A 54,382-nucleotide genomic window follows, 5' to 3' on the forward strand; every position below is an offset into this window, starting at 1 on the left:
GCCGATGGTACTGCAGGGGGGACCCTGTGGGAGAGTAGGACACCGCCGGACACCATTCACGATGGCCACCCAGAAATGGGTGGCCATCGCTGTTTAACCACCACCTCGGATCCCCGCTGCTCACTGGAGCGCGGTGCGGGTTAGGGTGGTGCGACGGTTACGGCCGTCCTCCCCGCCCTCGGGCGGGTCAACTCCACAGAGCATCACCACGACAGGCGAGGAACGCATGGACGACTCAGGATCCGACCGCAACGACCGGGACTCCGGACGTCGTGACGAGCGGCCGCCTCGCGCCGGCGGTCCCGGCCGCTCCTCGAACGATCGCGGCGGCTCGGGCGACTCCCGCCCCCGCCGCGACGGTGATGCTCGTCCTCCCTATCGTGGCGGTGGCGACTCCCGTCCGCAGCGTGATGGGGACTCTCGTCCTCCGTACCGTGGTGGTGGCGATTCGCGTCCGCGGCGTGATGGGGACTCTCGTCCTCCGTACCGTGGTGGTGGGGACTCCCGTCCGCAGCGTGATGGAAACTCTCGTCCTCCGTACCGTGGTGGTGGGGACTCCCGTCCGCAGCGTGATGGGGACTCCCGTCCTCCTTACCGTGGCGGTGGGGATTCGCGTCCGCAGCGTGATGGGGACTCGCGTCCTCCGTACCGCGGTGGCGGCGATTCCCGTCCGCAGCGCGACGGGGACTCCCGTTCTCCTTACCGTGGCGGTGGCGATTCGCGTCCGCAGCGTGATGGGGACTCGCGTCCTCCGTACCGCGGTGGCGGCGACTCTCGTCCGCAGCGTGACAGTGACTCTCGTCCTCCTTACCGCGGGGGTGGGGATTCCCGTCCTCAGCGCGATGGGGACTCCCGTCCTCCTTACCGTGGAGGTGGGGACTCCCGTCCGCAGCGGGACGGTGACTCGCGTCCTCCCTATCGCGGTGGCGAGTCGCGTCCCCAGCGTGACGGGGACTCCCGTCCTCCTTACCGTGGCGGTGGAGATTCGCGTCCGCAGCGTGATGGTGACTCCCGCCCTTCCTACCGTGGTGGTGGCGACTCTCGTCCGCAGCGTGAAGGGGACTCGCGTCCACCGTTCCGCGGTGGATCGCGCGACGGGGGAAGCAGGCCGTGGTCGGACGATCGTCGGGGCGGCGGAGACCGCCAGGGCGGCGGACGTGGACGCGAGGGCTTCGGCGGCGGACGCGGCGGCCCCCGCGAGGAGCCGGAGCTCACCGAGGAGGAGCGCGAGCGGCGCTCCCTCCAGTCGGTGCGTCCGCGCCACGACGACCCGGACCTTCCGGACGACGTGCAGGCCAAGGACCTCGACAAGGTCGCCCGCAACGAGCTGCGCACGCTCTCGAAGGACAACGCCGAATGGGTCGCCCGTCACCTGGTGATGGCCGGCCGCCTCCTCGAGGAGGACCCCGAGCTGGCGCACCGCCACGTGCTCTCGGCGGCACGCCGCGCGGGACGCATCGCCGTGGTCCGCGAGTCGCTGGCCATCTCGGCGTACGCGACGGGCGACTTCGCCCTGGCGCTGCGCGAGCTGCGGACCTTCCGTCGGATCTCCGGCTCGGACGAGCAGGTGCCGCTGATGGTCGACTCCGAGCGCGGCGTCGGCCGACCCGACAAGGCGCTCGAGCTGGGTCGGTCGATCGACCGCACCACGCTGAGCCCCGGCGCGCAGGTGTCGCTGGCCATCGCCATGTCCGGCGCCCGCCTCGACCTCGGGCAGGCGGAGCTCGCTCTCATGGAGCTCGAGATCCCGCAGCTGGACCCGGACCGCGCGTTCTCGTACAGCCCGGATCTCTTCGCCGCCTACGCACTCGTCCTCGAGGAGGTCGGCCGCTCCGAGGAGGCGGCCGAGTGGCAGCGTCGCGCCGACATCGCGGCGCAGGCCGTCTTCGCGGCCGAGGGCGGCGGTGACGACGAGACGATCGAGGTGATCGAGGAGGAGCACGAGTCGGCCGACGCCGCGTCCGCTCCCGATCGCGCCGAGGAAGGGACCGCGGTCGACGACGCGGACGACTACCTGGACGACGAGGACGGCCCGACCGCCGTCGACGACGCGGACGAGGACGAGGTCCACCGGACTGTGTCCGAGGAGATCGACGACGACGACGACGCGGACGCGGACGACGCCGACGCGAGCGCTGACGCCGACGTCGTCGACACGGACGAGCCGACCTTCGCAGACGAGTCCCTCGAGTCCGACGATCTCGCCGAGACGGACGCGGACGAGGCTCTCGACTCGGCCGAGCCGACCGCCGACGAGTTGGTCGAATCCGCCGACACCACCGAGGAGGACGCCGATGTTCCGCAGCAGCAGGACTGAGCCCACTCCGCTCGACGGCCGCGACTCCGTCCTGGCCGACCTCGACGGGGTCGTCTACAAGGGTGCCGACGCGATCCCCTTCGCGGTGGAGAGCCTCAACCGAGCGGCCGAGACGCTGCGGGTCGGCTACATCACCAATAACGCCTCCCGCACGGACGCCTCCGTCGCCGGGCACCTCTCCGAGCTGGGGCTGAGCGTCCGGCCCGAGGACGTCGTCACCTCCCCGCAGGCGGCGGTCGTGCTGCTCGCCGACCTGGTCCCGGCCGGCTCGTCGATCCTCGTCGTCGGGGCGGAGGGCCTCACCTCCGAGGTCGAGCGCGCCGGGTTCACCGTGACGCGCAGCGCGGAGGACTCGCCGGCGGCGGTCATCCAGGGCTTCGCGCCCACGGTCGGCTGGGAGCAGCTGGCCGAGGCCTCGTTCGCGCTCCACACGGGGATCCCGTGGGTCGCGACGAACACCGACTGGACGATCCCCGTCGCGCGCGGCATCGCCCCGGGCAACGGGACCCTCGTCTCGGCCGTGCACACCGCGGTCGGCCGGCTCCCGGTCGTCGCGGGCAAGCCCGAGCGGGCCATCTTCGACGCGGCGACCGCGCGCTTCGGCTCGACGAACCCGCTGTTCCTCGGCGACCGGCTCGACACCGACATCGCCGGCGCGAACGGCGCCGACATGGAGAGCGCCCATGTGCTCACCGGGATCGACCGGGCCAAGCAGCTCCTCGCCGCGGAGCCCAAGCTCCGGCCGACGTACATCCTCGGCGACCTTCGCGAGTTGCACCTGCCCTACCCGGCGACGACGGTCTCGCGGAACGGCACGCACGCCGTCCGCGGCGCCAAGGTCCGCCTCGACGGCGACTCCGTGGTGATCGTGGACGCCGGCGACGACGCGACCGATCTGCTCCGGGCCGCCTGCTCGGTGATCTGGTCGTCCGGCCGCGCGATCTACGGCCTCGACGTGCCGGAGTCGCTCTACAGCTGAGCCTGCTCGGCGGGCTCCCGGCGTCCCTCGGGGCGCAGGAGCCCGTCGAGCCGGCCGGCCAGACCGACCGCGACGATCGCGATCAGCGCGGCGTACGAGAAGGTCGCGGCGAAGACCCCGGTCCCGGCCCCGATCAGGCCGGTGACCGCCGCCGCGAGGAGGCCCGTCAGCGCGAGGGAGACCGAGGCGCCGGTCGAGTCGGCGATCTGCAGGGCCGAGCTGTTGAAGCCCTCCCGGCCCGGAGCGGAGAGCGCGAGCGTCATCGTCCCCATCCGCGGGAACATCGTGCCCATGCCGCCGCCGGCCAGGAACCAGCCCACGCCCGCGACGATCGGGCTGAGGGCGAGCACCGTGACGAGCAGCACGACTCCGATGCCGGCGAGCACGAGCGACGAGCCGAGCCGCATCGCTCCGCCGTGGCTGAGGCGGGTGCCCGGGCGTCCCTGGAGGTTCGAGCCGAGAGCCCAGGAGACGGCGCCCGCGGTGAGCATGGCGCCCGAGAGCCAGGGCGGCAGGCCGTACTGCTCCGAGAGCAGCAGCGGCAGGTAGACCTCGGTGCCGAAGAACGCCGCGGCGACGAGGGCGCGGAGGAGGATCACCGACGGCAGGACGCCCCGGGCGCGCAGCGTGCCCGCGGGCAGGAGCGCGCGAACCGCCACGACCACGACCACCACGGCGGCCGCGGCCAGGAGCCCGGCGAGGTCGGGCGCGAGCTCGGCGCTCGTGCTCAGCACGACGACTCCGGCCGAGACGACCACGGCGCGGGCGATGCGGCCGACGGCCCGGCGATCGAAGGGGAGGCGCTCGCGCGGCTCGAGCGAGCGGAGCGTCGGCGCGATCGCGGCGCTCGCGAGGGCCACCAGGGCGACGACTCCGAAGAAGACCCAGTGCCAGCTCGCGAGCTCGGCGACGACTCCGGCCACCAGCGGCCCCACCAGCGACGGCACGACCCAGGCCGCGGCGAAGGCGCCGAAGATCCTCGGATGCAGCTCGCTCGGGTAGACCCGCGCGACGAGCACGTAGAGGGTGACGGTGATCCCTCCGCTGCCCAGCCCCTGCAGCAGGCGGGCCGCCACGAAGACCGGCATCGACTGCGCGGCACCCGCGGCGACGAGACCGAGGGTGAAGAGCAGGATCGCGACCACGAGCGACGGCGTCGGGCCGCGGCGGTCGGCCGAGGAGCCGGCCGCGACCATCCCGACCACGGCGGCGGCGAGCGTCGCCGCGAAGGCCAGGGGGTAGAGGGCGCGGCCGTCGAGGTCGGCGCTGACGATCGGCATGATCGTCGTCACGGCGAGCGACTCGAACGCGCAGAGGAAGACGAGGCTCGTCGTTCCGATGGTCGTCAGGAGGAGGGGAGCCGAGGTGATGCCGCGGCGATCACGAGAACGCACCTGCTCAACAGTACGCCGAGCGCAGAGCCGGTCAGCGGTAGACGGCCCAGTCGTCCTTCGCGAGCACCGTCGGGGTGCCCTCGATCTCGACCAGCCAGCCGCGGTCGTCGCGCTCGAGGTAGCGCCCCTGCACGATCTCGGGGGCCCAGCCGCCGTCGCGGGACGAGATCCAGCGGACGAAGCGGACGGTGCCTCCGCGCCGGAACAGTGTGCCGTTGTGGTCGCTCATGCGGGGATCTTCTTCACGGAGAGGTCGTCGGGCGACGAGGTTTCGGGGAGGAGGTGGAGGCCGAGGCGGCCGTTCGAGGCGTTCGAGAGCTCGCGCAGCCAGTGCGGGTTCAGCTCGATCGCGGCGGTGCCGTCGTACTCGTAGCGGGTGGGGATGCCGGGGTGGAGCCACAGTTCGGACCGGCGGCCCTCGGCGTCCTCGATCGTCAGGAGGAAGCCCTCGCCGCGGCGGAACCGCGAGGTGATCACGGTCTGGAGGTGGGCCAGGGCGCGGTCCTCGAAGGAGTGCGAGCTGGCGGGTGCGCCGTAGAGCAGTTGTCCCATCGCGCGCACCTCCTCACCGTCGGCGGCGCACGGAAGGCGTGCCGCACCGTCGACACTAGGTATTGCTAAGTCGGTTGACTAACAGTCTCGGCGCCGACTGCGCTTTCGGGACACACGCCGTCCGATCGCCGGAGAAGTGGTTCGATGGGGGCAGCGAGTTCCCGTCCGGGGCGCCTGCCGCTCGGAAGGTGCACCTCGATGGACGCTCGGCCAGACCTGTTCGCTCTGCTCGCGCGATTGCGCACGGCGGAGCGCGACTACGACGGCCGCGTGGAGCGCCGCCTGGGCATCGGCGCCACGGATCTCGCGGCCCTGAGGCTGATCGGGGTCGGGGAGCGGCGCGACGAGATCGTCCGCGCCGTCGACCTGTCCGCGGCCCTGTCGATCACGACGGCGGCCGTCTCCCTCCTCGTCGACCGCCTCGCCCGCGCCGGCTACGTGAACCGCACTCCCGACCCGTCCGACGGCCGCGGCCGCATCCTCTGCCTGACGGAGCGCGCGCAGAAGGCCATCGTCGGCACCGACGACCCGACCTACGAGCAGATCCGCGCGATGGTCGCGAAGGTGCCCGAATCGGAGGCCGCGACCGTCGCGGTGCTGCTCGACGGCCTCAGCCGCATCCTCGAGGGGCAGCCGCCGCCCGAGCTCGTCGACTGATCAGCGCTGCAGCGTGGCGCTCGGCGACTCGCCGAACCGCTCCGCGTAGGCCGCGCTGAAGCGGCCCGCGTTCCCGAAGCCCCAGTGCCGGGCGACGGCGGCGACCGTCGTCCCGAGGGGCGGACTCACGGCGAGCTCCTCCCGGGCGCGGTCGAGCCGCACCAGGCGCAGGTAGGCGATCGGGCGCATCCCGAGCACCCGCTGGAACGCGGACTGCAGGCCCCGGACGGTCAGGCCCGACGCCGCCGCCATCTCGGCGGGGCCGATCGGCTCGCTGCAGTGGGCGTGCACGTACTCGACGGCCGTGCGGATCCGTGCGTTCCGGGGGGCGAGGAGCTCGGGCGGGACCGGAGCGGACTCCGGAGGGTAGAGGTCGAGCAGCGCGGAGGCCGTGGCACGGGTGAGCTCGTCCCAGAGCAGCTGCTCGACGCGCTCGCTGCGCAGCGCGCGGGCGGAGTCGGCGACGGCCGTGCGCCACCGGCGGATCGCCGCGGCGTCGGGGCGGTGCTCGGAGTCGAAGACGAGGGAGCCGACGAGGCCGCGCTCGGCGGCGACCCGGTCGACCACTCCCCGGTCGAGGTGCACCAGGCGCTGGTCGAAGTCGACGTAGTCGAAGGCGAACGGCCGGCCGACGGGGAAGAGGACGGGACGGTTCTCCTCCATCGCGATCGAGGCGCGGCCGACGTCGATCCGGCCGGAGCCGCCCACGATCCACTGCACGACGACATCGTCCGAGTCACCCACGCCGCCCGCGAGGCGCCCGGACATCCGCGAGGTGCGGAGGGTCATCCCGCCGTCGCCGATGGCGGCGTAGCGGTAGCTGAAGTCTGCAGCGGTGGTGGCGGCGCGCCACTCGTCGCCGTTGTAGAGCCGCGCGAGGCTGTGCCGCGCCTCGTCCGGATCCTCGCCGCGGGCCTCCAGCCGGACGCGAGGGTGGTGATCGTCCACAGGTCGTTCCGGTGCCTCAGCGCGTGAGGCGCTCGATGAGCTCGCGGTAGCGCGCGGCCGTGCGCTCGACGATCTCGGACGGGAGGGTCGGCGGGAGGCCCTGGCCGTCCCAGTTGTCGGAGAGCCAGTCGCGCACGATCTGCTTGTCGAACGAGCGGCCGCGGATGCCGGCGTCGTAGTCGTCGGCGTCCCAGTAGCGGGAGGAGTCGCTCGTGAGGACCTCGTCGCCGAGGGTGACGACTCCGGTCCCGCGGTCGACCCCGAACTCGAACTTCGTATCGGCCAGCAGCACGCCGCGGGCCAGGGCGATGGTGGACGCCTCGCGGAAGACCGCGAGCGAGAGGGTGCGCAGCGCCTCCGCGGCCTCCTCCCCGACGATCTCGACCGTGCGCTCGAAGGTGATGTTCTCGTCGTGCTCGCCCTGCGGGGCCTTCCACGCGGGGGTGTAGATCGGCTCGGGGAGAGCGTCGCCGTCCTGGAGGCCCTCGGGGAGCGGGACGCCGCAGACGGAGCCCGTCTCCCGGTACTCCTTCCAGCCGCTGCCGGAGAGGTAGCCGCGCACGACGCACTCGATCGGGAACATGTCGAGCGTCTTCACCAGCATCGACCGGCCGCGGACCGCCTCGGGGATCGCGCCCGGGATCAGATGGTTGGGGACGTCGGAGAGCTGCGCGAACCACCAGAGGGAGAGCGTGGTCAGCAGCTCGCCCTTGCCGGGGATTCCGGGCTCGAGGACCGCGTCGTACGCGCTGACCCGGTCGCTGGCGACGACGAGCATGCGGTCGGCGCCGAGCACGGGGTCGGCGTCGTCGGGGGTGTAGAGGTCGCGCACCTTGCCGGAGTAGGCGTGCTGCCAGCCGGGCAGCGGCGCCGTGGTGTCGAAGGACAGGGAGTCGTCGCGGGTCACCGCACCATTCTCCCCGATCCGGGGGGCTCCGCGGCTCCTGAAGACCTCCTGTGTCCTGGCGGATCGGGGCTGTCAAGCACGCGCGGCCGCCGATCCCGCGCGCCTAGCGTCGAGACATGACTTCGCAGAACGACCAGACTCCGCAGAACGACCAGTACACGTTCCAAGACCCGACCGCGATGTTCGCCGACATCGACACGGAGGCCCAGTACCAGGAGGGCTCCGGCCTCGACTCGAAGATGGACGACCCCGCCGACCGCGGCGAGTCGACCTACCGCGGCTCCGGCCGTCTGACCGGGCGCAAGGCGCTCGTCACCGGAGGCGACTCGGGCATCGGCGCGGCCGTCGCCATCGCCTACGCCCGCGAGGGCGCCGACGTCGCGATCGTCTACCTCCCCGAGGAGGAGTCCGACGCGAAGAAGGTCGTCGCGCTGATCGAGGAGGCCGGCCGCACCGCCGTCGCCATCCCCGGCGACATCACCGACCACGACTTCGCGGTGGGCGCCGTCGCGAAGGCCGTCGAGGGCCTGGGCGGACTCGACATCCTGGTCAACAACGCGGGCAAGCAGCAGCACGTCGAGGACTTCCTCGAGCTCTCGGACGAGCAGTTCGACGAGACCTTCAAGACCAACGTCTACGCGATGTTCTGGATGACGAAGGCGGCCGTGCCGCACCTCGCCCCGGGCTCCGCGATCATCAGCACCTCGTCGATCCAGGCCTACCAGCCGTCGCCGATGCTGGTCGACTACGCCAGCACGAAGGCCACGATCAACACGTTCTCGAAGGCGCTCGCGCAGCAGCTCGCGCCCAAGGGGATCCGCGTGAACGTCGTCGCCCCGGGCCCGATCTGGACGCCGCTGCAGACCGCGGGCGGCCAGCCGTCCGACAAGCTGCCCGAGGTCGGCTCGCAGACGCCGCTCGGACGCTGGGGCCAGCCGGCCGAGCTCGCTCCCGCCTACGTGTTCCTCGCCTCCCCGGAGTCGAGCTACGTCGTCGGCGAGACGCTGCACGTCAACGGCGGCATGCCCACGCCGTAACACTCGGCGCTCACGGCGGGCCCGGTCGCGGCGCGGAGGAACCCTCTTCCGTGCCGTGGCGGGGCCCGCCGTTTTGGTTGTCGTAACAATCGACTGCTGTGCAGGTTCGTGCGCGAGAGTCGGTGCATGACCGATTCCCTGCCGATCCTCGACCTGTCCCGCCTCGACCAGGGGGAGGCGGAGGCCGCCGCCTTCCGCCGCGACCTCCGGGAGACCACGCACGACGTGGGCTTCTTCTACCTCGTCGGCCACGGCGTGCCCCAGGACCTCCTCGACGACGTCGTCGCCGTCTCCCGCCGCTTCTTCGACCTGCCGGAGGAGGAGAAGCTCGCGATCGAGAACACCCTCAGCCCGCAGTTCCGCGGCTACACCCGCTTCGGCGCCGAGCTCACCAACGGCGACGTCGACTACCGCGAGCAGGTCGACATCGGCATCGACCGACCGGCCGTTCCCGCCGGGCCCGGCGTCGCCGACTACGAGCGCCTCGAGGGGCCGAACCTCTGGCCCGAGGCGCTGCCGGAGTTCCGCGAGGTCTTCGAGCGCTGGCACGCGGAGCTCGCTGCGGTCGCCATCCGGCTGCTGCGCACCTGGGCCGTCGCACTCGACGCCCCGGAGGACGTGTTCGACGAGGCGTTCGCCGAGCGGCCGTTCTCGCTGGTGAAGGTCGTCCGCTACCCGGGCACCTCCGACCCGGAGCCCAAGCAGGGCGTGGGCGCGCACCGCGACGGCGGCGTGCTGACGCTGCTGCTGGTCGAGCCCGGCAAGGGCGGCCTGCAGGTCGAGCACGACGGCTCGTGGATCGAGGCACCCGCGATGGAGGGCGCGTTCGTCGTCAACATCGGCGAGATGCTGGAGCTCGCCACGGGCGGCTACCTCAAGGCCACGCTGCACCGCGTGATCTCGCCGCTGATCGGAACGGACCGGATCTCGATCCCGTTCTTCTTCAATCCCGCGCTCTCGGCCACCATGCCCTCGCTCCCGCTGCCCGAGGAGCTCAAGTCCGGCCTCTCGGTCGACCCGACGAACGCGCCGATCCTCGAGACCTACGGCGAGAACGCGCTGCGCTACCGCCTCCGGGCCCACCCGAACGTGGCGGCCGCCCACCACGCGGACCTGCTCGCTCCCACCGTCTGACCCGGGAACGACGAAGGGCCCCCTCCCGCGCGAGCGCAGGAGGGGGCCCTTCGTCGTCAGTGCGTCAGCAGCGCGCGGCGGCGACGGGGACCGTCGCGGTGAACGCGGGCTGGCCGGTCGCCGATCCGGTCACCGTCACCGTGCCGGCCGGCATCGAGGCCAGGCGGGTGGTGAAGGCGGCGGAGGCGGACGAGCCGGGAGCGACCGCGGTGAACGACTTCGAGCCGTAGGCCGAGGTGATCGTGACGTCCGCGGCAGCGGTGTCGGTGTTCTTCACGGTCGCGGTGAGCACGATCTTGCCGGCGACGCAGCGCGTGGCGACGGCGGGGACGAGCTCGAGGGTGTCCAGCGGGACGGCGGCCGAGACCGACGTGCGCACCAGCTTGTCCGCGTACCCGGTGTAGGAGGCCGTGACGGCGGTCACGCCCGCCGGGACCGAGACGCTCGCCGAGCCGCCGGAGAGCGGGACGGTCGAGGTCCACGAGCCGCCGGTGAAGGTGACCGAGCCGACGACGTCGCCCTTGTCGGCCGCCGCGACCGTCGCCGTGACCGTGCGGCCGTCGGCGGTGAGGATCGTGGTGGAGTCGACGGCGGTGACGCCGGTCCAGTTCTTCATGGCGGTGAGGACCGTCTGCGGGACGCTCACGAACGCACCGTGCCGCGGGCTGGCCGGGAGGCCGGCGCGGCTCTTGGGCGAGACGTTCCAGTCGGCCGACTGCGAGAGGCGGTTCGTCTGCGAGCTGCCGGCGATGGCCGCTCCGGAGGTGATGAAGGCCTTGTAGCCGCCGTCGCCGTAGTTGTCGACGAGGAACGCGTAGCCGTCGCCCGCGCCGGTGGTGTCGTTCGGGTCGCCCGCGTTCAGCTTGATGATCTCGGGTCCCTCACCGGCCTGGCCGGTCTCGAGCGAGGTCATCCGGGTGTCGGTGAGCTGCCAGGTGGTGTTCGGGTCGGCACTCCAGTTCGAGGAGGTCGTCCCGGCGGTCAGGACCTTCGACTTCTCGAGGAAGATGTCCTTTCCGGCCTCGAGGGTGCCGGCGGCGCCGCCCTCCTCGTTCTTGGTGAAGCGGTAGTAGTAGTCGCCGATCTTCGTGATCGTCGAGTCGATCCGCGCGTAGCCGGTGTCCTGCCAGGTGGCGGGAGGAGCGGTGAAGGTGCGGAAGTCGCGGGTGATCACGGAGAAGACGCGGGAGTAGAGCTTGTCGTTGTTGGTCTTCGTCGCGTCGGAGTAGAGGCGCGAGGAGAAGAACACGACGTAGGACTGCAGGGCGTCGTCCCAGTACGCCTCGGGCGCCCAGGTCATTCCGGCGGCCGGCTGGTTCACCGTGATGCCGGTGTCGGCGCCGTTGGTGCGGGTCCACTGCACCAGGTCGGTCGACTCCCAGACCTCGATCTTCAGGCTGCCCTTGGACTGGGCGTCGCCCCAGCCGGTGCCGCAGGAGATGCAGAGGTCGGTGGCGACCATGTAGTACTTGTCGCCGTTGTGCGAGCGGAGGATGAACGGGTCGCGCAGGCCCTTCGTGTCGGTCGTCGAGGTGATGACCGCCTTCCCGCCGTTGACCGGCGAGAAGGTGAAGAAGTCGTTGCCCGAGGTCGCGGCCTGGTAGATCTTCTCGTCGCCGTCCGACTTGAAGTACGCCGAGGCGTAGCCCGCGTCGGGAGCGGTGCGGCCGAGCTCGGCGACCGTCAGCGTGAAGGCGCGCGTCTCGGCGACGCCGTTGAGGGTGGCCGTCGCGGTGAGGGTGACGGTCCTGTCTCCGGAGCCGTAGGCCGGCCGGGTGACGACGCCGCCGCCGCGGTAGGGGTCGGCCGCGCCGACCGCCGGAGCCGCGTAGGAGGTGTTCGTCGGAGTGACGAGGGCCGGGTCCGAGGAGGTCCAGGTGATGTCGGTGCCGTTACGGGCGCCCTTCACTGCGAGGGGGAGGTTCTCGGTGGTGCGCGTGGCGAGCTTCAGCGCGTCGAGGTCGTCGTTGATGCTCGGGGCGAGCACGACCACCTCGAAGGCGATCGTCGCGCCCTGGGCGGTGGTCGCCGTCAGGGTGACCGGGGTGTTCTGCGCGATCGAGCGCGAGACGACGCCGGTGGCCGAGACGACCGCGCTGTTCGAGGAGGTCCAGGTGAGCGGGACGCCGCTGCTGGAGGCGGGTAGCGTCAGGTTCGAGGAGACCTGGGTCAGCGACGGGTTGCCGGCCAGCAGGACGGGCTGGATGTCCGAGCGCAGCAGGGCGGAGGTCGCGGACGCCTTCGCCGTGGCGGTCGGCATGCTCGAGGCGACCTGCTCGGCGGTGAGGGAGGTGTCCCAGAACTTCACGTCGGTGACGTCGGCGGTCACGAGCGCGTCGCCGGAGTAGAGCGAGCGGCCGAGGTAGCCGAGCGTGGACCCGGTCGGCACGATGCTCGCCATCGACTTCGTGGTGTTCGCCGTCGAGATCTGCGTGCCGTCGCGGTAGAGGGTCAGCACGGTGCTCGACCCCGTGCCGGTGCCGACGAGCGTGAGGGTCGTGAACCCGGGGTTCAGCGTGCCGCCGAACGGCATGCGGGTCTCGCCGTTGTTGGTGGGCTCCTTGACGCGGATGCCCGCGAGGACCTGTCCGCTGGGCGAGCCGTCGGGGTTGCGCGGGTTCACGAAGACGTGGTTGCCGAGCTGCGTGGTGTTCCACGGGCCGACGCCGTCGCCGATGACCCAGCCGAACTGGTTGGCGGTGGTCTGCGTCTTCACCGTGTACTCGACGGCGAACGCGTTGTCGGCTCCGGTGACCAGGCCCTGGGGGAGGCTCGCGTAGCCGTCGTTCTTGAACCGGGCGACCTGGTCGCCGCCGGCGTTCGCGAAGGACGCGTCGGTGAGGCCGGTCAGGGTGGCGTTGTGTCCGTTGCCCGAGATGTCGAGCAGGGCCGAGCCGGCGTGGGACATGTCGTAGTGCGCGGTGGGCGCCGGGACGTCGACGGCCTGCGCCGAGACGGGGACGAGAGCGCCGGTGAGGGCGACGCTCGTGCAGGCGAGAGCGGAGAGGAAGAGGGATCGCACGCGGCGCCGAGGCGCGGCGGCAGGGGGCTCCGGGGAGCGTCGTCTCATCGTCGAGACCTTTCCTTCAGGGGAGGGATGCGTCGAGCCGAGGGGACCGACGCGTCTGTTCACGTTAACATGTGGGCCACCTCAGAGCCATGGGGGAATTGCTCGGGCGTCGGGAGCGAACCATGCGCCAGGGGCACGCCTCGGCGCAAGACCTGCACCCGCGAGCGCCCGGGGCGTAGCGTGAACGCACCGCATCCTGGCCCCCGGTGACGGAACCATGCCCATCCGCCTGCCCTGCGAGGACTTGACCATGACGACGCTCTTCCACACCGGTGGCTCCCTCTCCCTCGACGACGCGACCGCCGACGCCGTCGTCCGCTACTCGCTCGCGCTCGCGCAGCGGCACCGGATGAGCACGGTCAGCGTCGCCGACGACTCGGCCCCCTCCTCCGTCGTGACGCTCACCGTCGGGCTCGGCGTCCCCCTGGTGGTCGCAGGGGCCGGTAGCGCAGCGGCGGAGTCGAGCACCGAGATCCTCGAGCGCCTCGACGCGCTCGACAGTGCGGGCGGACCGGTGCCCGCCTCGGACGTCGACCCCCGCGCGACGTGGGAGCTCGAGAACGAGTACTGAGCTCTGAGCCGCGGCGCCGCCGGCGCGGATCCGCCCCGCTCCTGCTCCGCGCGCGCGGAGCGTCAGCGCCGGTAGTCGCGGATGATCTCCTGGGCGAGCGTCGTGATCGGGGTCGACGTCGCTCGCGCGCGGACCCGCAGCACCTCGAAGGCCTGCTCGACCGTGGTGCGGTGGGCGTAGGCGAGGATCCCCTTCGCCTGCTCGATCAGCACCCGGCTGTCGAGGGCGTGCTGCAGCTGCTCCTGGGTGACCGTGCTCTGCTGGAGCGCGCGCTGGTGCAGGATCCCGATCGTCGCGACGTCGGCGAACGCCTGCACGACCGCGATGTCGTCCGGATCGAGCCGCCCCGGCCGGGCCTGGAAGAGGTTGAGGGAGCCGATCGTCGTCCCCGCCGAGCGCATCGGCACGCAGTGCGCCGAGAGCACGTCGAGCTCGACCGCCAGCGTCCGGAACTCCGCCCACTCCTCGCCCACGGCGCGGGCGTCCTCGACGATCACCGGCCGCCCGGTCTCGAAGCACTGGATGCACGGGCCCGACCCGCTGTCGAGCTGGAGCAGCTCGATCAGCCGGGTGTCCTCGTCCGTGGAGGCGAGCACCTCGAGGGAGCCGGTGGAGTCGGCGAGGACGAGCCCCGCCGAGACGGCGTCGAAGAGGGTCGCGCTGCTCTCCACGAGGGTCTGGGTGAAGTCGACGACGTCGTAGTCGTCGACCAGTGTGTCGGAGAGGGCGACGAACGTCTGGATGACGCTGCGCTCGCGGGAGTTCGTCACCATGTGTCGTCCTGGGCGGTGAGAGGGCGGTCGGGGAACCCGTCGTGCCGGGCCACGATGCCGGAGGCGACATCGACGACGGAGCGCTGCTGGGCGAAGGCGTGGGCGCGCAGCAGCAGCTGCGCCTCCTCGGCCGTGCTGCCGTAGCGCGCGATGATCATGCCGGTCGCCTGGTGCACCACGCGTCGCGAGCGCGGATTCGTGCTCTCCTCGACCTCGTTGTCGCGCAGCACCGCGGCCAGCACCAGCAGCGCCGTCGCGGTGGTCGAGGCGCTGATCCGGCCGAGGAGGGAGTCGCTGAGCGACGTGGGGCGGCGGGAGTAGAGGTCGACCGCGCCGATCGAGAGCCCCGCGATCGAGAGCGGGAAGGCGAAGACCGCGCGCACCGCCGTGGGGCCGATCGCCTCGGTGAAGAGCGGCCAGCGCTCCTCCGCGCCGGTGTCCGGCACCGAGACGGGGCCGGCAGCGCGGATCGCCTCCCAGCACGGGCCCTCGCCGAGGTCGATCTGGATCTCGTCCAGCCGGCTCGCGGTGCTGTCGCTCGCGGCGACGGTCTCGCCGCCGAAGGGGCTGCCGAGCGTGGAGATCGCGACGCCGTCGATCGGGTACCCGCGCAGATACGGGTCGCAGAGAGCGTCGGAGTCGGTCACCGCGCCCATTTTAGCCGTCGGCTCCGCTCGGCGCGACGCTCCGCCGGACCGGCGGGGACGACGACGCGGTGACGCGCCGGAGCCCGCCTGGCTGCGCTGCCCGGGCGCACGAGGCGACGGCCCGTGAAGCGGCTCGTCGGGCGCGGACGGTGCATGGTGCGGGGCGACGGGAGCCGGAGGACGGCGGCCTGCACGGCGACGGAGCGGCTCAGGCCGGGGTCGATCGAGCCGGGACGCTCGAGGGCGGCGATGAGGTCGTCGAGAACGGCGAAGGCGGGATCTGTCATCACGGCTCCTGGCCGGGTGTCCGCGGCCGTTGTTCTGCGCGCCGGGGCGCGGGCGGTGTCGATCGGGTGTCGCCGTGCGGGGTCCGCGCACGACGTCGACGAGGTCCTGCCCGACGGTACGGGGCGCGGATCGACCGGACGACGTGGTTGACCTCCCCGAGGTCCGCCGCTACTCGTGCTCTGCGTTGAGCTCGTCGAAGTCGTTCGTGATGATCGACAGCGGGGTGTACGGCGTGATGAGGAGGAGCGCCGGGTTCGCGCGTCCCTCGCCGTAGTTGACGGTCAGCCACTGCGGGGTCGGGGAGGCGAGGGCGGCCTCGACCTCGGCGCGGAACTCCTCGAGGCTCCTGTTGTTGACCGTGTAGGCGGTGCCGTTGTAGATCAGGTCGATGCGCTTCACAGCTGGTCGCCCTTCGCCGGAGGACGCACCGGTTCGGCGGGCTCCGAGATCACGTACAGCCCGCCCGCGGAGTTCGCGAGGTCGGTGAGCGCGGAGATCCAGGCGGGGTTGATGCGGGGCATCCGGCCGCCGAAGTACTTGTAGCGGAGCGCGTGGGAGGGGTGGATCCAGATCGCGCTGCGGCCGTCGCCCATGCTGTGGTCGTCGCGCCAGCTGAGCAGGAACGACTCGTTGCGGCGCAGCTTCGCGGTGATGACGATCTGCAGGTGCGCGAGCACGCGGTCCTCGAAGTCGATCTCGACGGTCCCGTCGTAGTGCAGCTTCCCCATCGGCGTCTCCAGCCCCTGATCTCCGGCCGGCAGGCGCCCGCCGTTGCCACCACCCTTCCGCAGACCGGAGGGATCCGACAACCCGGCCTGCCATTCTCTGCTCGATCTGTCCAGGTCTTCCGTCAGCGGCGGTCCTCTGTCAACCTCCTCCCTCCACGCAGCCGGCGTTGCCGAGCATGGGCGGCATGAAGCACATCCTCTTCGCCGACAAGACGATCCTGGTGGGGGACGAGGCGGCCGACGCACTCGTCGAATACGCCGTCGCCCTCGCCTCGAAGGGCGCGGCCGACACCGTCGAGTACACGGGGATCGGCGCCGACGGCGGGACGGTCGACGCCACCTTCCTCGTGAACGCCGCGGCCGCACTCATCGTCGAGACCACGCCGAGCGACCTGCCCGAACCGGACAACGCGGCGGAGGTGGCACGGCTGCGCGCGCGGATCGACGCGCTCACCGGCGAGCATCCCGTGCAACCCGGCGACGGCGAGCTGACCAGTGGTGCCGACTACGAGGACTCCTACGAGCAGTGAGTGGTTCCCCGTGGTGCGCGTCCGGGCGCGACCGGCGTCCGCTACCACTGCGAGGCTCCGCAGTGAACCCCCTGATCGGCTGAGGGGAGGCGGACGTACCGTGGCCCTGAGGGTCACCGACGACACGATCACCGGTCGACCGCTACGGGCACGGCCGCGGGTCGGCCGGGGAGGACGGGCACGATGACCGGAGACCATCCCTTCTGGGTGCGCCTCGCGCGCAAGGAGCCGCAGTGCGCCATCGTGCGCGGCCGGGTCTTCGAGATCGGCGCCCCCGACGAGCGGGACGGCGCCTTCCTCCTCACGGTCTGGGAGAAGGGGCGGCCCGTCGGGCACGTCCTGAACGTGGATCCGCTCGCCTACAAGCCGTGCGGACCCGGGCACCCGGTCGAGCCGCAGCGGGTCGACGGGGTCGAGGAGCTGCTCGAGCTCCTAGTGCCCCAGCGCACCCGGCTCGCGGCGCACGGCTGACGCCGCTCCCGTCCGCGGGGGCCGCCCGAGTCCTGTGCACCGGGAGCGGGGCGAGCGCTGAGCACCCGCTGACGGACGCCGGGGACGGGGGAGTCGTGCGGCCGGGCGGCGGCTGGCATCCTGACCTCGGTGCGACGAGCGCGCCCGCGAGGGGGAGCCCGATGAGCACCACCGAGGACGTCGACGACGGGACCGCTGAGTTCGGGTACCGCCCCTCCCTCACCCGCGGCATCGGCCGCTTCGGCAGCTTCGCCGCGGGCGTGAGCTACATCTCGATCCTGACCGGCACGTTCCAGCTCTTCTCCTTCGGCTTCGCGCTCGGCGGTCCCGCCTACTGGTGGTCCTGGCCGATCGTGTTCACCGGGCAGCTCATGGTCGCGCTGTGCTTCGCCGAGCTCGCCGCCCGCTACCCGGTCGCCGGCTCCGTCTACAACTGGAGCAAGCGCCTCGCCGGGCCGACGGTGAGCTGGCTGGCGGGCTGGCTGATGGCCACCGCGTCCGTGGTCACGCTCGCGGCCGTCGTGCTGGCGTACCAGGCGACGCTCCCGCAGATCTGGAGCGGGTTCCAGCTCGGCGGCTCCGCGGGGGTGAGCGCGGTGGTCTGGGGAGCGCTGCTGATCGCGTTCACCACCGCGGTCAACGCGCGCGGCGTGCGGCTGATGGCCCGGATCAACAGCGTCGGCGTGCTGATCGAGCTCGTCGCGGCGGTGCTGCTGGTGGCGGTGCTCGCGGTGAACGTGGTGCATCCGCCGACCGTGCTGCTCGACACCAGCGGCTACGGCGGGAGCACGCCGGGCGGGTACGCCGGAGCGTTCCTCATCGCCGCGATCGCGTCGGCGTACGTGATGTACGGGTTCGACACCGCGGGTTCGCTCGGCGAGGAGACGGTCGATCCGCGCCGGACCGCGCCGACGGCGATCCTGCGGGCGGTGACCGCCTCCTTCGTCCTCGGCGGCCTCATCCTGCTGCTGGGGATCCTCTCGGCGCCCGACCTCGCCGACCCGGCGCTCGGGCAGGCGTCGGGCGGGCTGCAGCGGATCGTGCTGCAGGTGCTCGGCGGCCCCCTCGGATCGGTCCTCCTGCTCTGCGTGGTCGTCGCGATCACGGTGTGCGCGCTGGCGGTGCACACGGCGGCCATCCGACTGATCTTCGCGATGGCCCGCGACAACGCCCTGCCCGGCAGCCGCGTGCTCGCCCGCGTCGACCCGCGGCGCGGGACACCGGTGGCGCCGGCGCTGGTCGTGGGGGTGCTCGCGGTGCTGATCCTGGTCGTGAACATCGGGACGCCGGCGATCTTCACGGCCGTGACGAGCGTGGCGGTCATCCTGATCTACCTCGCCTACCTGCTGGTGACGGTGCCGCTGCTGATCGCCCGGCTCCGCGGCCGGTGGCCCGCAGCCGCGCCCGGGCGCTTCTCGCTCGGCCGCGCGGGCCTGCCGGTGAACGTCGTCGCGGTGCTCTGGGGTGCGGCGATGACGGTCGACCTCGCGTGGCCGCGCGTCGAGGTCTACGGGGAGGAGCTGCGCTGGAGCGCGGTCGTCGTGATCGCCGCGGTCGTCGGGATCGGCCTGGCCTGGTTCCTCCTCCGCGGCCGGCACCGCCTCGGCACCCTGCCCGCGCACGCGCTCCCCTCGCCGCCGCCGCAGGGCTGAGTCGCACGAGAAGGCCCGTTCTCGAGGGGGCAGGACGATCCTTTCCGGGCGACTCGGCGGCGGCACCGGGAGGAGGATGGGGGAGCGGGTGCTCGGCCGAGCGCCGCGGGAAGGAGCGCGCGTGCGGAACCGCCTGGCGACTCCGTCCCTGCTCGCGCACGCCGTGCTCATCCAGGCCGTCGCGTTCCTGCTCCGGCCGGCCGCCGTCTACCAGGCGATCCGGCTCGACGTGCCGGCCTGGGCGCTCGGGGCGCTCGGCGCCTCGTTCGCGCTGGTGCCGCTGCTGATCGCGCTGCCGGTGGGCGGGCTGGTCGACCGGGTCGGCGGCCGGGCCGTGATGGCCGTCGGCTCGCTCGTCGCGGTGGGAGCGGCCGCGGTGCTGCTCCTGGCGGGCGGGAGCGTCGCGGGGCTGCTCCTCGGCATCGCCCTGCTCGGCGCGGGGCACCTGGGCTGCGTGGTCGGGCAGCAGACCGTCGTCGCGGGCGGCACCGGAGGGACGCGGCTCGACAGCCGCTTCGGCTACTACACGTTCGCCGCGTCGCTCGGGCAGGCGATCGGGCCCGCATTCATCCCGGTGCTCGCGGGCGGCTCGGTGCGGCCCGACCCGGCGCCGCTGTTCCTCGTGGGCGGGATCCTCGCGGTGCTGCTGCTGGTCTCGACGGCGGGGATCCGCAGCCCGTCCCCGCGCGGACCCGCGGCGGAGGGGGCTGCGGCTCCGGGCTCGACGCTCGGTCTCCTCCGGGTGCCGGGCCTCGCGCGCGCCCTGCTGACCAGCGCGACCGTCGTCGCCGCCGTCGACCTGACCGTCGTCTACCTCCCCGCCCTCGGCGCCGAGCGCGGGCTCCCGGCCGGCGTCGTCGGAGCCCTGCTCACCGTGCGCGCACTCGCGTCGATGGCCTCGCGGCTCCTCCTCGGCGCGGCCACCGCCCGGCTCGGGCGCACCCGGGTGATGGTGGGCGGCATCCTGATCTCGGCGCTCTGCCTGGTGCTGGTCGCCCTGCCCGCGCCGACCGTGCTCCTCTTCGTCGCGGTCGCCGCCCTCGGCCTGGGCCTCGGGATCGGCCAGCCCATCACGATGTCCTGGCTGATCGAGCGCACCCCCGCCGACCGCCACGGCCGCGCCCTCGCGCTGCGCCTGGCCGGGAACCGCCTCGGGCTGATCGCCCTGCCCAGCCTGCTCGGCGTCCTCGCGGCGGCGGCCGGAGCGGGCGGCGTCCTCATCGGCACCGGTGCCGCGGTCGGCGCGACCCTCCTCCTGCTGCGCGGGGTGCGCCTGGACTGAGGTGCCCGGGGCCGCAGCGGATCGGCGGCGCGAGCGGCGATGCCGGGCCTCGCAGTCGGAAGACCGGAGGGTCAGCTGCCCGGCTCCTCCACGCGGACGTCCTCGGCGGCCTTGTCGGCGCGCCAGCCGCGCCAGACCGGCTGGCGGAGGGTGCCGGAGGCGGTGCGCTCGCGGTAGCGGACCTCGCCGACCAGGACGGGCGACACCCAGTGCACGCCGCGCGACTCGAGCGGAGGGACGGAGACGGCGGGCTCCTCGGTGGCGTGCTCGGCCAGGCGATCGACCAGGCCGCGGCGCTCGCGGTCGCTGAAGCCGGTGCCCACACGGCCGGAGTACGCGAGCCCGTCCTCGCCGGGGATCGCGGTCAGCAGCGCCCCGACCGACCCCTGGAGGCCGCCCTCGCCCTCGCGCCAGCCCACGATCACGACCTCCTGCAGCCGGTGGTGGGTGAGCTTGATCCAGTCGCGCGAGCGGCTGCCCTCCTGGTAGCGCGAGTCGCGGCGCTTGGCGACCACGCCCTCGAGGCCGAGGGTGCGGCTGGTGGCCATCGCCTCCTCCAGGTCGCCGTCGAACACGGACGGGACGTGCACGCGCTCGTTCTCGGCGACGAGCTCGACCAGTGCCGAGCGACGGGTGTCGTAATCGCTCCCGGTCAGGTCCTCTCCTGCGCGCTCGAGCAGGTCGAAGACCATCAGGTGCACCGGAGTGGACCGGGCGGCCGCCTCGATCTCGCGCGGCTTCGTCAGCCCGCCGCGGGTCTGCAGGGCGCCGAAGTCGGGGCGCCCGCGAGCGTCGAGGGCGACGATCTCGCCGTCGAGCACGGCGTCGGCGGCGGCCTCGGCGAGCGGGGCGAGCAGGTCGGGGAACGCCGCGGTCAGGTCGTTGCCGTTGCGGCTCGTGAGGGTCGCGGTGCCGCCCTGCACCCGCACGAGAGCGCGGTAGCCGTCCCACTTCATCTCGATCGCGGCCCCGGGGTCCACGTCGCCGCGGCGTCCGGCCGTGGCGAGCATGGGGCGGTGGCGGCGCGGAGCGGAGTCCTCGGCCGGGCGGTCTGCGGAGGGTGCGGGGCGGGGAGCGGGCGACGCGGCGGACGCGGCCGCCCGGCCCCGTCGCTGCGTCCCGTGCCCGTGAGCGGGACCCGGCGCCATCAGGTGCAGGAGCCAGTTCTTCTCGGCGCCCTCCCTCGAGCCCGTGTGCAGCAGGGCGTAGCGACGGGGCTCGCCGCCGAGCCCGCCGTCGGGGCGGCCGGTCAGCACCGCGATCACCTCCTTCCCCTCGCGCCACTTCTCGAGCGCGTAGGTGCCCTCGTCCCAGATGCGCACCTCGCCGCCGCCGTACTCGCCGGCCGGGATCGTGCCCTCGAAGGTCGCGTACTCGAGGGGGTGGTCCTCGGTCTGCACCGCGAGCCGGTTCGGGTCGCCCTCCAGCGGCGGGCCCTTCGGCACCGCCCAGCTGACCAGGACGCCGTCGTGCTCGAGCCGGAAGTCGTAGTGCAGGCGCCGCGCGTGGTGCTCCTGGATGACGAAGGAGTCGCCCGAGGAGGAGCCCGCGGACCCCGCCTCGGGCACCGGCTCCGGCGTCCTCGACGCGTCGCGCATGCTGCGGTAGGTCGCCAGGCGGTCGGAGGAGGCGTCCGTCGCGGCGAAGCCCGCCATCCGCTCCGGGGTCGGCTCGAGCCCGGCACCCCGGGCGGCGAGCAGCGGGCGGAGGAGGTCGCCGTCGCTCCGCAGCCGCTCCACCACCTCGTCGGGCGACAGGTGGCGCAGGTTGTCGGCACCCAGCTCCTCCCACGTGCGGGGCGCGGCGGCGGCCGGCCGGAGGCGCCCCCGGAGGGAGTAGGGGGCGATGGTCGTCTTCGCCGCGCTGTTCTGGCTCCAGTCGACGAGGACCTTGCCCTCGCGCAGGGTCTTCTTCATGTCCGAGACGACGAGGTCGCGGTGGTCCGACTCGAGCACGCGCGCCAGCTCGTGCGCGACCGCCGAGATCTGGTCGCTGGAGGCGGAGGCGTCCAGCGGGCAGTAGAGGTGGATCCCCTTGCTCCCGCTGGTCACCGGCAGCGGAGACAGCCCCATCCCCTCCAGCAGGTCGCGGGCGAGGAACGCGACCTCGGCGCACTCGGCGAGGCCCGCCCCCTCGCCCGGGTCGAGGTCGAGCACGAGGCGGTCGGGCGGACGGCGCTCGCCGTCGGAGCCCACCCGCCACTGCGGGACGTGCAGCTCGAGCGCCGCCTGCTGCGCCAGCCAGGTGAGCCCGGCGACGTCGTCGACCAGCGGGTACTCGACGTCGCGCGACGAGTGCGCGAGCCGGGTCCGGCTCAGCCAGTAGGGGGCGGAGGAGGGGAGGTTCTTCTCGAAGAAGACCTCGCCCGGATGCTCGGCGGTGCCCACTCCGTCGACCCAGCGCTTCCGGGTGACCGGGCGGCGCGCGAGATGGGGCAGCATCGCGGAGGCGACGGAGGCGTAGTAGGAGAGCACATCGGCTTTGGTGAAGCCCGTCTCCGGGTAGACGACCTTGTCGAGGTTCGTCAGCCGCAGCCTCCGCCCGCCGACCGAGACGATCTGCTGCGAGGCGGCCATCCCCCCATGGTGGAGGCAGGTGCGCGCCGAGGGAACCCCGGACCGTCGCGGGAACCCGCAGCGAGCCGCCTCCACGACTCGGGGTTCCCTCGGCGGCGGGGAGTAGCGTCGACGCACCACGTCCGAAGGAGCCCTCCGTGCCCGACACGATCGCCGACATCCCCCTCACCACGATCGACGGCACCACGTCGACCCTCGCCGACTACCCGCCCGTGCGGCTGATCGTCAACGTCGCCTCCCGTTGCGGCCTCGCCCCGCAGTACGAGAAGCTCGAGGCCCTGCAGAAGAGCTACGGGGAGCGCGGATTCACGGTCCTCGGCTTCCCGAGCAACCAGTTCCTCCAGGAGCTGAGCGACGAGGACAAGATCAAGGCGTACTGCTCGACGACCTGGGGGGTCACCTTCCCGATGTTCGAGAAGGTCCGCGTCAACGGCCGCTCGGCGCACCCGCTCTACGCGGAGCTCACCAAGGCGGAGGACGAGAACGGCAAGGCCGGCCGGGTGAAGTGGAACTTCGAGAAGTTCCTGATCACGGCCGACGGCACGGTCCACCGGTTCCGCCCGACGGTCGAGCCCGACGACCCGCGGATCGTCGACCTGATCGAGGCGTCGCTCCCCGCCTGATCCCGCTCAGCGGCGGGCGCGGGGCGGAGCACGCCACCCGTCGCGGCTCAGCGGTCGCGGAGCCCCAGGGCCGAGCGGGCGTCCGCGGGCTCGACGCCCTCGGGGCAGACGATGTCCGAGACGTCGAACGGCGTCGCGCGCGAGAACGGGATCATCTCGATCCCGTCGACGTGGCGCAGCAGCACGAGGCCGCCCTCGCCCTCGCGCAGGCTCCGGCGCACCTGGCGCAGGAAGATGCCGGCCATGTCGAGCTCGACGACGAAGGAGCGGCCGCTCACGTCGATCCGGCAGCCGATGACCGGCTGGGAGCCGACGGAGACGGAGTCCGGCACGCGGCGCGGCTCGATCGGCTGCTCCTTGCGGAGCGTCCGCACCGGGGTGAGGGTGGGCAGGCCGGTCGCTCGCGCGGTGTCCGTCATGGTCGTCTCCGTCCGTCGACGTCCGCCGATGGTTCCGGGGACGTCTTCTCGACGGTACTTCGCGTCCCCCGCAGAGGGGACGGGGTTGACGGCCGTGCGATCAGGGGGCAGCGGGGCCCAGGAGCAGCAGGGCCCGGGAGCGGCAGGGCTCAGGAGCCCTGGCGCTGCTCCTCGGGCTCCGGCAGGACCGAGAGCTCGCCGTGCATGCTGGCGACGCTGAGCATCTGCTCGATCCACGCGCGGTTGAGCTTGGGCTGGTGCGCCTCGGTGAAGCGGAAGTGCAGCGGCACCGACGGGTGCAGCCAGACGGAGCTCCGGCCGTGTCCGGTGGAGGCGTCCTCCATCCACGAGAGCGAGAAGGCTTCGTTGCGGCGCAGCTTCGAGAGGACGGCGACCTTCAGGTGCGCGAGGACGCGCTCCTCGAATTCGATCTCGAGGTTCTGCGGTCCGTAGATGAGCGTGGCCACGGGCCCCCTTCGTTCATCGGGCCGGCCCTGGCGGACGGCTCCTCGGGGGACGGTATCCGCTCGGACCCCGGTGCGGGGAATCGGGCGGGAGACACGCCGGACCCCCATTGACAGTCCCGCGGACGGGACGTAGCACTGCCGGGCGTGCTGGGCGCCACGTTAGCCGACGCGTGACGGCGGAGTCGATGCTCCGTCGCGGATCTCCCGTCGGCCGGGGCCGGCCCGGGAGCGAGCGCGGGCACCTCCGGCTGCCGGCCGCGCCGCTCAGGATCCCGTCACGGCCCGGCCGGCGCGTCCCACCCCTCCTGCGGAGTCGCACAGGTGCCGCGGAAGACGTACTGCGACGGCAGCTTCCGCTGGTGGGAGGACCAGTCGATCGCCGGCCGCCGCTGCTCCGGAGGCAGGTAGCCGAGCCGGTACACCGCCATCAGCTCCAGCTCGTCGGGCACGGCGAGCAGCGACTCGATCCGCGCCCACGCTCCCGGCACCTCCATCGGGAACGACACGAACTGGATCCCCATCCCCAGCTCGACCGTGCTCAGCCAGACGTTCTCCATCGCGGCGCCCATGCTGAACACCGAGTAGAAGGAGGAGAGCTCGCCCGGCCGGTACTCGGAGCGGTCGAGCATCACCCCGAGCAGCAGCGGCGATCCCGCGACGAGCCGGCGGTTCTCCTCGCCGAGCGTCTGCGGGACGCGGAGGGAGTTCATCAGGAACTGCCCGCGCTTCGTGAAGACCTGCTTCGTGAAGGGGCGGAGCGGAGCCGGCAGCTTGTCGAACAGCATCCCGTCGCGCCGCCGCTCCATCTCCTCGCTGCTGAAGCGGAAGTAGGGCTTGTAGCGCTCGAAGAACGTGCCGTTCGACATCGCGGTGGTCATGCTCTCGCCGCTGATCGCGGCGATCCGGTCGATCGTCTCGCGCTCCTCGACGAGCACGAACCGCCACGGCTGGCTGTTGAGCTGCGAGGGCGCCCGGCCGGCCACCTCCATCAGGAGCCGCTGGTGCTCCTCGGAGACGGGGTCGGGCAGGAACGCGCCGTTGGTGGTCTTCCGGCGCCGGACGACATCGAGGAACTCCATGCCTCGATCCTGCCCCGATCGATCGCGCAGAGGGGGAGCAGCGGCGGCCCGGGGCGCGCGCGGTACCATCGAGGGTCCTGTGCAGGCTCGAGGGAAGCGGTGGAACGGTGAAGACGAGGGTCATCTTCTACCTCCTCGGAGGTGTGTTCGTGCTCGGCGCGGGCATCAACTCGGTCGTGGGCAGCGGCTTCTCGGTGCCGAACCTGCTGACGATGCTCTGCGGCGCGCTGATCCTCGCGATCGCCGGCTGGCAGGCGCTGCGCTCGTACCGCTCCGACCCCGACCGCGACGTCGAGCCCCCGCGCTAGAGGCCGGGGCGCGTCAGCGCAGGGCTGACCCGGCCCTGAGACGCTGGAGCACTCCTCGGCGCCGCGCCGGCCGCCGCGTCCGCCCGAGAGCGGCGAGCACGAACGGAGCCGCCGCCAGCGCGATCGCCGGGTGCTGACGTCCGTGCGTCCCCGCGAAGGGGATCACCGCCAGCGGGACGGCGGCGGGAGCCAGCGCGGACGCGGCGCGGGTGTCCGACCGTCGCAGCGTCGCCCAGGCCAGAGCGGTGAGCGTCGACGTGCAGATGTAGAGCGCGTGATGGATCCAGTGCCAGCGGCCCGTGCGGAGAGCGCCGGTGGCGACGGCGGTGCCGAGGGCGCAGTTGGCGGAGTAGCTGACAGCGGCGGCGCGCAGCCAGAGCGGACCGGAAGCGCTCACCCTCCGCCGCGTCCTCACACCTCGCCCCGCGCGAGCAGCAGCCGGTAGGGCGCCGCGCGCTCGACCCGCCACCCCTCGGGCGCCACAGCCCGCAGCTCGGCGGCGGTGAAGCTGCGCCGCACCGACAGCGACCCGTCGTAGTGGAGGAACGAGCCGGCCGCGATCGGTCGCGTGGCCAGCAGGTAGGCCGTGTAGGCCAGCCGCGAGCGCTCGATGTCGTTGTGCAGTGCGCGCGGGGCCAGGCGCTCGCTGTCGGCGAGCAGGTCGGCGAGTGAGTCCGGCGACAGGTGGTGCAGCACGTGGTTGGAGGTCACCAGGTCGAAGTGCTCGCCCTCGGCGACCAGGTCGGCGCTGCTCGCGCGGCGGAACTCGACTCCGGGCGGCGCGGGCGTCGACGTGGCGAAGGCGGAGGCGCGCTCGTCCGGATCGACGGCGGTGATCGCCAGGCGGAGGCCGTCCTCGCGGGCCCAGCCGGCGAGGGAGCGGGCGACGTCGCCGCCTCCGGAGCCGATGTCGAGCAGGCGGAACGGCTCGTCGGGCCGCAGCAGCGGACGCAGGCGCGAGCGGTAGAGGCCACGCCACCCCGAGACCAGCCGGTTCACGGTGCCGAAGCGGGCGTAGGTGGCGTCGAGCAGGGTGCGGTCGCAGTCCGGGTCGTCCATCAGCTCCTGCTCGGAGACCTCGCGGTGGCGCAGGTCCGGCGCGAGAGGGGCTCGCGGAGTCACTCCCCGCCCCGCTTGGTGAGCAGCGCGAGCTCGACGGTGAGGCCGGGGCCGAACGCCATCGCGCCGATCCGCTCGCCGTCGGCCGCCTCGCCGTGCAGCAGGCGCCGCAGGATGAAGAGGACGGTCGCGCTCGACATGTTGCCGTTGGTCCGCAGCACCTCGCGCGACGGGGCCAGCTGCTCGTCGCTGAGGGCGAGCGAGGCCTGCACCTTGTCGAGGATGCTGCGGCCGCCGGGGTGGATCGCCCAGCGCTGCACGTCGCTCCGCTCGACCTCGGCGCCGGCCAGCAGCGGGGCGACGGCCGCCTCGATGTTCGCTCCGATGATCGAGGGCACGTAGGTGCTCAGCCGCATCGAGAAGCCGTGGTCGCCGATCGTCCACGCCATCTCGGTCTCGCCCTCGTCGGTGAGCGTCGTGGCGAGCGCGTCGAGCTCGAGCACCGAGGTGCCGGGCGCGGCCTCGCGGGCGGTGACGACGGCCGCCGCACCGCCGTCGGCGAAGACGGAGGTCGCGACGATCTGCTCCGGGTCGTTGGAGCTCGTGAGGTGGATGGTGCACAGCTCGACCGCGACGACGAGGACGACCGCCTCCGGGTCGGCCTCGCAGAACTGGCGGGCGGCGCGCAGGCCGGGGAAGGCGCCGTAGCAGCCCATGAAGCCGAGGTGGAAGCGCTGCGTCGAGGGCGCGAGGCCGAGGCGGCGGACCAGCTGGTAGTCGGGCCCCGGGGCGTAGAAGCCGGTGCAGGAGACCGTCACCACGTGGGTGACGTCCTCGGGGGTCATCGACGCGGACGAGAGGGCGCGGCGGGCCGCCTCCGTGAAGAGCTCGGGAGCGCGCTCGGTGTAGACGGCGTTGCGCGCGGCCGTCCCCGGGTCGAGCACCAGGCCGCTCCCCGCGTCGTAGAAGACGCTCGCACCCTCCCGCTCGACCCGGTCGAGCTCGTCGACCACCGTGCTGCGGGTGTCGATCCCGGACGCGTCGAAGGCCGCGCCGATCAGGCGGGACCCGAGCCGGGTCATCGCGGGCTGGGACGCGAAGAGGTCGCGCACCTCGGACTGGCGCAGGACCGTGGTCGGCACCGCCGTCTCGATGCTGCGGATGTGGACACTCACCCGCAGGAACCTATCGCGGAATCCTGCGGGTGAGCGGTGCCCTGGAGCGTGATCAGAGGATCGGCTTCCCGCCGGTGACGGCGATCGTCGACCCGCTGATGTAGCTCGCCTCGTCGGAGGCGAGGAGGACGTAGGCGGGGGCCACCTCGGCCGGCTGCCCGGGGCGGCCCAGCGGGACCTGCTCGCCGAACTCGGCGACGGCCTCCTCCGGCATGGTCGAGGGGATCAGCGGCGTCCAGATCGGGCCGGGCGCGACCGAGTTGGCGCGGATGCCCTTCTCGCCGAGCGCCTGCGCGAACGAGGCGGTGAGGCTGAGGATCGCCGACTTCGTGGCGGCGTAGGGAAGCAGCTGGTACGACGGCTGGTCGGACTGCACCGAGCTCGTCGCGATGATCGACGCGCCCTCCTTCAGGTGGGGCAGCGCCGACTTCACGAGGTGGAAGTAGGCGCTGATGTTCGTCGCGATCGTGCGGTCCCACTCCTCGTCCGGGATGTCGGTGACGCTCTCGCGGCTCATCTGGAAGGCGGCGTTGCTGACGAGCACCTCGAGGTGGCCGAAGCGCTCGACGGTCTCGATGACGACGGCGCGGCAGTGCGCCGGGTCCTGCAGGTCGCCGGGGAGGAGCAGCGCCTCGCGGCCGGCCTCCCGGACCCACTTGGCGGTGTCCTCGGCGTCGTCGTGCTCGTCGAGGTACGAGATCGCGACGTCGGCGCCCTCGCGCGCGAACGCGATCGCGACGGCCTTGCCGATGCCGCTGTCGCCGCCCGTGATGAGGGTGACCTTGCCGCTGAGGCGGCCGGTGCCGCGGTAGGTGGTCTCGCCGTGGTCGGCCTTCGGCGTCAGCTCGGCCTCGGTGCCGGGCGGTGTCTGCTCGGGGGATTCCGGAGTCATGACTCTCCCTCTCGTGTCGTCGGTCGGTCCCTCCATGCAAGCGGGTGGGAGGGAGGGGGCGCAGGGGGTTGACGCCCGGACCGCTCCGTCGTGTCGTCAAGCCCGCGACACCGAGGGCTCCCTGGGTCTTGACTGAGCGTGTCGCCCTTCTTCGGGGCGCTCGGCCAGGAGGTTCGACATGAGCACGACAGACAGGGATCCGGCTGACGGCGGACTGCCGCGACGGGCAGAGGGCTCGGCGGCGGGCGGCACGGCGCGCATCGACTCCGCGGGGGATACGGGAGCGGCTGCGGCGACGGACCGCTCCGTGACTCCGGACCGCTCCGCGACTCCGGACCGCTCCGCCTCCTCGGACCGCTCCGCGACTCCGGGCCGCTCCGCCTCGACGGACCGCTCCGCCTCGACGGACCGCTCCGCCTCGACGGACCGCTCCGACTCGGCGCACTCGGCCCCCGAGCACCGCGCGCCCGTCGACCCCGACTCCGCCGAGGCGAAGCAGGCCCGTGCGGCTGCGCGCAAGGACATCCACCAGCGCGAGCGCGACCGCTTCGGCGGCTTCAAGATCGGCTGCGCCTTCTTCGGCTGGCTCGCCGCCACCGGACTCGCCGTCCTCCTGACCGCCCTCGTCACCGCGATCGGGGCCGCCGTCATCGGCACCCAGGACGTCACCGGCGACCTCGCGGCCGACCCCGCCGCGTTCGGCTGGGCGGGCGCGATCGCACTGCTGGTCATCCTCCTCGTCGCCTACTACTGCGGCGGCTACGTGGCAGGCCGCATGGCCCGCTTCAGCGGAGCGAAGCAGGGCGTCGGAGTGTGGGCCTGGGCGGTCGTCGTCGCGATCGTCGTGGGCATCGTCTCGGCGATCACCGGCGGCAGCCAGGCGCTCTCCGCGGTGAGCGGCTTCCCGACGATCCCGCTCGACGCCGGCGACGCCACGGCCGCGGCGGTCGTGACGGCGCTCGCCGCCCTGGTCGTCGCGCTGGTCGGCGCCGTGCTCGGCGGTCTCGCCGGCATGCGCTTCCACCGCCGCGTCGACCGCGAGGGCCTCTCCGGCCTCTCCGTCTGACGCTCCCGTCCCTGCTCCCTCCCCGGAAGCTGCCGCTCCGGTACGCCACGCACGCCGTGCAGCGCACCGGAGGGGCAGCTCCCGGAGGGGAGGTAGGGTCCTTCGCGTGACGGGGGAGCGAGGGACGCGGCTGGCGGGCGAGCTGCGGGAGTGGGACGCGGGCGCGCTCGCGGACCTGCGGGACGAGTACCTGGCGTTCCTCGAGCAGCGCGGCGAGTCGGCGCTCGAGCGCGACGGCGGCCCCGAGCACGTCACGGCGAGCTGCTTCGTGCTCTCGCCGAATCTGGCGCAGGTGCTGCTCTGCTTCCACCGCAAGGGCCGGTTCTGGGTGCAGCTCGGCGGTCATGTCGAGCCCGGCGACGACTCCACGGCCGACGCGGCCCTCCGCGAGGCGCGGGAGGAGAGCGGAGCGGCACGGCTGCAGCCGCTCGGCGTCCTGCCCCTCGACCTCGACCGGCACGCGCTCGGCGACGGCTTCGGCCGCTGCTCCCGCCACTGGGACGTGGGCTACGGTGCGATCGCCGATCCGGACGCTCCGGTGAGCGTCAGCGACGAGAGCGACGACGTGGCCTGGTGGCCGGTCGACGCGCTGCCCGCCGAGGTGCCGCCGGGGTTCGCCGAGCGGCTGGCCGGGGCGCTCGCCGCGGCGCGTCTCCTCCGCGATGCGGGGTCGCTCGGCGGCTGACCGAGGCCCGCCTCCACCCACTCCGCGTCCCGGCAGCGCGCCTGCGACGAGTCCTCCCCGTGACTCCGGCGCCGTGCGGCACGATGGGGCGATGAGCAGCACCGCTGACCCCGTCGTCGTCCTCGCCGGTGCGAGCGGATTCCTCGGGACGGACCTCACCCGCCGCTTCACGGCCGACGGCTGGACGGTGCGGAGGATCGGCCGCTCCGGGCCGGACGCGCGCTGGGGCGACACCGCCGGCATCACCCGGGTCCTCGACGGTGCGCGCCTCCTGGTGAACCTGGCCGGCAAGAGCGTCGACTGCCGGTACACCGCGGCGAACCGCGCCGAGATCCTCCGCTCGCGCGTGGCGACCACCGCGGAGCTGCACCGGGCGGTCGCGGCGGCCGCGACTCCTCCGCCGGTCTGGATGAACGCGAGCACGGCCACGATCTACCGGCACGAGGAGGAGCGGGCGAACACCGAGGACGAGGGCGTGCTCGGCGAGGGCTTCTCGGTCGATGTGGCGCGGGCGTGGGAGTCGGAGTTCTTCACCGGGGAGACGCCCGGCGTGCGGCGCGTGGCGCTGCGGATGTCCATCGTGCTCGGAGACGGTCCGGCGACGGCGATCCTGCTGCGGCTGGCGCGGCTCGGCCTCGGCGGTCCGCAGTTCGACGGGCCGTGGCCCTCGACGCGCGCGCGCCGCGAGGCCGGTGTGCACCACGAGCACCGGCGCACCCGCGGCCGTCAGCACTTCAGCTGGATCCACGTGGAGGACGTCCACCGGTCGATCCGCTTCCTCGAGGAGTCGACCCTCGACGGGCCGGTGAACCTCGCGTCGCCGAATCCGAGCGACAACACCGAGCTCTCCCGGCTGCTCCGCGCCGCCGTGGGCCGCCGGGTCGGCGTGCCGGCTCCGCGCTTCGTCCTCGAGCCCGCGACGCTCCTGCTCCGCACCGAGTCCGAGCTCCTGCTCAAGTCCCGCTGGGTCGTGCCCGCCCGCCTCGAGGACGCCGGCTTCACCTTCGCGCACCCCCACCTCGCCGAGGCCCTCCGCACCCTGGCCTGACCCGCCCCCCGCGAGGCGACCGACCTCCGCCGCGAGCCCGTGTCGCGGAGGTCCGAGTCCGAGCGCGGATCCACTTCACCCCCGGCCACCCTCGAGGCGTCGACCGGAACGCGTGCCGAGCGTGTCGTACGCGCCGATCGCTCCCCGAGACCCGGCCACTCTCCCAGCTGACTGCGCCACGCCGCGCGGGGAGCGGCGTGGCCGACATCACGCTGAGGTCGCGCTACTGCGCGACCTTCGCCGCGATGTCGCTCCGATACAGCCCGCCGTCGAGGTGGATCAGGTCGAGCGCGCGGTACGCCCGCTCCCGCGCTTCGGCGAAGTCGGCGCCGCGCGCGACGACGTTGAGCACGCGGCCGCCGGTGGCGACGAAGCTCCCGTCGACCAGCTGGGTCGCCGCGTGGGCGATGGTGACGCCGGGGACGTCCGCCGCCGCGTCGAGTCCGGTGATGGTCCGTCCGGTGACGGCGTTCTCGGGGTAGCCCTCGCTCGCGAGGACGACGGTGACGGCGACCTCGTCCGTGAACGCGGGCCACGGGACGGAGGCGAGCGCGCCGGTGGCCGCCGCGTGCAGCAGCGCGGACAGCGGGGAGGCGAGGCGGGGGAGGACGACCTGGGTCTCGGGGTCTCCGAAGCGGGCGTTGAACTCGATCACGCGCAGGCCCGCGTCGGTCACGATGAGGCCGCAGTAGAGGAGTCCGACGAAGGGGGTGCGCTCGCGCTCGAGCTGGCGGATGGTCGGGATGGCGACCGTGTCGATCACCTCGTCGACGAAGGCGCGCTCGCTCTCCCAGCGGTCGGCGAGCCAGGGGAGCGGGGAGTAGGCGCCCATGCCGCCGGTGTTCGGCCCCTCGTCGCCGTCGCCCAGGCGCTTGAAGTCCTGCGCGGGGGAGAGAGGGACGACGTCGTGGCCGTCGGAGAGGAGGAAGAGGGAGACCTCCTGGCCGGCGAGGAACTCCTCGATGAGGACGTCGCCGGACTGCAGCCAGAACTCGGCGTGCGCGATCGCGGCGCTGCGCGACTCCGTCACCAGGACGCCCTTGCCCGCGGCGAGGCCGTCGGCCTTGACGACCGAGGGGAGTCCGTACTCGTCGATGGCGCGGGTGGCGTCGACCAGGGTGGAGACGCGGGTCGCGCGGCCGGTGGGCACGCGGGCCATGTCCATCACGCGCTTCGCGAAGGTCTTCGAGCCCTCGAGTGCGGCGGCGGCCCGGTCGGGGCCGAAGGTGGGGATGCGGCGCTTGCGGAGCGCGTCGGCGACTCCGGCGACCAGGGGCGCCTCGGGGCCGATGACGACGAGCTCGATGCCCTGCTCCACCGCGAAGTCGCTGACCAGCCGGGGGCTGTTCGTGTCGAAGTGGATGACCTCGACGTCACGCGCGATGCCGGCGTTGCCGGGCGCCGCGATGATCTCGTGGTGCTCCTCCTCCGCGAGGAGAGCCGTGATGATGGCGTGCTCACGGGCACCCGAACCGAGGACGAGGATCTTCACCCTGACAGGATAGGGCGCCCCGCCCCGGGGCTGGTCCCTGTGACGTCCTCCTCCGCAGGGCGGCGCTGCGGACGCCGACACGCCGGGCGGAGCCGGCGGGAGGCCTCCGGGAGCGAGCGGCGGCGGCAGGATGGATGCATGGCCAAGGGCAGGATCGACGAGGCGAGCGGGCAGTCCGCGGTGCGGGCGGCGCTCGCCGGAGGAGCGGACCGGAACACGACGGCGACGGCGGTGCGGTTCCTCCTGCAGATCATCGAGACGAACGTCCCCGGACGCAGCGTCGAGGTGCGCGTTCCGCCGTTCGGCGCGGCCCAGTGCGTCGAGGGACCGGGCCACACCCGCGGGACTCCGCCGAACGTGATCGAGATGGACGCGGCGACCTGGCTGCCGCTCGCGACCGGCTCCCTGCCGTGGAGCGAGGGTCTCGCGAGCGGGCGGATCCACGCCTCCGGAGTGCGCGCGGACCTCACGCCGTTCCTTCCCATCCTGCGCGTCGGCTGAGCGTCGGCGAGTTAACTTCTCGTAAACGCGGCGGCGAGCCGTCTCCAGAACGTTTGACCTGGGCTCCGCCGTCGGGTTGTCTGGGAATAACCCCCTCACGCGGCACAAATCCTCTCCGGATCCACCGCTCGATGCTTGGAGTCCCCTTCACGATGCGCAGTACTTCCCCGGGCCGACGCGGCCTCACCCGACTCCTCTCCGCGACCGCCGTCGGCGCCGTCGCCGGAGCGGCCCTCCTCGGCGCCACGCCCGCCGCGGCGGCCGAGGGCGATGTCGCCATCGACATCCTCTCGATCAACGACTTCCACGGGCGGCTCGCCGCCGACCGCGCCGTCGCCGGAGCCGCCGTGCTCGCCGGTGCCGTCGACTCCTACCGCGCCGCCAACCCGAACACGCTGTTCGTCTCGGCCGGCGACAACATCGGCGCCTCGACCTTCGTGTCGAAGGTGCAGGGCGACATCCCCACGCTCGACTCGCTGAACGCGATGGGCCTCGACGTCAGCACCCTGGGCAACCACGAGTTCGACCAGGGCCGCGCCGACGTCGACGGCCGCGTCGTGGACGCCTCGGCGTTCCCCTACGTGAACGCGAACCTCTACGACACCGCGACCGGCGAGCGCGCCTACTCCCCGTACGTGATCACCGAGCAGGACGGCGTCTCCGTCGCCTTCATCGGCGCGATCACCGAGGACCTCGGCAAGCTCGTCAGCCCCGCCACGATCTCGACGCTCTCCATCGAGCCGATCGCCGAGAACGTCAACGAGGTCGCCGCGCAGCTCCAGGACGGCGACGCCGCCAACGACGAGGCCGACGTGGTCGTCCTGCTCCTGCACGAGGGAGCCGACGCCGACGCGGCCGAGCTGAACACTCCGGAGGCGGACCCCAAGTTCGGCGCGATCGTCAACGCGGTCGCCCCGAACGTCGACGCGATCGTCTCGGGCCACAGCCACCAGGAGTACGACGCGGGCATCGACGCGGGCCGGGCCTTCCCGACCGTCGTGTCGCAGACCGGCAGCTACGCCGAGAACATCGGCCGCATGTCCCTGACCGTCGACCCGGCGACCAAGCAGCTCACGTCGCTCACCAGCGAGGTCGTGCCGCTGACGAAGGTCGTCGACGACCCGACCTCCGACGACCCGGCCAAGACGATCGTCGTCGGCGCCTTCGAGCCCGACCCCGAGGTCGAGACCATCGTCGCCGACGCCCAGGCCGTCGCCGTCCGCGAGGGCAGCGTGAAGGTCGGCACCATCACCGAGGACATCTCGCGCGCCTATCGCCCGGACGGCACCACGACCAACCGCGGCTCGGAGTCGACCCTCGGCAACCTCGTCTCGGACGCCCAGCTGTGGGCCACCCGTGAGCTCGGCACGCAGATCGCCTTCTCGAACGCGGGCGGCCTGCGCGACGACCTGTCCTACACCGCGACTCCGGACCAGCCCGGCGACGCGGACGGCGTGGTCACCTACGCCGAGGCCTCCGACGCCCAGCCCTTCGCGAACACCCTGGTGACCCTGCAGCTGACCGGCGAGCAGATCTCCGACCTGCTCGAGGAGCAGTGGGTGGGCAGCTCCAGCCACCCGCAGCTGAACCTCTCCACCTCGAAGGACCTCACCTACGTCTTCGACGCCACAGCGCCCGAGGGCTCGCGCATCTCGCAGGTGTTCTTCCAGAACGAGCCGATCGACCCGGCCGCGACCTTCACCGTCGTGACCAGCAGCTTCCTCGCGAGCGGCGGCGACGGCTTCAGCACCTTCACCGAGGGCACCGGCACGGCCGACTCCGGCCGCATCGACCTGGACGCCTTCGTCGGCTACATCCAGGACCTCGGCACCGTCAGCCCCGACCCCGTGCAGCGCACGATCGGCCTGACCGACAACGTCCCGGACTCGGGCGAGTACGCGGTCGGCGACACCATGACCGTCGACCTCTCCTCGCTCCTGTTCAGCACCGGAGCCGCGGCCGACACCACCGTGACCGCGAGCGTCGACGGCACCGTCGTCGGCACCGCGACGATCGATCCGACCCGGGCCGTCACCGACGACTCGACCGGCCGCGCCTCGTTCTCGGTCCCGATCGACGAGAGCCTGGCGGGCGGCGCGCACACCGCGACGTTCGCGCTCGACACCACCGGCACCGAGATCAGCGTCGGCTTCGCCGTCGCGGCCGGTGCCGGAGCGGGCACCCCGACTCCCGGACCGACCACGGAGCCGACGCCCGCGCCGACCACGCCGCCCACCACGGGCCCCGCGCCGACGCCGACCACTGCTCCGGTCGCCGGCTCGCACCACCTCGCCGAGACCGGAGTGGACGCGACCCCCGCGTTCGCCGCCGGGATCGCCGCTCTGCTGCTCGGTCTGGGCATGACGGTCGCGCGCCTGCGCCGCCGCACCGCCGCGAAGTAGCCGCACCGCGCGCACGACGGGCCCTCGACTCCGGTCGGGGGCCCGTCGTCGTGTGCGGGGCGAGCCGATGGTCGACCCCCGGGAGCCGCGGCGGGGAGGCGCTCCCCGAGGAGCGGCACCAGCCCCCGGAGACGCGAGAACGCCGCCTCCCGGTCGGGAGACGGCGTCGGAACGCGATGAGGTGCTGTCGCGGAGCGGCGGGGCTCAGTGCTGCGCGGGGACCTGACGGTAGCCGTCGCGGCTGGCGACGAGCACCGTCGACACCGTGCCCCATGCGGCGAGGCCACTGAGGACGACGAGGATTGCGATGCTCATGAGTGTTCTGCCTTTCGTTGCGGCGGCTTCTGATCCATCCGCCGGGATGCTGTGTACAACGTCCAGTGTCCGGCCCCGTGTTCCGTAGGACAATCGAACTGTTCTTGCCCTGACGTGTAGTTTCTCTACATGGACGTGCGACGGCTGGAACTGCTCCGCGAGCTCTCGATGCGCCGCTCGATCACGGCCGTGGCGGAGGCGACGCACCGCACGCCCTCCGCGGTCTCGCAGCAGCTCAAGGTGCTCGAGCGCGAGGCCGGCGTGCCGCTGATCGAGCGCTCCGGCCGCGGCGTGGTGCTCACGGCGGCGGGACGCGAGCTCGCCCGGAGCGCCACCGAGATCGCGATCGCGCTCGAGCGGGCCGACGCCGTCTGGCAGACGTTCAAGAACAACCCGATCGGCGAGGTCACCATCGCGACCTTCCCCACTGCGGGCCAGATGCTCCTCCCGAACGCGCTGGTCGCGCTCCGCAGCGTCGAGGGACTCGTCGTGCAGTGCGAGGACGCGGACCCCGGCACCGACGAGTTCGCCGACCTGACCGCCGACTTCGACATCGTGCTCGCCCACTCGCCCACCGGCAGAAGCGCCTGGGCCGGCCGCGGCCTCGCGATGGCGGAGCTGATGGTCGAGCCCCTCGACATCGGCCTGCCGGTCGGGCACCGCCTGGCGGACCGGGCGACGGTCTCGGCGGCGGACCTGGTCGGCGAGACCTGGATCGGCGTCCCGGACGGGTTCCCGTTCGAGCGCGTGATGCAGGACATCGAGACCGCGTCCGGCGAGGCGGTGCGGGTGGAGCAGCGCTTCGCGTCGACCCGCGTGACCGAGGCGTTCGTCGCGGCGGGCCTGGGGATCGCGGTGCTCCCGCGCTACACGGCGGGCGGCGCGGGAGTGGTGGTGAAGCCGCTCCGTGGAGTGAACTCCGTGCGGCACATCGTCGCGCTGATGCGGCCCGACCGGGCGGAGCGGCTCTCGGTCCGCACCGTCGTCCGCGAGCTGCGCGCCCAGGCGGGCCGGCTCGTGCACGCGCTCTGAGCGATCACGGTGCCGTGCCCTCGCCCGCGCGGGGGAGAATGGAGGCATGAGCGATCCCGCCCGCCCCGAGGTCACCCGCGAAGAGGTCGACGTCCGCCGCTCCCCGCGCGTCTGGCGCATCCTGACCCTCGGCGTCGGGCTCGGAGCGATCGCGGCCTTCGTGCTGACCTTCGCGTTGCCCGAGACGCAGGGCTTCTCCCGCGGGCAGGTCTTCGGCTTCAGCCTGCTGCTCTTCGTGACGCTGTTCGGCGCTCTCGCGGGGCTCGTCGTGGTGCTGCTCGACCGGGTCGTCGGCCGGAAGGTCGTCCGGACCACCGCCGAGCGGATCGTCGAGCGCGAGGACGCGGCCGAGGAGCCCGTGGCCGAAGAGGCCCTGCCCGACGTGCGGACGACGTCCGACGAGGACGACCCGCAGACGGGGTCCGACCGGGTCTAGCCGGCGGAGGCGGGCCGCCCTGCGGCCGCGGCACTCCGCCCTGCGCTGAAGGTCCCGCCCGCGGCTCGCGCTCGCGGACGGGACCGCGGCGTCAGCGTCCCCGGCGCGACGAGGAGCGGCGGCTGCTGCTCGCGCTGGACGTCGGGCGCTTGGCGGCGGCGCGCTTGGCCTTCTGCGACTTCGAGATCTTCTTGGCCACGAAGGTGAGCAGGAACGGAAGGATTCGGTAGATCACGGGGGACTCCTCGGGTGCATGCGCGCGGGGCCGCGCACCCTCCGATCATGGAGCGGCGCACGGATCCGCGGCACCCGTTGCGCCGCGCCCGGCGCTGTGCAGAGCTCAGCTCAGCTGCGTGCGCTCCACCCAGTCGAGGTACTCCGGGGTGACGGTGCCCGTGACGTACTCGCCGGTGAAGCAGCTGGTCTCGAGGTCGGTGACGTCCGAGCCCTCGAGGATCGCCGCCTTCATGTCGGCGACCTCCTGGTAGATCAGCTGGTCGGCGCCGATCGCCTCCGAGATCTCGGGGATGCGGCGGTTGTGGGCCACGAGCTCCTGGCGCGAGGGCATGTTGATCCCGTACACGTGCGGGTAGCGCACGGGAGGCGCGGCGGATGCGAAGGTGACCGTGTTCGCGCCGGCCGCGCGGGCCATGTCGACGATCTCCTTGGAGGTGGTGCCGCGGACGATCGAGTCGTCGACGATCAGGACGTTCTTGCCCTTGAACTCGCTCGACATCGCGTTGAGCTTCTGCCGCACCGACTTCTTGCGGACCGCCTGCCCGGGCATGATGAACGTCCGGCCGACGTAGCGGTTCTTGTAGAAGCCCTCGCGGTACTCGATCCCGAGCTTCTGCGCGACCTGCATCGCGGCGGGGCGGGAGGAGTCGGGGATCGGCATGACGACGTCGATCGCTCCGCCCGGGGTGTACTGCGCGATGGTGTCGGCGAGGCGGTCGCCCAGGCGCAGGCGCGCCTCGTAGACCGAGATGCCCGACATCACGGAGTCGGGGCGGGCGAGGTAGACGTACTCGAACGAGCACGGGATGAGTCGCGGATCCTTCGCGCACTGGCGGCTGGCCATCCGGCCGTCGGGGGTGATGAAGACCGCCTCGCCGGGAGCGATGTCGCGGACGATCTCGAAGCCCTGCGCCTCGAGCACGAGCGACTCGGAGGCGACGACCCAGTCGTCCGGCGCGCCCGTGTTGCTGCGGCGGCCGACGATGAGCGGGCGGATGCCGAAGGGGTCGCGGAACGCCAGCAGCCCGACGCCGGCGATCAGCGCGATCGTGGCGTAGGAGCCCTCGACGCGCTCGTGCACGCGGGCGACGGCGTCGAACACCTCGTCGGCGTCGAGGTCGCGGCCCGACATCGAGGCCTGCAGCTCGTTCGCCAGCACGTTGACCAGCAGCTCCGTGTCGGAGGTGGTGTTGAGGTGGCGGCGGTCGATGCGGAAGAGCTCCTCGGTGAGCTCGCGCGTGTTCGTGAGGTTGCCGTTGTGGACGAGGATGATGCCGTACGGCGCGTTCACGTAGAACGGCTGGGCCTCCTCCTCGCGCTCGGCGTTGCCCTTCGTCGCGTAGCGCACGTGGCCGAGGCCCATGGATCCGAGCAGCGAGCGCATGTCGCGGGTGCGGAAGGCCTCGCGGACCTGTCCCGCGGCCTTCTTGATGTGCAGGGTGCTGCCGTCGGCGGTCGCGATGCCGGTCGAGTCCTGGCCGCGGTGCTGCAGGAGGGAGAGGCTGTCGTAGATGGACTGGTTGACCGGTCCGGAGGACACGATCCCAACGATTCCGCACATGCCGGAGGGGCTCCCAAGGGGATAGCAGGGGGGTTTGACGGTCCATCCTGGCACGCGGGGGACTCATCCCCTAATGGTTCGCCGTGGGCGGATCCGTGGTCGTGGGGGTACTCAGGGCGGCGTCGACCGGCGGATCGGCCGGGCGGTCGGTCGGGGAGCCGCGCGGCCGCTCAGCTGCTCGGAGCCGTCCAGGCGCCGGCGAGGCTGCGGTCCAGGACGCGGCGCCAGCCCTGCGGAGCCGCGGACTCGCGGCTGGTCGTGCCCGCCATCCAGAGCAGGGCCATCAGGTCGTCGTGGGTGAAGTCGGGGGAGAGGGATCCGTCGCGGTGGGCGGCCTCGACGAGATCCCGGCCGAGCTCGATCGAGCGGTCGCAGGCGTCGATGCGGGCGACTGCGTCGGGGGCCTGCGGAACTGGGTCCTCAACCTCCACTCCGCGCTCGAGCCCCGGGGCGTCTACGCCGCCCACGTGGCGATCACCGCGCTCATCGACGGCGGCCACCCGGACGCGGCGGCCGAGGTCATCGCCCGGTCCTACCTCGACCTCCACCGCAGCCGCGACCGCGCCGAGCTGCACTACGTGGCCTGGGACGCGTGACCGCGGGCGCGGAGCGGGAGCCGCCGGTGCGGCGGATCCGGATCCGCGCCGCGGCGGGAGAGGGCAGTCGGTAGGGTCGTCGCGTGAGTGATGAGACGAGCAGCTACGCCCGCGCAGGAGTCGACACGGCGGCGGGGGACCTCGCCGTCGAGCTGATGAAGTCGGCGGTGTCGGCGACGCACGACAGCCGGGTCCTCGGCGGGGTCGGCGGCTTCGCGGGCCTCTACGACGTCTCCTTCCTCCGCGACTTCCGAGCCCCCCTCCTCGCGACCTCGACCGACGGCGTCGGCACCAAGGTCGCGCTCGCCCAGGCGATCGACAAGCACGACACCATCGGGCAGGACCTCGTCGGCATGGTCGTCGACGACATCGTCGTGGTCGGCGCCCGCCCCTTCTTCATGACCGACTACATCGCGTGCGGCAAGGTCGTCCCGGCCCGCATCGCCGACATCGTCGCCGGCATCGCGCGCGCCTGCTCCGAGACGGGCACCGCGCTCGTCGGCGGCGAGACGGCCGAGCACCCGGGCCTGCTCGGACCCGACGACTACGACGTGGCGGGCGCGGCGGTCGGCGCGATCGAGGCCGACCAGGTGCGCGGCGCCGACCGCGTGCGCGACGGCGACGTCGTGGTGGCGATGGCCTCCTCCGGACTGCACTCGAACGGCTACTCGCTCGTGCGCCACATCCTCGCCGAGCGCGGCATCGGCTTCACCGACCGCTCCGAGGAGCTGGGCGGCGTGGTCGGCGAGGTGCTGCTGGAGCCGACCCGCCTCTACACCCGGCCCCTCCTCGACCTGCTCGACGACGCCGAGCTCGGCCCGGCCGTCCACTCCATCAGCCACGTCACCGGCGGCGGGATCGCGGCGAACCTCGCCCGGGTGCTGCCGCGCGGCTCCTGGGTCGAGGTCGAGCGGGCGAGCTGGAGCCCGTCCGACGTGTTCCGCGCGCTCGCCGCGATGTCCGGCGCGACGCTCGAGAGCACCGAGGGCACCTGGAACCTCGGCATCGGCATGTTCGCCGTGGTCGCGGCGGAGGCGGCCGACGGCGTGATCGCGCGCCTCGAGCGCTCGGGCGTCCCGTCGTGGGTCGCGGGCCGCGTCTCGACCGCCGCGCGCGGGTTCGAGGGCTTCGAGCAGGGCGCGAAGGGCGTCGACGGCGGAGCGGTCCGCCTGGTCGGGTCCTACGCGGGCTGATCCCCGGAGGCGCCGCGGATCAGCGCGGTGCGGCGTGCGCGCGCTCCCAGGAGTGCTCGTGCCGGGTCAGCAGCCACGAGCCCGCCGCGCAGAGGGCGCAGGCGGCCGCGGTGGCGAGCAGGGCGGTCGCCCAGGTCGGGGCGTCGCGGCTGACGAGCAGGTTCGCGGAGGCGACCAGCACGCCGAGACCGGCGCCCGCGCTGGTGCCGAGCACGAACGGGCCGTCGCGGCGGCTCGCGACGCGCACCGCGACCATGCCGGCGACCGCTCCCGCGCCTCCGACGACTCCGATGCCCGCGCCGGAGGCCGCTCCCATGAGCAGGCCGAAGCTCACCAGCCCGGGCGGGCCGTCGGCGGCGAGGACGCCGGGCAGGTAGAGGACCAGGGCGACGGCGGCGCCGACCGCGCCGCCCACCAGGATCGCGCCGACCAGCAGGGCGGCGGTGACGTAGCCGACCCGCGCGACAGGCCGCGCGGATCCTCCGGGTTCGAACATTCGCGACTCCATCGACGCGGGCCCGCGGGGCAGCGGGCGGTCCTCGGACAGTACGCCCGAACGCCCCTCGGCGGAACCGCCGTCGGGGATCGGCGGGACTAGCGGCGAAGGGTCTCGCTCGGGAGCTCGCCGAAGCGCGTCGCGTAGTGCTGGGCGAAGCGGCCACCGCTGATGAACCCCCAGCGGGCGGCGACGTCGCCGACCACCAGTGAGCCGGCCGACCCGGATACGAGCTCCTCGTGCGCGCGCTCGAGGCGGACGTCGCGCAGGTAGTGCCGCGGGGTCTCGCCGAAGGCGCGCTGGAACGCCAGCTGCACGCCGCGGACCGTGAGCCCCGCTGCGTCGGCGATGTCGGCCACTCCGAGGGGCAGATCGGCGTTGGCCTGCACGAACTCCACGGCCCGGCGGAGGCGCCGCGCGCTGACCGAGGGCGGCACGGCCGGCAGCGGGGCGATGCGGTGGGCGAAGGTCTGCAGGGCGGCGAGCGCGGCGATGCGGGCGACGCCGTCGCGCTGCAGCACGGTGGGCGTGTGCGCGGAGGCGAGGGTGTCGCGCAGGAGCCGGATCGCCGCCCACCAGGCGGTCGTGTCGCGCGCCACAGGGGCGAACCGCAGCGGGCCGGGCTCTGTGCCGTGCAGCTCCGCGGCGATCGCCTCGAGGTGGGCGGCCTCGAAGTGCACGAGCGCGTCGCGGTACTCGAGGGCCTCGAAGCCGAAGGGCCGGCCGCTCGGGAACATGGCCGGGCGTCCGACGACGAGGCGGTGCTCGTCGCGCCCCAGGTCGAGGGAGGCGCGCCCCGCGGTCAGCCAGAGGGCGACGTAGACGTCGCTCGGGGCCACCGTGCCGCGCACCCGGCCGAGGAAGGAGGCGGAGTGGAGGCTCACGGGCCCGGGCCCGGTCGTCGTGTAGCGGAACGCGAACGGCACGACCGAGCGCTCGGCCCGGAAGCCGGAGCCGTTGTACGAGCCGGCGTAGAAGTCGCGCGCCTCGTCGAGGTCGTTCCCGCGACGCTCCGACTGCCACACGGGCAGCCGTGCGGGCGGGGAAGTGCTCATCCGGTCAGTGTCCCAGGGGGCACCGACATTCTGCACTCAGTGGCGGAAAGCGGGAGAACGTGCTCAGCCGAGCGACCCGCGCTCCAGGTCGGGTTCCTCACCCGCCGGATCGCCGTCCGCACGCGAAACGGGGCCGCCCCGAGGGAGCGGCCCCGATTCACGGGAGGAGTCACGCACGCTTCTGGTGCGGCTCCTCGACGAGGTCCGTGTCGTCGCCGTCGTCCTCGGCGTCGATCCACTTCGAGTAGTCCGGCTCGTCCGGGTGGCTGAGCTCGCGCTCGAGCGCGCTGTAATCGACCGCCGGGCTGAACGACTTCAGCTCACGGGCGATCTTGGTGTTCTTCGCCTTCTGACGGCCGCGCCCCATGGGTGACCCCCTCACGATGACAGGCCAGACGGGCAGTGAGCCGGCTGGGGAAAAGAGCAGACAGGGAAAGTTGAAATCTACGCGGTAGTTTAGCAGACGGGGGACACGCCACCCCGGGCCTCGATCTGCCGGACGGCCGCCCATCCTCGACCGCGTCAGGAGCACCGTGGACAGCGTCGCCCCACCGCGTCCCGTCGTGGTGATCGGCGCGGGCCAGGCGGGTCTGTCCGTGGCCTACTACCTGCGCCGTCTCGGCCTCGTCCCCGGGCGCGACCTGATCGTCCTCGACCGCGGTCCGGAGCCCGGCGGGGCCTGGCAGTTCCGCTGGGAGGCCCTGCGGCTCGGCTCCGCGCACCGCGTGCACGATCTCCCGGGCATGGAGCGGATGGGGCTCTCGTTCCGCACGGCCGATCACCGGCGACCGGCACGGGACGTGGTCCGCGAGTACTACGGGCGCTACGAGGAGGAGCTCGGTCTCGAGATCCGCCGTCCGGAGTCGGTGCGGCGCGTCACGAGTGCGACGCCGCACGACACGGGGTCGCCGCTCGTCGTCGAGTCCGACCGCGCGGTCGAGCGCGCGAGCCTGCTCGTCAACGCGACCGGCACCTGGGGATCGCCCTTCGTCCCGCACTACCCCGGGCGCGACCGCTTCCGCGGCGTGCAGATTGACCCGACCGAGTACGTCCGCGCCGAGGACTTCGCCGGGAAGCAGGTGCTCGTGGTCGGCGGCGGCACCTCGGCGATCGGCTTCCTGCTGGAGCTCGAGCGGGTGGCGCGCTCACTGACGTGGGCGACGCGGCGACCGGTGGTCTACCACGACGGCGAGCAGCTGGCGATGGAGTCGGCGGTGGAGGCGGTGGCCGAGCAGGACCGCGCCGCCCGCGCCGGGCTGCCCCTCCCGAGCATCGTCGGCGGCACGGGCGTGCAGCGCACCCGCCGGGTGGTCGCCGGGATCGAGCGCGGGCTCCTGCACGAGCGGGGGATGTTCTCGTCGATCGAGGAGGAGGGCGTGCGCTGGCCGGACGGCTCCTTCACGCGCGCCGACGCGATCATCTGGGCGACGGGCTTCCGGCCGGAGCTGCGCCACCTCGCTCCGCTCGGGCTGCGCGAGCGCGAGGGCGGCATCGCGGTCGCCGACGGAGCCTCGCTGACGGATCAGCGCGTCTTCTTCGCCGGCTACGGCCCGACGGCCTCGACCATCGGGGCGAACCGCTCGGGCCGGCGCATCGCGCGCGCGGTCGTGGCGCGCCTGCCCTGAGCGCGCCTGCCCTGAGCCGGCCTGATCTGAGCCGGTCCGCCCTGAGCGGCGCGGCGTCTCAGATCCTGCCGTCCCAGTCCACCGGCACCACGGAGCCGCGGTAGCGGATCCCGTCCACGCGGATCGGCCCGGCGAGCGCGGGCGAGAGCGGCGCGACGACCAGGGTGTCGCCTCCGGGAGCGAGCCCCAGCGCCGCCGACAGCACGGCGACGGAGGCGGCCGCCGACCAGGCCTGCGGTCGGCAGGCCGCCGGGTACGGCACCGGCGCGTGCACCTCGGCGGCGGGGTCGCCCGAGTGCAGCTCGGGCATCCGGTAGCCGAAGCCCTCGGCCGCGGCGATCAGTCCGCGCGAGAGGGTCGTCGCCGCCGCCCCGAAGCCCTCCCGGGCGAGCCCGGTGACGGCGATCGCGGTGTCGTGGGCCCAGACGGAGCCGCCGTGGTACGACAGCGGCCAGTAGCCGCCCGAGCCGGTGTCCAGGGTGCGCAGGCCGAAGCCCGAGTCGAGCCCGGGGGAGACCAGCAGCTCGGCGACCCGGGCGGCGTGCTCGGGGGAGAGGATGCCGGTGCCGAGGAGGTGGCCGAGGTTGCTGGTGATCGTGTCGACCGGGCGCCCGGCCGCGTCGAGCGCGATCGCCGGGTAGCCGCCGTCGGCGTCGTCGATCCAGAACGCCTCCGCGAAGCGCGCCTTCAGCGTCGACGCCGCCTCGCGCCACTCCGAGCCGTCACGGCCGAGGTGCTCGAGCAGCGCCGCTCCGCCGACCATGGCCTCGTGGGCGTAGGCCTGCACCTCGCAGAGCGCGATCGGACCCTCCGCGAGCGTGCCGTCGCGCCACTGGATCGAGCGGCCTGTTCCACGCCGTCTACGAGCACGGCATGACGGGCGTGGCGCGGTCGGAGGACGAGCGGCTGCGAGCCGTCGACGGATCCGCTCGTGCGGTCGTGGACGCCGTCACCGCGGTCTTCGACAGGCACCGGGCCTTCCTCCGTGCGGTGATGGTCGCCTCGTCGAGCGATCGCGCACTGCTCGAGCGGGGCGCCCAGGAGTCCCGCCGCTTCGCGGACCGGGTGGCGCAGGTGCTCCCGACCGCCGACCCCGAGGCGGGGCGATCGGCCGCTCGGGCGCTCTACGAGGCGAACTCCTTCCGCACGCTGCACGGCGATGCGTTCTGGAGCCCCGGAGGAGAGCATCGAGACGCGTTCATCGATCGGACGACCCGGCTCGTGGACACGATCCTCGACTGACGCGCTCCCACCGCCGGACCTGGGCAGGCCGTTCGCCGGACCTCGCCGTGCCCCGACGCCCCTCCTGGGCTGCTCGACCGGCAGAGGCCGCTCACGCTGATCGAGCAGCGCGCGCAGCGCGCGTATCGAGATCCGCTTGTGTTCAGCGGATCTCGATACGCCCCTGCGGGGCTGCTCGACCAGCATGCGGGAGTGCCGCCGCTACTTCGCGAGGAACTCCAGGACGACGCGGTTCCACTCCTCCGGGTGGCTCACGGTCACTCCGTGCGGGGCGCCGTGGACGACGTGCAGCTCGGAGCCGGGGATCGCCGCGTGGGTGCGGGCGCCGGAGCCCTCGAACGGAACCGTGCCGTCGCCGTCGCCGTGGATGACGAGCGCGGGCACCGACACGTTGGGCAGGTCCTCGCGGAAGTCGGTGGTCGCGAACGCCGTCATGCAGGCGAGGGCCGCGTGCTTGGCCGACTGCTTCGCCAGAGCGATCGCCTCCTGGCGCTGCTCCTCCGTCACCTTCAGCACGCCGTCGACCGAGAAGAAGTCGGTGGTGAACCGGTCGTAGAAGTCGTCCTCGCTCTTCGTGAGGCCCGCGGTCATCTGCGCGGCCTGCGCCTTCTCGAGCGGGCCGTCCGGGTTGTCGTCCGTCTTCATCAGGTACGGCGGGACGGCCGAGGCGAAGACGACGCTGTGCAGGCGATCGGCGCCGTACTTCGTGAAGTAGCGGGCGACCTCGCCGCCGCCCATCGAGAAGCCGACCAGAGTGACGTCCTGCAGGTCGAGCTCGGTGAGGAGGGTGTGCAGGTCCTCGGTGAGCGTGTCGTAGCTGTAGCCGGTGAGCGGCTTGTCGCTGCGCCCGAAGCCGCGGCGGTCGTAGGTGACGACGCGGTAGCCGGCCTCGGCGAACGCGGGGACCTGCTCCTTCCACGACTCGCCCGAGAGGGGCCAGCCGTGGATGAGGACCACGGGGCGGCCCGATCCGCCGGTGTCGTCGACGTGCAGGTCCGTGTCCTTGAAGAGTCCGTGGTGGGCGGTGATCTCGGCCATGGCGAGTGCTCCTTCCGGCGCCGACGATCGGCGTCACTTGATGTTCGAGGACGTCCCTGCGAGCGGATGGCCGGGGCGGGGAGGGTTGACAGCTCCTGTCACTCCGCGACGACGGCCGCGGCGAGGCCCCGCAGCGCGGTGTGCAGCCCGGGGCTCATGGGCAGCCCGGCGTCGAGCACCGCGTTCGCGGCGGCGACCAGCACCGGTGCCGCGGGGGAGGAGACCACGGTGAGGCCGGCGGGCGGATCCGCGTCGCCCGAGGGCCGCACGACCAGGACGAGCCGGGAGCTGGGAGCGCTCGTGCTGATCGTCGCTCCCGATCGGGCGGGCAGCACCGCGAGGGTGCCGCGGCCGACGAACTCGCGCTCCTCCCGACTGGCGACGGTGAACGCGCCCTCGAGCGGGAGCAGGAGCACCACCGACCCCGGGTCGGCGCGGGGGCTCGGGCGGAAGTCGATCGTGCCGGCCGTGTGCCAGATCCGCCGGAGGAGCACGCCCTCGGCAGCCGCCTCCTGCCCGGTGACGGCGAACGCGGGGTCGGGCCCGGCCTCGGCGTGGCGGGCCCGCAGCCAGTGCCGGGCGGAGTCGCCGCGGAGGGGCATCGGGCGGATCAGCGGATCGGACACGGCGGCTCCCGAGGAACGCGGACCTGAATCGGCCGAGACAGTGAGGAACCATCATCCTAGGAGCGGCGGGAGGCGTGGTCTCCGGAGTGGCGCGTCCTCACATGCCGATGCCGCCCCGGCCGCGCTGAGCGCGACGCCGGAGCGGCATCCGAAGGGTGGTGCGGACTACTGGAATCCGCCGCCACGGTCCTCCGGGTCCTCGATCGGGTCGGAGTCGGGAGTGTCGATCGAGTAGGTCACGTGGACCGCCTCGCCGACCTCCTTCGCGGAGACGGCGTTGTAGACGAGGTGCGTCTCCTGGCCGTCGACGGCGGCGTAGACGTCGACCTCCTTCTCGTAGCCCCCCTCGGTGCTGACGCGGTTCTCGGTCTGGCCGTCGAACGGCCCGCCCTGGAAGAAGGCGAGGTAGCTCTCGCCCTCGGCGAGTGCGCGGATGTCGTTGCTCATGCCCCCAGGTCTACCACTCGGCGCCTCCCCGCCGCTCGGCCTTGCGCTCGGCGGGCGGAGGAGGGCCGGGGCGGCGGCGGCCTTGCCTCGAGGCGGCGGCACTGCTCGACGGGATCTCTCCGCACGCGCCGTCAGGGCACGAGCCGCTGCGTGATCGAGGCCGTCGGCCCGCTCAGCGCGATCTCGGCGAGCGCGCCGTTGACCAGGGGCATCTGCGGCGGCTGGTGCCCGGTGTCGACGTCGAGGATCACCGGCACGCCGAGATCGCCGAGAGCGCGCCGCACCGCGTCCTCCTGGCTCAGCTCGGGCAGGGACGCGCCCGCGGTCCGGCCGATCAGGACGCCGGTCGCCTGCTCGAACCAGCCCGCGAGGCGGAGGGAGGTGAGCATCCGGAGCACCGAGACGGAGTCGGACCCGGCCGCCTCCAGGTAGACGACGGTGCCCTCCGGCGCGTGCCGGCGAGCGAAGCCCGGAACGTCGCCGTAGGGCGTGCCCGCGAGCAGGGACACCGTCTCGAGGCATCCGCCGATCAAGCGGCCGGACATCGCCGCGTCCGCTGACCCGTCGAGCGAGCGCCAGCGGGTCGGCTCCTCGTAGGCCCGATCGCGGTCGAGCGGCTCGTCCGCCCACGCACCCCACGGACGGCTCCGGCGTCGCGGCGCGGCGTGCTGCGTGAACGCGGCTCCGGGCTCGAGGCCGGCGACCTCCGTCCATCGGTGGAACCCGACCGGCAGCTCCCACGGCTCGTCCATCAGATTGGCGCCGTGGATCGTCGCGAGCCCGGTCGTCGTCGTCAGGGGCAGGAGCAGCGTCGAGACGTCCGACCAGCCGACGAACCAGGGCCGGGCCTCCGCGAGGGCGTGCCAGTCGAGCCTCTCCAGCAGCTCGACGGCGAGCTCGCCGCCCCACGGAGGAAGGACCGCGTCCCCGCTCCGGAAGGCGTCGTGCAGGTCGGCCGCCCGATCCGCGGCGGACGCCGGAGCGAGTCCGCCGAGGAGGGCGTGCGGCCGGACCCGGACGTCGTATCCCGCCGAGCCGAGTCGGCGCGCGGCGTCCTGCAGCCGGTCGTGCAGGTGCGCGGGGACTCCCATCGAGGGCGCGGGCACCTCCACCCGGCCTCCGGCGCGGAGGGGTGCGGGGTACGTGATGCTCGCCATCCGACGACGTTAACGCCCCTCTCGGTGACGGGCTTCGAATGCTCCGTCCGGCGAGTACCTCCGCGCCCTTCCTGCCTCGACTCGCGGCCGGCCGCTGAGCGCGATCGCCAGAGGGGTCGGCGCGAGTTCTGCGCCGCCACCCACTCGCGCGCAGCGCCGGCCGCCGCCGGGAAGAAGGATGGCCAGGAGGCGCACCGGAACGTGACGTCCCGGTCTCGCGCAGGCGTCTCGGCTCCGCTGCTGCCTGCGGCGATCAGCGCCACGCGGCGCCTTCAGCTCGTGAGGCGGCCGATCTCGTCCTCGGAGAGGAGGCGGTCGGAGGAGAGCACGACGCGAGCCGCGGGGTTGGGGCTGTGCGCGTCAGGGCCCTCCCACCTCCGGTCGAGACCGAGTCGAGCGACCGTGCGGTGCGATCGCTCGTTGTGTTCCGCGACGACCGCGGTCACGGGGAGCTCCGGCCGGAGCCGCCGCGCCCGCGCGATCCCTGCGGAGGCGACCTCCTGGGCGTACCCGCTGCCCCAGCGGTCCGGATGGAAGGTGAACGCGACGTTCCAGGCCGTGTCGGCGAGGAGGGTGCAGCCGCCGATCCCGATCGCGCCGTCCGCGCAGCCCTCGGTACTCCGCACCCGGACGACCCAGCTGCTGAGGTCGTCTCGCGCCCACTGCGCCGTCCGTCGGGCGAGCACCGCCCGGGTCTGCTCGACGGAGCCGTGTCGGAGGAGGGGGTCGCCCGCCGCGATCCGCTCGTCGGAGTACAGCCGCCACAGCTCGTCCAGATCGCTCTCGGCGGGACGGAACAGCCGGAGCCGCTCGGTCGTCTCGTCGGGGCGATCACCGGCGCCGATGCTGCTGCCGCTCGCTCGAGGCGGGACTCGGGGCCATCGGGGCGGTCGCCGAGGAGTGAGGCGAGCGCGGTGACCGCGCCTGGACGTCCACCCGCTCAGCCCGTGATCAGGCCGGTGAGGCGGTCGGCGGCGGCTCCGACGGTCGAGACCGCGCTGACCGTGAAGAGGCACGCGACGCCCCAGAACCAGGTGCGACCGGGTGCCCCGGCGCTGCGCCGCTCGAAGGCGAGCCACCAGGCGCCGACCACCGAGACGCACGCCGCGACCACCGAGCCGAGCGCCATGCGGACGTACTCCTCGGGACCGGGGGAGGACCAGGCCGTGGTCGCGAGGACGATGAGCAGCGGGACCACGATCATGCCCAGCGCGCCGAGCAGCACCGCGTGGAGGTGACTGCGGGGAGGGGCCCCGGCCGTCGTCGTCGCGGTCCGCGTCCGTGTCGTGTCCATGCCGCGTCCCCCGTCGCCGCGGTCCGGTCCGTGCTGCCCCGACGCTATCCGCTCGCCGTCCCGCCGTCACCCCGCACCTCCGAGCGGGCCGCGTGCCCGGTGGCGTCAGCACCGCGCCGCCCGCGCCGCCCCGGCCGAACGCCGAGAACGTAGGATGTCCGGGATGACGATCGGACGCCGCCTCTTCCTCTCGGGAGCCGCCACGGGAGTCGGGCTCCTGGCTCTCGCGGGCTGCACGCCGTCGCGTCCGACGCCGACACGCTCCGTCACGAAGGCCCCCGTGCCCACGCCGAGCACCACCGCCGTCCCCGCGCCGGCCGCCTTCGTGCGCTCCGCCTGGGCCGAGGATCCGTACGCGCTCGGCTCCGTCTCCTACCTGCCCGTCGGCGCGACGCCGCAGCACCGCACCGACCTGGGCACCGCGGTCCTCGACCGCGTCTTCCTCGCGGGCGAGGCCACCGACACGGAGGCGCCCGGCACGCTCCAGGGCGCCTGGAGCTCCGGGGTCCGCGCGGCCGCCGAGATCAGCGCCGTCGCCGACGAGGGCGAGCGGATCGCGATCGTCGGGGCCGGTCTCGCCGGAGCGGTCGCCGCGCGGCGCCTGTCCGACGCGGGCTTCGACGTCACCGTGGTGGAGGCGCGCGAGCGCACCGGCGGCCGCATCGCCACCGCGGCTCCGGACGGCTGGCCGATCGCCGTCGAGACCGGAGCCTGGGCCCTCACCGGCGCGGGAGCCGCCCTGCGCGAGAGCATCGCGGACGCGGGCGTGGTCACGACCGCGGTCGACCTCGCCGACGTCCGCTCGAGCGACGCCGACGGCGCGGCCCTCGACACCGGCACCACGGGTGCCGACGCCCTGACCCGTGCTCTCGAGTGGGGAGCGGAGCAGCCGGAGGACCTGGCGCTCGCCGAGTCGTTCGCCGGCTCCGGAGCGCCCGACCCCGCCGAGGCCGAGCCGGGCTCCGGCGACGGCGACGCCGCCCGCGTGGCGGCGCACCTCGCCGGGACGACCGCGCTGCGCACCGGCGCCGCTCCCGAGGAGCTCTCCTCCTGGTACGGACTGGGCGACGCCTCCGCCGCCACGACCGCGGAGGAGCTGAGCGACGACTCCGGCGACGCGCTGCTGACCGACGGGCTCGCGCCCCTGGTCGACACCTTGCTCGCCGACGTCGAGGTCTCGCTGCGCGCCGTGGTGAGCGGCATCGGCTACACGGAGACCGGCGTCAGCATCCGCCTGGGCACCGGCGAGTCGTTCACAGCCGACCGGGTGCTGGTCACCGTGCCGATCGGGGTGCTCCAGACGGACGCGATCGCCTTCGACCCGCCGCTCCCGTTCGCGCAGCGCGCGGCCGTCGCGGCCCTCGGCTCCGGCGTCGTCGAGACGCTGTGGCTGCGCTTCGACGAGGCGTTCTGGGACGCCGGCGCCCCCGCGCGCTGGTCGCTCGTCGGCTCCGAGGCGGGCATCACCGAGTGGCTCAATCTTCAGCCGTCGACCGGCGAGGCGGTGCTCGTCGGGCTGGTCGGAGCGGATCAGGCCCTCTCGCTGCAGGACCTCAGCGACGACGAGCTGGTCACCCTCGCGCAGACGGCGCTCGAGCCGTTCGCCGTCGTCCCCGGCTGACGAGCTCGCGGAGCCGCGCCAGCGGCCCCCGCCACTCCGACGCGTGCGCCGCCCCGAGCGGCCGCACCCGGCTGAGCGCGAGGACGAACGCGGCGATGCCGGAGATCAGGCTCAGCACGATCACGTCGTAGAGCACGAACATCACGGGGCCGTCGACCTGGCCGGGGTCGAGGAAGAAGTACGGGTACCAGCCGATGAGGGCCCCGCGGACCAGGGTGATGACGCCCCAGACGATCGGGAAGCCGAGCACGGTCAGCGCCCCGCGCCAGGCGACCGGGCGGCGGCCGGGTCCGAGGATCCAGTCGAGGATCGCGAGCGTCGGGATCACGAAGTGCAGGAGCGCGCTCGACCAGGGCACGTCGACCCGCACGCCGCGGTTGTTGGCCTCGACCGCGATCAGCCCGAAGACGATCCCCGACACGACCATGTAGGTGAGCACGAGCGCCCGCACCGTGCTGAGCCAGCGCGGCTCCCGCTCGCGCGCAAGGGCGACCAGGCCGGACAGGCCCAGCACCACGACCCCGGCCATGTTCGACTGCGTCGTGAAGTAGGCGAAGAAGTTGTCGATCTGGAACGCGCGGAAGCCCAGGGTGTAGAAGAAGTCGCCGACGAGTCCGACCGCGCCCAGCCCGGCGAGGGCCAGGCGGAGGATCGCGAACGCCTTCCGCACACCCGCTCCGATCCGTCGCCGCTGGGCCCGGAGGGCCGGACTTCCGGACGATTCTACGGTCGCCGCGCTCGGAGCTCCCCGAGCGCGCGGCTCCGCCGGACGGGGGAGGCGGGCCCCGCGGAGGCGATCTAGCGTGAGGGATGGCGCGCGCACAGCACGGGAAGGGTTCGGGTCGGATCTCGTCGGAGGAGGCGTCCCGGCGCTGGAACGCGGTCACGGGTCCGCTGTTCCTCGCGGCGGGAGCGGTCTTCGCGGTCCTCGGGAATCCGGTCTGGCCGGTGTTCCTCGTCCTGGGGATCACGTTCCTCGGGCTGCCGGCCCCGGGAGGCCGACGAGCCGGAGCGGAGCGCAGGAGCCGGACCGCGATCGGTGACGCGCGCTTCGCGACGCGGACACTCGCCGGTCGCGTTGCCGGGATAGCGTGCGTGTCATGCCCTTCACGCCGAGCCACGCCGTCGTCGCGCTCGCGTTCTCGAACGGCCGGATCCCCGCCGCGGCCGTGGCCATCGGCGCGATGGTCCCGGACATCGGCATGTACCTCCCGATCGCCGTCGCCCGCGAGTCCACCCACTCCCTCCTCGGCGTCGTCACCGTCGACCTGCTGCTCGGGATGCTCGGCCTCGCGCTGTGGAGCGCGGTCGTCGCTCCGGCCTGGCGCGACCTCGCGCCCGCGCTGGTCCGCTCGCGCCTGCGTCCCCGGCGCTCGCCTCCCCGCGGGGCCGCCGCATGGATCCGCGTGCTCGTCTTCGCGGCCGCCGGCATCGCGATCGGAGCCGCCAGCCACGTGATGTGGGACGGCTTCACCCACCGGGGCGGCCTCTTCGTCTCGGCGATCCCGCTGCTGCAGAAGGAGCTCGGGCCCTTCCCCGGCTTCCGATGGGCGCAGTACGCGAGCGGTGTGCTCGGGCTGCTCGGGCTCGGGATCGGCGCGGTGGTCTGGTACATCGGTCGCCGTCCCCGGAAGCTCCGCTCCGACGGCCGGCAGCCGGTGCGCATCGCGGCCGCGGCCGTGGTGCTCGCGGCCGCGGTGGTTCCCGCCGGGATCGTGCTGGCGGGTGCGGGCATCGATCCGCTCGACGCCGCCTACCGGGCGCACGTGGTGCGGGCGGCGATCCTGCTCGTGGGCGGCGGCGCGGCGGCCGCGGTCGCCGTCGCGGCGGTCTGGTGGCTCACCGGCCGAGGGGTGCGCGGGGCCGTCGTCTGAGACGGCGGAGGACGAGCCTGTCGTCTCAAGGGAGCACGGGCATCCGTCGCGAGGAGGATGCGCCGGTGCATAGCCCACCGATAGCGTCGGACACGGCCCGTTGGGGCGGGCCGCCTTCGGGGGAAGGCACTAAGGGGAAATCGGGGGCTCGCGGCACACGCCGCGGGCCCTCTACCCGTTTCCGGGCCGCTGCCGGCAGCTCCCGTCGCCTCAGCGCCGCTTCGAGCGCGGCCGGTTCTGCGCGGCCGGGCGCTGCGGGATGCGCGGAGCGCCCTCGCCGGCGGCACCCTGGGGGAGCGAGGACGCGGGCGGGATCGGGCGGCGGGTCACCGGGCGCACCGGCTCGCCGCGGCGCGTCTGGCCGGGGATCGGCCGGGAGCGGCGCCCGTAGATGAGCTCGGACGAGTCGAGCAGCCACGGGACCAGCGCCACCGTCACTCCGTGCACCAGCAGGAGCTTCTGGCGGATCCGCCGCGACTTGTGGTTGTGGAGGAACGCCTCCCACCAGTGCCCGACGATGTACTGCGGCATGTAGACGGTGGTGATCTCGGAGCCGTGCTCGAGGCGGTGGGCCTTGATGTACTTGATCAGCGGGTACGAGATGTCGCGGTAGGGCGAGGCCACGCAGCGCAGCGGCACCTCGATGTCCATCTGCGCCCAGTCGGCCTTCAGCTGCGCGGTCTGCGCGTCGTCGATGGAGGAGTGCACCGCCTCCAGCGTCTCGTGCCGTGCCGCGATGGCGTAGTCGAGCGCCTTCAGCGTGGGCTTGTTCATCCGGCCCACCAGCACGATCGCGTGGTCGCCGTTG

The 54,382-nt window shown here is 73.2% G+C and carries 59 protein-coding genes (1 of these 59 cut by a window edge); 25 read left to right on the top strand and 34 right to left on the bottom strand.

What is annotated here, in order from left to right; all coding sequences use genetic code 11:
• The first annotated feature begins 1,249 nt into the window (after positions 1-1,249).
• Both C5C37_RS10660 and C5C37_RS10665 read left to right on the top strand, forming a co-directional pair.
• Positions 1,250-2,317 carry a hypothetical protein gene (locus C5C37_RS10660; protein WP_258074116.1) on the top strand — a complete coding sequence of 356 codons (1,068 nt, stop codon included), beginning with the start codon at positions 1,250-1,252 and terminating at the stop codon, positions 2,315-2,317.
• Complete coding sequence (locus tag C5C37_RS10665; RefSeq protein ID WP_104338923.1) at positions 2,295-3,296, top strand: HAD-IIA family hydrolase; 1,002 nt, start codon at positions 2,295-2,297, stop codon at positions 3,294-3,296. The genes C5C37_RS10660 and C5C37_RS10665 overlap by 23 nt, the downstream gene beginning before the upstream one ends.
• Here C5C37_RS10665 and C5C37_RS10670 read toward each other — a convergent pair.
• From C5C37_RS10670 to C5C37_RS10680, 3 genes are read right to left on the bottom strand one after another with little or no spacing between them, the layout of a single operon-like run.
• A complete protein-coding gene (locus C5C37_RS10670) occupies positions 3,287-4,690 on the bottom strand; it encodes an MFS transporter (RefSeq protein WP_104338924.1) in 1,404 nt (467 codons plus the stop codon). The two genes, C5C37_RS10665 and C5C37_RS10670, sit on opposite strands and share 10 nt — an antisense overlap.
• Before the next feature lie 31 nt (positions 4,691-4,721).
• A complete protein-coding gene (locus tag C5C37_RS10675) occupies positions 4,722-4,919 on the bottom strand; it encodes a hypothetical protein (RefSeq protein ID WP_068256013.1) in 198 nt (65 codons plus the stop codon).
• Positions 4,916-5,242, bottom strand: coding sequence for a hypothetical protein (locus C5C37_RS10680; protein WP_104297508.1), 327 nt, complete (start codon positions 5,240-5,242; stop codon positions 4,916-4,918). The genes C5C37_RS10675 and C5C37_RS10680 overlap by 4 nt, the downstream gene beginning before the upstream one ends.
• Positions 5,243-5,440: 198 nt before the next feature.
• On the opposite strand from C5C37_RS10680, the gene C5C37_RS10685 reads away from it, so the two are divergent.
• Positions 5,441-5,899, top strand: coding sequence for a MarR family winged helix-turn-helix transcriptional regulator (locus C5C37_RS10685; RefSeq protein WP_181027163.1), 459 nt, complete (start codon positions 5,441-5,443; stop codon positions 5,897-5,899).
• Here C5C37_RS10685 and C5C37_RS10690 read toward each other — a convergent pair whose 3' ends face one another.
• The gene (locus tag C5C37_RS10690) at positions 5,900-6,847 is read right to left on the bottom strand and encodes a helix-turn-helix domain-containing protein (RefSeq protein ID WP_104260834.1); all 948 of its coding nucleotides are present in this window, start codon (positions 6,845-6,847) and stop codon (positions 5,900-5,902) included. It lies immediately after the preceding gene.
• A gap of 16 nt (positions 6,848-6,863) precedes the next feature.
• Positions 6,864-7,754, bottom strand: a complete 891-nt coding sequence (locus C5C37_RS10695; RefSeq protein ID WP_258059453.1) for a phosphoribosylaminoimidazolesuccinocarboxamide synthase — start codon at positions 7,752-7,754, stop codon at positions 6,864-6,866.
• Positions 7,755-7,870: 116 nt separating this feature from the next.
• On the opposite strand from C5C37_RS10695, the gene C5C37_RS10700 reads away from it, so the two are divergent.
• A complete protein-coding gene (locus C5C37_RS10700) occupies positions 7,871-8,791 on the top strand; it encodes a glucose 1-dehydrogenase (protein ID WP_104223791.1) in 921 nt (306 codons plus the stop codon).
• Positions 8,792-8,917: 126 nt separating this feature from the next.
• Positions 8,918-9,925 carry an isopenicillin N synthase family oxygenase gene (locus C5C37_RS10705; RefSeq protein WP_104223790.1) on the top strand — a complete coding sequence of 336 codons (1,008 nt, stop codon included), beginning with the start codon at positions 8,918-8,920 and terminating at the stop codon, positions 9,923-9,925.
• Positions 9,926-9,989: 64 nt separating this feature from the next.
• Here the strand turns inward: C5C37_RS10705 and C5C37_RS10710 are convergent, their stop codons facing one another.
• Positions 9,990-12,947, bottom strand: coding sequence for an immunoglobulin-like domain-containing protein (locus C5C37_RS10710; RefSeq protein ID WP_258074117.1), 2,958 nt, complete (start codon positions 12,945-12,947; stop codon positions 9,990-9,992).
• Positions 12,948-13,245: 298 nt separating this feature from the next.
• Here C5C37_RS10710 and C5C37_RS10715 point away from each other — a divergent pair, with 298 nt between their 5' ends.
• Positions 13,246-13,566, top strand: a complete 321-nt coding sequence (locus C5C37_RS10715) for a hypothetical protein (RefSeq protein ID WP_104223789.1) — start codon at positions 13,246-13,248, stop codon at positions 13,564-13,566.
• Positions 13,567-13,628: 62 nt separating this feature from the next.
• On the opposite strand, the gene C5C37_RS10720 is transcribed toward C5C37_RS10715, so the two are convergent.
• The 5 genes from C5C37_RS10720 to C5C37_RS10740 all read right to left on the bottom strand — a co-directional run bounded on the left by C5C37_RS10720 (position 13,629) and on the right by C5C37_RS10740 (position 16,002).
• A complete protein-coding gene (locus C5C37_RS10720) occupies positions 13,629-14,339 on the bottom strand; it encodes a GAF and ANTAR domain-containing protein (protein WP_104239019.1) in 711 nt (236 codons plus the stop codon).
• The gene (locus C5C37_RS10725) at positions 14,333-14,995 is read right to left on the bottom strand and encodes a GAF and ANTAR domain-containing protein (protein WP_104223787.1); all 663 of its coding nucleotides are present in this window, start codon (positions 14,993-14,995) and stop codon (positions 14,333-14,335) included. Before C5C37_RS10725 ends, C5C37_RS10720 begins: the two co-directional genes overlap by 7 nt.
• On the bottom strand, positions 14,983-15,273 hold the full coding sequence (locus tag C5C37_RS10730) for a hypothetical protein (RefSeq protein WP_104260836.1): 291 nt from the start codon (positions 15,271-15,273) through the stop codon (positions 14,983-14,985). Before C5C37_RS10730 ends, C5C37_RS10725 begins: the two co-directional genes overlap by 13 nt.
• A gap of 169 nt (positions 15,274-15,442) precedes the next feature.
• Positions 15,443-15,673 (bottom strand): hypothetical protein, encoded by a 231-nt coding sequence (locus tag C5C37_RS10735; protein ID WP_104226801.1) that lies wholly within the window; start codon positions 15,671-15,673, stop codon positions 15,443-15,445.
• A complete protein-coding gene (locus C5C37_RS10740; RefSeq protein WP_104223784.1) occupies positions 15,670-16,002 on the bottom strand; it encodes an ATP-dependent DNA ligase in 333 nt (110 codons plus the stop codon). Before C5C37_RS10740 ends, C5C37_RS10735 begins: the two co-directional genes overlap by 4 nt.
• Before the next feature lie 185 nt (positions 16,003-16,187).
• Between C5C37_RS10740 and C5C37_RS10745 the strand changes: the two genes are divergently transcribed.
• From C5C37_RS10745 to C5C37_RS10760, 4 genes are all read left to right on the top strand, one after another.
• Entirely contained in the window at positions 16,188-16,532 is a 345-nt protein-coding gene (locus C5C37_RS10745) for a hypothetical protein (protein WP_104260837.1), read from the top strand.
• 183 nt (positions 16,533-16,715) lie between these two features.
• On the top strand, positions 16,716-17,003 hold the full coding sequence (locus C5C37_RS10750; protein WP_104260838.1) for a hypothetical protein: 288 nt from the start codon (positions 16,716-16,718) through the stop codon (positions 17,001-17,003).
• Between the two features lie 161 nt (positions 17,004-17,164).
• Positions 17,165-18,655 carry an APC family permease gene (locus tag C5C37_RS10755; protein ID WP_104260839.1) on the top strand — a complete coding sequence of 497 codons (1,491 nt, stop codon included), beginning with the start codon at positions 17,165-17,167 and terminating at the stop codon, positions 18,653-18,655.
• A gap of 121 nt (positions 18,656-18,776) precedes the next feature.
• Entirely contained in the window at positions 18,777-19,937 is a 1,161-nt protein-coding gene (locus tag C5C37_RS10760) for an MFS transporter (protein ID WP_258074118.1), read from the top strand.
• A 71-nt stretch (positions 19,938-20,008) separates the two neighbouring features.
• Here the strand turns inward: C5C37_RS10760 and C5C37_RS10765 are convergent, their stop codons facing one another.
• Positions 20,009-22,513 carry an ATP-dependent DNA ligase gene (locus C5C37_RS10765; RefSeq protein WP_104338926.1) on the bottom strand — a complete coding sequence of 835 codons (2,505 nt, stop codon included), beginning with the start codon at positions 22,511-22,513 and terminating at the stop codon, positions 20,009-20,011.
• A gap of 137 nt (positions 22,514-22,650) precedes the next feature.
• Between C5C37_RS10765 and C5C37_RS10770 the strand changes: the two genes are divergently transcribed.
• The gene (locus C5C37_RS10770; protein ID WP_244229546.1) at positions 22,651-23,136 is read left to right on the top strand and encodes a glutathione peroxidase; all 486 of its coding nucleotides are present in this window, start codon (positions 22,651-22,653) and stop codon (positions 23,134-23,136) included.
• A 47-nt stretch (positions 23,137-23,183) separates the two neighbouring features.
• On the opposite strand, the gene C5C37_RS10775 is transcribed toward C5C37_RS10770, so the two are convergent.
• The 3 genes from C5C37_RS10775 to C5C37_RS10785 all read right to left on the bottom strand — a co-directional run bounded on the left by C5C37_RS10775 (position 23,184) and on the right by C5C37_RS10785 (position 25,101).
• Positions 23,184-23,555 carry a hypothetical protein gene (locus C5C37_RS10775; RefSeq protein ID WP_104223778.1) on the bottom strand — a complete coding sequence of 124 codons (372 nt, stop codon included), beginning with the start codon at positions 23,553-23,555 and terminating at the stop codon, positions 23,184-23,186.
• Positions 23,556-23,704: 149 nt separating this feature from the next.
• On the bottom strand, positions 23,705-24,022 hold the full coding sequence (locus C5C37_RS10780) for a hypothetical protein (RefSeq protein WP_244229547.1): 318 nt from the start codon (positions 24,020-24,022) through the stop codon (positions 23,705-23,707).
• A 275-nt stretch (positions 24,023-24,297) separates the two neighbouring features.
• Complete coding sequence (locus tag C5C37_RS10785) at positions 24,298-25,101, bottom strand: nitroreductase family protein (RefSeq protein WP_104233823.1); 804 nt, start codon at positions 25,099-25,101, stop codon at positions 24,298-24,300.
• Positions 25,102-25,208: 107 nt separating this feature from the next.
• Here C5C37_RS10785 and C5C37_RS10790 point away from each other — a divergent pair, with 107 nt between their 5' ends.
• On the top strand, positions 25,209-25,409 hold the full coding sequence (locus tag C5C37_RS10790) for a hypothetical protein (RefSeq protein WP_104223776.1): 201 nt from the start codon (positions 25,209-25,211) through the stop codon (positions 25,407-25,409).
• Positions 25,410-25,422: 13 nt separating this feature from the next.
• Here the strand turns inward: C5C37_RS10790 and C5C37_RS10795 are convergent, their stop codons facing one another.
• Genes C5C37_RS10795 through C5C37_RS10810 form a run of 4 tightly spaced genes read right to left on the bottom strand, consistent with a single transcriptional unit; the run spans position 25,423 to position 28,535 of the window.
• Positions 25,423-25,806 carry a hypothetical protein gene (locus C5C37_RS10795; protein ID WP_104273197.1) on the bottom strand — a complete coding sequence of 128 codons (384 nt, stop codon included), beginning with the start codon at positions 25,804-25,806 and terminating at the stop codon, positions 25,423-25,425.
• Positions 25,807-25,820: 14 nt separating this feature from the next.
• Positions 25,821-26,531 (bottom strand): class I SAM-dependent methyltransferase, encoded by a 711-nt coding sequence (locus tag C5C37_RS10800; protein ID WP_258059460.1) that lies wholly within the window; start codon positions 26,529-26,531, stop codon positions 25,821-25,823.
• The gene (locus C5C37_RS10805; protein ID WP_104226808.1) at positions 26,528-27,643 is read right to left on the bottom strand and encodes a type III polyketide synthase; all 1,116 of its coding nucleotides are present in this window, start codon (positions 27,641-27,643) and stop codon (positions 26,528-26,530) included. Before C5C37_RS10805 ends, C5C37_RS10800 begins: the two co-directional genes overlap by 4 nt.
• 52 nt (positions 27,644-27,695) lie before the next feature.
• Positions 27,696-28,535, bottom strand: a complete 840-nt coding sequence (locus C5C37_RS10810) for an SDR family oxidoreductase (protein WP_104338927.1) — start codon at positions 28,533-28,535, stop codon at positions 27,696-27,698.
• 178 nt (positions 28,536-28,713) lie between these two features.
• On the opposite strand from C5C37_RS10810, the gene C5C37_RS10815 reads away from it, so the two are divergent.
• The 3 genes from C5C37_RS10815 (at position 28,714) to C5C37_RS10825 (ending at position 31,334) form a co-directional block, all read left to right on the top strand.
• The gene (locus C5C37_RS10815) at positions 28,714-29,601 is read left to right on the top strand and encodes a hypothetical protein (RefSeq protein ID WP_219812298.1); all 888 of its coding nucleotides are present in this window, start codon (positions 28,714-28,716) and stop codon (positions 29,599-29,601) included.
• 106 nt (positions 29,602-29,707) lie between these two features.
• Positions 29,708-30,286 carry an NUDIX hydrolase gene (locus C5C37_RS10820; protein ID WP_258066408.1) on the top strand — a complete coding sequence of 193 codons (579 nt, stop codon included), beginning with the start codon at positions 29,708-29,710 and terminating at the stop codon, positions 30,284-30,286.
• 91 nt (positions 30,287-30,377) lie between these two features.
• Positions 30,378-31,334 (top strand): epimerase, encoded by a 957-nt coding sequence (locus tag C5C37_RS10825; protein WP_104247380.1) that lies wholly within the window; start codon positions 30,378-30,380, stop codon positions 31,332-31,334.
• A gap of 223 nt (positions 31,335-31,557) precedes the next feature.
• On the opposite strand, the gene purD is transcribed toward C5C37_RS10825, so the two are convergent.
• Complete coding sequence (gene purD, locus C5C37_RS10830) at positions 31,558-32,826, bottom strand: phosphoribosylamine--glycine ligase (protein ID WP_104226811.1); 1,269 nt, start codon at positions 32,824-32,826, stop codon at positions 31,558-31,560.
• 138 nt (positions 32,827-32,964) lie between these two features.
• Here purD and C5C37_RS10835 point away from each other — a divergent pair, with 138 nt between their 5' ends.
• The 4 genes from C5C37_RS10835 to C5C37_RS10850 all read left to right on the top strand — a co-directional run bounded on the left by C5C37_RS10835 (position 32,965) and on the right by C5C37_RS10850 (position 37,512).
• Positions 32,965-33,327 (top strand): sterol carrier family protein, encoded by a 363-nt coding sequence (locus tag C5C37_RS10835; RefSeq protein WP_104223770.1) that lies wholly within the window; start codon positions 32,965-32,967, stop codon positions 33,325-33,327.
• A 152-nt stretch (positions 33,328-33,479) separates the two neighbouring features.
• Positions 33,480-35,729 (top strand): bifunctional UDP-sugar hydrolase/5'-nucleotidase, encoded by a 2,250-nt coding sequence (locus C5C37_RS10840; RefSeq protein WP_104282656.1) that lies wholly within the window; start codon positions 33,480-33,482, stop codon positions 35,727-35,729.
• Positions 35,730-36,173: 444 nt separating this feature from the next.
• Positions 36,174-37,076 (top strand): LysR family transcriptional regulator, encoded by a 903-nt coding sequence (locus tag C5C37_RS10845; protein WP_104257884.1) that lies wholly within the window; start codon positions 36,174-36,176, stop codon positions 37,074-37,076.
• A 46-nt stretch (positions 37,077-37,122) separates the two neighbouring features.
• Positions 37,123-37,512, top strand: coding sequence for a hypothetical protein (locus C5C37_RS10850; protein WP_104226813.1), 390 nt, complete (start codon positions 37,123-37,125; stop codon positions 37,510-37,512).
• 91 nt (positions 37,513-37,603) lie between these two features.
• Here C5C37_RS10850 and C5C37_RS17525 read toward each other — a convergent pair whose 3' ends face one another.
• Positions 37,604-37,747 carry a hypothetical protein gene (locus C5C37_RS17525; RefSeq protein ID WP_181028791.1) on the bottom strand — a complete coding sequence of 48 codons (144 nt, stop codon included), beginning with the start codon at positions 37,745-37,747 and terminating at the stop codon, positions 37,604-37,606.
• 105 nt (positions 37,748-37,852) lie between these two features.
• Positions 37,853-39,310: an amidophosphoribosyltransferase gene (gene purF / locus C5C37_RS10855; protein ID WP_104338929.1), complete on the bottom strand. Its 1,458-nt coding sequence runs from the start codon at positions 39,308-39,310 to the stop codon at positions 37,853-37,855.
• 293 nt (positions 39,311-39,603) lie between these two features.
• Here purF and C5C37_RS10860 point away from each other — a divergent pair, with 293 nt between their 5' ends.
• A complete protein-coding gene (locus C5C37_RS10860; protein WP_146078984.1) occupies positions 39,604-39,906 on the top strand; it encodes a hypothetical protein in 303 nt (100 codons plus the stop codon).
• Positions 39,907-39,989: 83 nt separating this feature from the next.
• Positions 39,990-41,099 carry a phosphoribosylformylglycinamidine cyclo-ligase gene (gene purM / locus C5C37_RS10865; protein WP_104226815.1) on the top strand — a complete coding sequence of 370 codons (1,110 nt, stop codon included), beginning with the start codon at positions 39,990-39,992 and terminating at the stop codon, positions 41,097-41,099.
• A 19-nt stretch (positions 41,100-41,118) separates the two neighbouring features.
• Here purM and C5C37_RS10870 read toward each other — a convergent pair whose 3' ends face one another.
• From C5C37_RS10870 to C5C37_RS10880, 3 genes are all read right to left on the bottom strand, one after another.
• Positions 41,119-41,595, bottom strand: a complete 477-nt coding sequence (locus tag C5C37_RS10870) for a hypothetical protein (protein WP_104226816.1) — start codon at positions 41,593-41,595, stop codon at positions 41,119-41,121.
• 98 nt (positions 41,596-41,693) lie between these two features.
• Positions 41,694-42,650 carry an AraC family transcriptional regulator gene (locus tag C5C37_RS10875; RefSeq protein WP_104257888.1) on the bottom strand — a complete coding sequence of 319 codons (957 nt, stop codon included), beginning with the start codon at positions 42,648-42,650 and terminating at the stop codon, positions 41,694-41,696.
• A 169-nt stretch (positions 42,651-42,819) separates the two neighbouring features.
• On the bottom strand, positions 42,820-43,017 hold the full coding sequence (locus C5C37_RS10880) for a DUF3073 domain-containing protein (RefSeq protein WP_097167615.1): 198 nt from the start codon (positions 43,015-43,017) through the stop codon (positions 42,820-42,822).
• Between the two features lie 166 nt (positions 43,018-43,183).
• Between C5C37_RS10880 and C5C37_RS10885 the strand changes: the two genes are divergently transcribed.
• On the top strand, positions 43,184-44,275 hold the full coding sequence (locus C5C37_RS10885) for an FAD-dependent oxidoreductase (RefSeq protein WP_104257889.1): 1,092 nt from the start codon (positions 43,184-43,186) through the stop codon (positions 44,273-44,275).
• Positions 44,276-44,333: 58 nt separating this feature from the next.
• Here C5C37_RS10885 and C5C37_RS10890 read toward each other — a convergent pair whose 3' ends face one another.
• Positions 44,334-45,200, bottom strand: a complete 867-nt coding sequence (locus tag C5C37_RS10890; RefSeq protein ID WP_374953120.1) for an amylo-alpha-1,6-glucosidase — start codon at positions 45,198-45,200, stop codon at positions 44,334-44,336.
• On the opposite strand from C5C37_RS10890, the gene C5C37_RS10895 reads away from it, so the two are divergent.
• The gene (locus C5C37_RS10895) at positions 45,149-45,517 is read left to right on the top strand and encodes a hypothetical protein (RefSeq protein WP_104257890.1); all 369 of its coding nucleotides are present in this window, start codon (positions 45,149-45,151) and stop codon (positions 45,515-45,517) included. The two genes, C5C37_RS10890 and C5C37_RS10895, sit on opposite strands and share 52 nt — an antisense overlap.
• Positions 45,518-45,718: 201 nt before the next feature.
• Here C5C37_RS10895 and C5C37_RS10900 read toward each other — a convergent pair whose 3' ends face one another.
• The 6 genes from C5C37_RS10900 to C5C37_RS17530 all read right to left on the bottom strand — a co-directional run bounded on the left by C5C37_RS10900 (position 45,719) and on the right by C5C37_RS17530 (position 50,079).
• Positions 45,719-46,555: an alpha/beta fold hydrolase gene (locus tag C5C37_RS10900; protein ID WP_104233839.1), complete on the bottom strand. Its 837-nt coding sequence runs from the start codon at positions 46,553-46,555 to the stop codon at positions 45,719-45,721.
• A 98-nt stretch (positions 46,556-46,653) separates the two neighbouring features.
• Positions 46,654-47,181: a hypothetical protein gene (locus C5C37_RS10905; protein WP_104256055.1), complete on the bottom strand. Its 528-nt coding sequence runs from the start codon at positions 47,179-47,181 to the stop codon at positions 46,654-46,656.
• A gap of 165 nt (positions 47,182-47,346) precedes the next feature.
• Complete coding sequence (locus tag C5C37_RS10910; RefSeq protein WP_104223758.1) at positions 47,347-47,628, bottom strand: oligoribonuclease; 282 nt, start codon at positions 47,626-47,628, stop codon at positions 47,347-47,349.
• A 131-nt stretch (positions 47,629-47,759) separates the two neighbouring features.
• On the bottom strand, positions 47,760-48,785 hold the full coding sequence (locus C5C37_RS10915) for a S66 peptidase family protein (RefSeq protein ID WP_104315430.1): 1,026 nt from the start codon (positions 48,783-48,785) through the stop codon (positions 47,760-47,762).
• A 272-nt stretch (positions 48,786-49,057) separates the two neighbouring features.
• Positions 49,058-49,801, bottom strand: a complete 744-nt coding sequence (locus tag C5C37_RS10920) for a GNAT family N-acetyltransferase (protein ID WP_181127407.1) — start codon at positions 49,799-49,801, stop codon at positions 49,058-49,060.
• Complete coding sequence (locus tag C5C37_RS17530) at positions 49,726-50,079, bottom strand: hypothetical protein (protein ID WP_181073421.1); 354 nt, start codon at positions 50,077-50,079, stop codon at positions 49,726-49,728. The genes C5C37_RS10920 and C5C37_RS17530 overlap by 76 nt, the downstream gene beginning before the upstream one ends.
• 163 nt (positions 50,080-50,242) lie before the next feature.
• On the opposite strand from C5C37_RS17530, the gene C5C37_RS10925 reads away from it, so the two are divergent.
• Positions 50,243-51,700, top strand: a complete 1,458-nt coding sequence (locus tag C5C37_RS10925; RefSeq protein ID WP_181127408.1) for an NAD(P)/FAD-dependent oxidoreductase — start codon at positions 50,243-50,245, stop codon at positions 51,698-51,700.
• On the opposite strand, the gene C5C37_RS10930 is transcribed toward C5C37_RS10925, so the two are convergent.
• Entirely contained in the window at positions 51,651-52,370 is a 720-nt protein-coding gene (locus C5C37_RS10930) for a Pr6Pr family membrane protein (protein ID WP_104233845.1), read from the bottom strand. The two genes, C5C37_RS10925 and C5C37_RS10930, sit on opposite strands and share 50 nt — an antisense overlap.
• Positions 52,371-52,800: 430 nt before the next feature.
• On the opposite strand from C5C37_RS10930, the gene C5C37_RS10935 reads away from it, so the two are divergent.
• Entirely contained in the window at positions 52,801-53,574 is a 774-nt protein-coding gene (locus tag C5C37_RS10935; RefSeq protein ID WP_104260852.1) for a DUF4184 family protein, read from the top strand.
• Between the two features lie 210 nt (positions 53,575-53,784).
• Here C5C37_RS10935 and C5C37_RS10940 read toward each other — a convergent pair whose 3' ends face one another.
• On the bottom strand, positions 53,785-54,382 hold the end of the coding sequence (locus tag C5C37_RS10940) for an APC family permease (protein WP_374952928.1). 1,541 nt of this gene lie beyond the right edge of the window; the window shows 598 of its 2,139 coding nt (coding positions 1,542-2,139); its start codon lies beyond the right edge, outside the window — the gene reads right to left on this strand; it ends in the stop codon at positions 53,785-53,787.

This window comes from Rathayibacter sp. AY1F9 (assembly GCF_002932155.1).
Classification (GTDB): domain Bacteria; phylum Actinomycetota; class Actinomycetes; order Actinomycetales; family Microbacteriaceae; genus Rathayibacter.

What these genes read in the sequence shown, in the direction of transcription:
- C5C37_RS10850 (WP_104226813.1), top strand. Translation starts at nt 37,123, where the DNA reads ATGAGCGATCCCGCCCGCCCCGAGGTCACCCGCGAAGAGGTCGACGTC.
- C5C37_RS10665 (WP_104338923.1), top strand. Translation starts at nt 2,295, where the DNA reads ATGTTCCGCAGCAGCAGGACTGAGCCCACTCCGCTCGACGGCCGCGAC.
- C5C37_RS10880 (WP_097167615.1), bottom strand. Translation starts at nt 43,017, where the DNA reads ATGGGGCGCGGCCGTCAGAAGGCGAAGAACACCAAGATCGCCCGTGAG.
- C5C37_RS10680 (WP_104297508.1), bottom strand. Translation starts at nt 5,242, where the DNA reads ATGGGACAACTGCTCTACGGCGCACCCGCCAGCTCGCACTCCTTCGAG.
- C5C37_RS10915 (WP_104315430.1), bottom strand. Translation starts at nt 48,785, where the DNA reads ATGGCGAGCATCACGTACCCCGCACCCCTCCGCGCCGGAGGCCGGGTG.
- C5C37_RS10685 (WP_181027163.1), top strand. Translation starts at nt 5,441, where the DNA reads ATGGACGCTCGGCCAGACCTGTTCGCTCTGCTCGCGCGATTGCGCACG.
- C5C37_RS10845 (WP_104257884.1), top strand. Translation starts at nt 36,174, where the DNA reads ATGGACGTGCGACGGCTGGAACTGCTCCGCGAGCTCTCGATGCGCCGC.
- C5C37_RS10895 (WP_104257890.1), top strand. Translation starts at nt 45,149, where the DNA reads ATGACGGGCGTGGCGCGGTCGGAGGACGAGCGGCTGCGAGCCGTCGAC.
- C5C37_RS10875 (WP_104257888.1), bottom strand. Translation starts at nt 42,650, where the DNA reads ATGAGCACTTCCCCGCCCGCACGGCTGCCCGTGTGGCAGTCGGAGCGT.
- C5C37_RS10825 (WP_104247380.1), top strand. Translation starts at nt 30,378, where the DNA reads ATGAGCAGCACCGCTGACCCCGTCGTCGTCCTCGCCGGTGCGAGCGGA.
- C5C37_RS10720 (WP_104239019.1), bottom strand. Translation starts at nt 14,339, where the DNA reads ATGGTGACGAACTCCCGCGAGCGCAGCGTCATCCAGACGTTCGTCGCC.
- C5C37_RS10740 (WP_104223784.1), bottom strand. Translation starts at nt 16,002, where the DNA reads ATGGGGAAGCTGCACTACGACGGGACCGTCGAGATCGACTTCGAGGAC.
- C5C37_RS10775 (WP_104223778.1), bottom strand. Translation starts at nt 23,555, where the DNA reads ATGACGGACACCGCGCGAGCGACCGGCCTGCCCACCCTCACCCCGGTG.
- C5C37_RS10700 (WP_104223791.1), top strand. Translation starts at nt 7,871, where the DNA reads ATGACTTCGCAGAACGACCAGACTCCGCAGAACGACCAGTACACGTTC.
- C5C37_RS10935 (WP_104260852.1), top strand. Translation starts at nt 52,801, where the DNA reads ATGCCCTTCACGCCGAGCCACGCCGTCGTCGCGCTCGCGTTCTCGAAC.
- C5C37_RS17530 (WP_181073421.1), bottom strand. Translation starts at nt 50,079, where the DNA reads ATGGACACGACACGGACGCGGACCGCGACGACGACGGCCGGGGCCCCT.
- C5C37_RS10725 (WP_104223787.1), bottom strand. Translation starts at nt 14,995, where the DNA reads ATGGGCGCGGTGACCGACTCCGACGCTCTCTGCGACCCGTATCTGCGC.
- C5C37_RS10900 (WP_104233839.1), bottom strand. Translation starts at nt 46,555, where the DNA reads ATGGCCGAGATCACCGCCCACCACGGACTCTTCAAGGACACGGACCTG.
- C5C37_RS10755 (WP_104260839.1), top strand. Translation starts at nt 17,165, where the DNA reads ATGAGCACCACCGAGGACGTCGACGACGGGACCGCTGAGTTCGGGTAC.
- C5C37_RS10715 (WP_104223789.1), top strand. Translation starts at nt 13,246, where the DNA reads ATGACGACGCTCTTCCACACCGGTGGCTCCCTCTCCCTCGACGACGCG.
- C5C37_RS10910 (WP_104223758.1), bottom strand. Translation starts at nt 47,628, where the DNA reads ATGAGCAACGACATCCGCGCACTCGCCGAGGGCGAGAGCTACCTCGCC.
- C5C37_RS10705 (WP_104223790.1), top strand. Translation starts at nt 8,918, where the DNA reads ATGACCGATTCCCTGCCGATCCTCGACCTGTCCCGCCTCGACCAGGGG.
- purF (WP_104338929.1), bottom strand. Translation starts at nt 39,310, where the DNA reads ATGTGCGGAATCGTTGGGATCGTGTCCTCCGGACCGGTCAACCAGTCC.
- C5C37_RS10750 (WP_104260838.1), top strand. Translation starts at nt 16,716, where the DNA reads ATGACCGGAGACCATCCCTTCTGGGTGCGCCTCGCGCGCAAGGAGCCG.
- C5C37_RS10785 (WP_104233823.1), bottom strand. Translation starts at nt 25,101, where the DNA reads ATGGAGTTCCTCGATGTCGTCCGGCGCCGGAAGACCACCAACGGCGCG.
- C5C37_RS10765 (WP_104338926.1), bottom strand. Translation starts at nt 22,513, where the DNA reads ATGGCCGCCTCGCAGCAGATCGTCTCGGTCGGCGGGCGGAGGCTGCGG.
- C5C37_RS10730 (WP_104260836.1), bottom strand. Translation starts at nt 15,273, where the DNA reads ATGACAGATCCCGCCTTCGCCGTTCTCGACGACCTCATCGCCGCCCTC.
- C5C37_RS10835 (WP_104223770.1), top strand. Translation starts at nt 32,965, where the DNA reads ATGGCCAAGGGCAGGATCGACGAGGCGAGCGGGCAGTCCGCGGTGCGG.
- C5C37_RS10745 (WP_104260837.1), top strand. Translation starts at nt 16,188, where the DNA reads ATGAAGCACATCCTCTTCGCCGACAAGACGATCCTGGTGGGGGACGAG.
- C5C37_RS10925 (WP_181127408.1), top strand. Translation starts at nt 50,243, where the DNA reads ATGACGATCGGACGCCGCCTCTTCCTCTCGGGAGCCGCCACGGGAGTC.
- C5C37_RS10675 (WP_068256013.1), bottom strand. Translation starts at nt 4,919, where the DNA reads ATGAGCGACCACAACGGCACACTGTTCCGGCGCGGAGGCACCGTCCGC.
- C5C37_RS10870 (WP_104226816.1), bottom strand. Translation starts at nt 41,595, where the DNA reads ATGTTCGAACCCGGAGGATCCGCGCGGCCTGTCGCGCGGGTCGGCTAC.
- C5C37_RS10815 (WP_219812298.1), top strand. Translation starts at nt 28,714, where the DNA reads ATGAGCACGACAGACAGGGATCCGGCTGACGGCGGACTGCCGCGACGG.
- C5C37_RS10840 (WP_104282656.1), top strand. Translation starts at nt 33,480, where the DNA reads ATGCGCAGTACTTCCCCGGGCCGACGCGGCCTCACCCGACTCCTCTCC.
- C5C37_RS10810 (WP_104338927.1), bottom strand. Translation starts at nt 28,535, where the DNA reads ATGACTCCGGAATCCCCCGAGCAGACACCGCCCGGCACCGAGGCCGAG.